General features: G+C 60.7%; 58 protein-coding genes (2 of these 58 only partly in view). 35 read left to right on the top strand and 23 right to left on the bottom strand.

The window, feature by feature from the left end; translation table 11 throughout:
- Together LMG28727_RS03225 and LMG28727_RS03230 are read left to right on the top strand one after the other, a co-directional pair.
- Window positions 1–438, top strand: partial view of an MFS transporter gene (locus LMG28727_RS03225; RefSeq protein ID WP_201640876.1) — the final stretch only. It extends 816 nt beyond the left edge of the window; the window shows 438 of its 1,254 coding nt (coding positions 817–1,254); its start codon lies beyond the left edge, outside the window; its stop codon occupies window positions 436–438.
- 105 nt (window positions 439–543) lie between these two features.
- Window positions 544–1,053 (top strand): low affinity iron permease family protein, encoded by a 510-nt coding sequence (locus tag LMG28727_RS03230; protein WP_201640877.1) that lies wholly within the window; start codon window positions 544–546, stop codon window positions 1,051–1,053.
- Window positions 1,054–1,094: 41 nt separating this feature from the next.
- On the opposite strand, the gene LMG28727_RS03235 is transcribed toward LMG28727_RS03230, so the two are convergent.
- A complete protein-coding gene (locus LMG28727_RS03235) occupies window positions 1,095–1,499 on the bottom strand; it encodes a helix-turn-helix domain-containing protein (RefSeq protein WP_201640878.1) in 405 nt (134 codons plus the stop codon).
- Between the two features lie 651 nt (window positions 1,500–2,150).
- On the opposite strand from LMG28727_RS03235, the gene LMG28727_RS03240 reads away from it, so the two are divergent.
- The 5 genes from LMG28727_RS03240 to LMG28727_RS03260 all read left to right on the top strand — a co-directional run bounded on the left by LMG28727_RS03240 (window position 2,151) and on the right by LMG28727_RS03260 (window position 4,883).
- Window positions 2,151–2,363 carry a hypothetical protein gene (locus LMG28727_RS03240; RefSeq protein WP_201640879.1) on the top strand — a complete coding sequence of 71 codons (213 nt, stop codon included), beginning with the start codon at window positions 2,151–2,153 and terminating at the stop codon, window positions 2,361–2,363.
- Window positions 2,364–2,404: 41 nt separating this feature from the next.
- Window positions 2,405–3,367 (top strand): SphA family protein, encoded by a 963-nt coding sequence (locus LMG28727_RS03245; RefSeq protein ID WP_236591581.1) that lies wholly within the window; start codon window positions 2,405–2,407, stop codon window positions 3,365–3,367.
- 123 nt (window positions 3,368–3,490) lie between these two features.
- The gene (locus LMG28727_RS03250) at window positions 3,491–3,913 is read left to right on the top strand and encodes a hypothetical protein (RefSeq protein WP_201640881.1); all 423 of its coding nucleotides are present in this window, start codon (window positions 3,491–3,493) and stop codon (window positions 3,911–3,913) included.
- 41 nt (window positions 3,914–3,954) lie between these two features.
- Entirely contained in the window at window positions 3,955–4,566 is a 612-nt protein-coding gene (locus tag LMG28727_RS03255; protein WP_201640882.1) for a copper-binding protein, read from the top strand.
- Between the two features lie 83 nt (window positions 4,567–4,649).
- The gene (locus LMG28727_RS03260) at window positions 4,650–4,883 is read left to right on the top strand and encodes a hypothetical protein (protein ID WP_201640883.1); all 234 of its coding nucleotides are present in this window, start codon (window positions 4,650–4,652) and stop codon (window positions 4,881–4,883) included.
- A 157-nt stretch (window positions 4,884–5,040) separates the two neighbouring features.
- Here the strand turns inward: LMG28727_RS03260 and LMG28727_RS03265 are convergent, their stop codons facing one another.
- Window positions 5,041–5,430, bottom strand: a complete 390-nt coding sequence (locus tag LMG28727_RS03265) for a response regulator (RefSeq protein WP_201640884.1) — start codon at window positions 5,428–5,430, stop codon at window positions 5,041–5,043.
- A gap of 387 nt (window positions 5,431–5,817) precedes the next feature.
- Here LMG28727_RS03265 and LMG28727_RS03270 point away from each other — a divergent pair, with 387 nt between their 5' ends.
- The 3 genes from LMG28727_RS03270 (at window position 5,818) to LMG28727_RS03280 (ending at window position 8,893) form a co-directional block, all read left to right on the top strand.
- Complete coding sequence (locus LMG28727_RS03270) at window positions 5,818–6,570, top strand: SDR family NAD(P)-dependent oxidoreductase (protein WP_201640885.1); 753 nt, start codon at window positions 5,818–5,820, stop codon at window positions 6,568–6,570.
- 289 nt (window positions 6,571–6,859) lie between these two features.
- The gene (gene rhmD, locus LMG28727_RS03275) at window positions 6,860–8,038 is read left to right on the top strand and encodes an L-rhamnonate dehydratase (RefSeq protein WP_201640886.1); all 1,179 of its coding nucleotides are present in this window, start codon (window positions 6,860–6,862) and stop codon (window positions 8,036–8,038) included.
- A 72-nt stretch (window positions 8,039–8,110) separates the two neighbouring features.
- Complete coding sequence (locus LMG28727_RS03280) at window positions 8,111–8,893, top strand: SDR family NAD(P)-dependent oxidoreductase (RefSeq protein ID WP_201640887.1); 783 nt, start codon at window positions 8,111–8,113, stop codon at window positions 8,891–8,893.
- A 15-nt stretch (window positions 8,894–8,908) separates the two neighbouring features.
- Here the strand turns inward: LMG28727_RS03280 and LMG28727_RS03285 are convergent, their stop codons facing one another.
- A complete protein-coding gene (locus LMG28727_RS03285; protein WP_201640888.1) occupies window positions 8,909–9,907 on the bottom strand; it encodes a LysR family transcriptional regulator in 999 nt (332 codons plus the stop codon).
- Window positions 9,908–10,046: 139 nt separating this feature from the next.
- On the opposite strand from LMG28727_RS03285, the gene rhaM reads away from it, so the two are divergent.
- The 6 genes from rhaM (at window position 10,047) to rhaS (ending at window position 16,127) form a co-directional block, all read left to right on the top strand.
- On the top strand, window positions 10,047–10,370 hold the full coding sequence (gene rhaM / locus LMG28727_RS03290) for an L-rhamnose mutarotase (RefSeq protein ID WP_201640889.1): 324 nt from the start codon (window positions 10,047–10,049) through the stop codon (window positions 10,368–10,370).
- 90 nt (window positions 10,371–10,460) lie between these two features.
- Window positions 10,461–11,354 carry an amidohydrolase family protein gene (locus LMG28727_RS03295; RefSeq protein ID WP_201640890.1) on the top strand — a complete coding sequence of 298 codons (894 nt, stop codon included), beginning with the start codon at window positions 10,461–10,463 and terminating at the stop codon, window positions 11,352–11,354.
- Between the two features lie 71 nt (window positions 11,355–11,425).
- Window positions 11,426–12,955 carry a sugar ABC transporter ATP-binding protein gene (locus LMG28727_RS03300; protein WP_201640891.1) on the top strand — a complete coding sequence of 510 codons (1,530 nt, stop codon included), beginning with the start codon at window positions 11,426–11,428 and terminating at the stop codon, window positions 12,953–12,955.
- A complete protein-coding gene (locus LMG28727_RS03305) occupies window positions 12,952–14,010 on the top strand; it encodes an ABC transporter permease (RefSeq protein WP_201640892.1) in 1,059 nt (352 codons plus the stop codon). The genes LMG28727_RS03300 and LMG28727_RS03305 overlap by 4 nt, the downstream gene beginning before the upstream one ends.
- Complete coding sequence (locus LMG28727_RS03310; RefSeq protein ID WP_201640893.1) at window positions 14,003–15,019, top strand: ABC transporter permease; 1,017 nt, start codon at window positions 14,003–14,005, stop codon at window positions 15,017–15,019. Before LMG28727_RS03305 ends, LMG28727_RS03310 begins: the two co-directional genes overlap by 8 nt.
- Window positions 15,020–15,119: 100 nt before the next feature.
- Window positions 15,120–16,127, top strand: a complete 1,008-nt coding sequence (gene rhaS, locus LMG28727_RS03315; RefSeq protein WP_201640894.1) for a rhamnose ABC transporter substrate-binding protein — start codon at window positions 15,120–15,122, stop codon at window positions 16,125–16,127.
- 59 nt (window positions 16,128–16,186) lie between these two features.
- Here rhaS and LMG28727_RS03320 read toward each other — a convergent pair whose 3' ends face one another.
- The 3 genes from LMG28727_RS03320 to LMG28727_RS03330 form a co-directional block, all read right to left on the bottom strand.
- Complete coding sequence (locus tag LMG28727_RS03320; protein ID WP_201640895.1) at window positions 16,187–17,335, bottom strand: CmpA/NrtA family ABC transporter substrate-binding protein; 1,149 nt, start codon at window positions 17,333–17,335, stop codon at window positions 16,187–16,189.
- Window positions 17,336–17,345: 10 nt separating this feature from the next.
- On the bottom strand, window positions 17,346–17,921 hold the full coding sequence (locus LMG28727_RS03325) for an ANTAR domain-containing response regulator (protein WP_201640896.1): 576 nt from the start codon (window positions 17,919–17,921) through the stop codon (window positions 17,346–17,348).
- 177 nt (window positions 17,922–18,098) lie between these two features.
- A complete protein-coding gene (locus LMG28727_RS03330; protein WP_328810084.1) occupies window positions 18,099–19,340 on the bottom strand; it encodes a cyanate transporter in 1,242 nt (413 codons plus the stop codon).
- Between the two features lie 303 nt (window positions 19,341–19,643).
- Here LMG28727_RS03330 and LMG28727_RS03335 point away from each other — a divergent pair, with 303 nt between their 5' ends.
- A complete protein-coding gene (locus LMG28727_RS03335; RefSeq protein ID WP_201640897.1) occupies window positions 19,644–20,387 on the top strand; it encodes a GntR family transcriptional regulator in 744 nt (247 codons plus the stop codon).
- Window positions 20,388–20,738: 351 nt separating this feature from the next.
- Here LMG28727_RS03335 and infA read toward each other — a convergent pair whose 3' ends face one another.
- The 3 genes from infA to LMG28727_RS03350 form a co-directional block, all read right to left on the bottom strand.
- A complete protein-coding gene (infA, locus tag LMG28727_RS03340; RefSeq protein WP_074769306.1) occupies window positions 20,739–21,014 on the bottom strand; it encodes a translation initiation factor IF-1 in 276 nt (91 codons plus the stop codon).
- A gap of 132 nt (window positions 21,015–21,146) precedes the next feature.
- Window positions 21,147–21,428: a hypothetical protein gene (locus tag LMG28727_RS03345; protein ID WP_201640898.1), complete on the bottom strand. Its 282-nt coding sequence runs from the start codon at window positions 21,426–21,428 to the stop codon at window positions 21,147–21,149.
- Window positions 21,429–22,030: 602 nt separating this feature from the next.
- Window positions 22,031–22,249 (bottom strand): hypothetical protein, encoded by a 219-nt coding sequence (locus LMG28727_RS03350; RefSeq protein ID WP_201640899.1) that lies wholly within the window; start codon window positions 22,247–22,249, stop codon window positions 22,031–22,033.
- A gap of 264 nt (window positions 22,250–22,513) precedes the next feature.
- Here LMG28727_RS03350 and LMG28727_RS03355 point away from each other — a divergent pair, with 264 nt between their 5' ends.
- The 3 genes from LMG28727_RS03355 to LMG28727_RS03365 all read left to right on the top strand — a co-directional run bounded on the left by LMG28727_RS03355 (window position 22,514) and on the right by LMG28727_RS03365 (window position 23,996).
- Entirely contained in the window at window positions 22,514–23,158 is a 645-nt protein-coding gene (locus LMG28727_RS03355; RefSeq protein WP_201640900.1) for a helix-turn-helix transcriptional regulator, read from the top strand.
- Between the two features lie 321 nt (window positions 23,159–23,479).
- A complete protein-coding gene (locus LMG28727_RS03360; protein ID WP_201640901.1) occupies window positions 23,480–23,671 on the top strand; it encodes a DUF1653 domain-containing protein in 192 nt (63 codons plus the stop codon).
- A gap of 130 nt (window positions 23,672–23,801) precedes the next feature.
- Window positions 23,802–23,996 carry a YqaE/Pmp3 family membrane protein gene (locus tag LMG28727_RS03365; RefSeq protein WP_201640902.1) on the top strand — a complete coding sequence of 65 codons (195 nt, stop codon included), beginning with the start codon at window positions 23,802–23,804 and terminating at the stop codon, window positions 23,994–23,996.
- A 76-nt stretch (window positions 23,997–24,072) separates the two neighbouring features.
- On the opposite strand, the gene LMG28727_RS03370 is transcribed toward LMG28727_RS03365, so the two are convergent.
- Together LMG28727_RS03370 and LMG28727_RS03375 are read right to left on the bottom strand one after the other, a co-directional pair.
- Window positions 24,073–24,384, bottom strand: coding sequence for a 2Fe-2S iron-sulfur cluster-binding protein (locus LMG28727_RS03370; protein ID WP_201640903.1), 312 nt, complete (start codon window positions 24,382–24,384; stop codon window positions 24,073–24,075).
- Window positions 24,385–24,507: 123 nt separating this feature from the next.
- Window positions 24,508–26,499: a sigma-54-dependent Fis family transcriptional regulator gene (locus LMG28727_RS03375; RefSeq protein WP_201640904.1), complete on the bottom strand. Its 1,992-nt coding sequence runs from the start codon at window positions 26,497–26,499 to the stop codon at window positions 24,508–24,510.
- A gap of 401 nt (window positions 26,500–26,900) precedes the next feature.
- Between LMG28727_RS03375 and LMG28727_RS03380 the strand changes: the two genes are divergently transcribed.
- Window positions 26,901–27,191 (top strand): DUF1488 family protein, encoded by a 291-nt coding sequence (locus LMG28727_RS03380; RefSeq protein WP_201640905.1) that lies wholly within the window; start codon window positions 26,901–26,903, stop codon window positions 27,189–27,191.
- Between the two features lie 269 nt (window positions 27,192–27,460).
- Here LMG28727_RS03380 and LMG28727_RS03385 read toward each other — a convergent pair whose 3' ends face one another.
- The 7 genes from LMG28727_RS03385 to LMG28727_RS03415 all read right to left on the bottom strand — a co-directional run bounded on the left by LMG28727_RS03385 (window position 27,461) and on the right by LMG28727_RS03415 (window position 34,443).
- Window positions 27,461–28,000, bottom strand: coding sequence for a cytochrome b (locus LMG28727_RS03385; protein ID WP_201640906.1), 540 nt, complete (start codon window positions 27,998–28,000; stop codon window positions 27,461–27,463).
- A 124-nt stretch (window positions 28,001–28,124) separates the two neighbouring features.
- Complete coding sequence (locus LMG28727_RS03390) at window positions 28,125–29,426, bottom strand: NCS2 family permease (protein WP_201640907.1); 1,302 nt, start codon at window positions 29,424–29,426, stop codon at window positions 28,125–28,127.
- A 230-nt stretch (window positions 29,427–29,656) separates the two neighbouring features.
- A complete protein-coding gene (locus LMG28727_RS03395; protein WP_201640908.1) occupies window positions 29,657–30,154 on the bottom strand; it encodes a YaiI/YqxD family protein in 498 nt (165 codons plus the stop codon).
- Between the two features lie 204 nt (window positions 30,155–30,358).
- Entirely contained in the window at window positions 30,359–30,619 is a 261-nt protein-coding gene (locus LMG28727_RS03400) for a DUF4148 domain-containing protein (protein ID WP_201640909.1), read from the bottom strand.
- Window positions 30,620–30,750: 131 nt separating this feature from the next.
- A complete protein-coding gene (locus LMG28727_RS03405) occupies window positions 30,751–31,521 on the bottom strand; it encodes a slipin family protein (protein WP_201640910.1) in 771 nt (256 codons plus the stop codon).
- Window positions 31,518–33,248: an NfeD family protein gene (locus LMG28727_RS03410; protein ID WP_201640911.1), complete on the bottom strand. Its 1,731-nt coding sequence runs from the start codon at window positions 33,246–33,248 to the stop codon at window positions 31,518–31,520. Before LMG28727_RS03410 ends, LMG28727_RS03405 begins: the two co-directional genes overlap by 4 nt.
- Before the next feature lie 85 nt (window positions 33,249–33,333).
- Window positions 33,334–34,443: an AraC family transcriptional regulator gene (locus LMG28727_RS03415; protein WP_201640912.1), complete on the bottom strand. Its 1,110-nt coding sequence runs from the start codon at window positions 34,441–34,443 to the stop codon at window positions 33,334–33,336.
- 301 nt (window positions 34,444–34,744) lie between these two features.
- Between LMG28727_RS03415 and LMG28727_RS03420 the strand changes: the two genes are divergently transcribed.
- From LMG28727_RS03420 to LMG28727_RS03455, 8 genes are all read left to right on the top strand, one after another.
- Entirely contained in the window at window positions 34,745–35,878 is a 1,134-nt protein-coding gene (locus LMG28727_RS03420; protein WP_201640913.1) for an acyl-CoA dehydrogenase family protein, read from the top strand.
- A gap of 292 nt (window positions 35,879–36,170) precedes the next feature.
- Window positions 36,171–37,862 carry an AMP-binding protein gene (locus LMG28727_RS03425; protein WP_201640914.1) on the top strand — a complete coding sequence of 564 codons (1,692 nt, stop codon included), beginning with the start codon at window positions 36,171–36,173 and terminating at the stop codon, window positions 37,860–37,862.
- A gap of 55 nt (window positions 37,863–37,917) precedes the next feature.
- Entirely contained in the window at window positions 37,918–39,465 is a 1,548-nt protein-coding gene (locus LMG28727_RS03430) for a CoA-acylating methylmalonate-semialdehyde dehydrogenase (protein ID WP_201640915.1), read from the top strand.
- Window positions 39,466–39,502: 37 nt separating this feature from the next.
- Entirely contained in the window at window positions 39,503–40,414 is a 912-nt protein-coding gene (gene mmsB, locus LMG28727_RS03435) for a 3-hydroxyisobutyrate dehydrogenase (protein WP_201640916.1), read from the top strand.
- 106 nt (window positions 40,415–40,520) lie between these two features.
- Window positions 40,521–41,669, top strand: a complete 1,149-nt coding sequence (locus LMG28727_RS03440; RefSeq protein WP_201640917.1) for an enoyl-CoA hydratase/isomerase family protein — start codon at window positions 40,521–40,523, stop codon at window positions 41,667–41,669.
- A gap of 674 nt (window positions 41,670–42,343) precedes the next feature.
- Complete coding sequence (locus tag LMG28727_RS03445; RefSeq protein WP_201640918.1) at window positions 42,344–42,526, top strand: CsbD family protein; 183 nt, start codon at window positions 42,344–42,346, stop codon at window positions 42,524–42,526.
- A gap of 77 nt (window positions 42,527–42,603) precedes the next feature.
- Window positions 42,604–42,846 carry a CsbD family protein gene (locus tag LMG28727_RS03450; RefSeq protein WP_201640919.1) on the top strand — a complete coding sequence of 81 codons (243 nt, stop codon included), beginning with the start codon at window positions 42,604–42,606 and terminating at the stop codon, window positions 42,844–42,846.
- 149 nt (window positions 42,847–42,995) lie between these two features.
- Window positions 42,996–44,081: an AI-2E family transporter gene (locus tag LMG28727_RS03455; RefSeq protein WP_201640920.1), complete on the top strand. Its 1,086-nt coding sequence runs from the start codon at window positions 42,996–42,998 to the stop codon at window positions 44,079–44,081.
- Between the two features lie 115 nt (window positions 44,082–44,196).
- Here LMG28727_RS03455 and LMG28727_RS03460 read toward each other — a convergent pair whose 3' ends face one another.
- The 3 genes from LMG28727_RS03460 to LMG28727_RS03470 form a co-directional block, all read right to left on the bottom strand.
- Window positions 44,197–45,450, bottom strand: a complete 1,254-nt coding sequence (locus LMG28727_RS03460; RefSeq protein ID WP_201640921.1) for an MFS transporter — start codon at window positions 45,448–45,450, stop codon at window positions 44,197–44,199.
- Between the two features lie 165 nt (window positions 45,451–45,615).
- Complete coding sequence (locus LMG28727_RS03465) at window positions 45,616–46,440, bottom strand: siderophore-interacting protein (protein ID WP_201640922.1); 825 nt, start codon at window positions 46,438–46,440, stop codon at window positions 45,616–45,618.
- A 209-nt stretch (window positions 46,441–46,649) separates the two neighbouring features.
- Window positions 46,650–47,429 (bottom strand): PadR family transcriptional regulator, encoded by a 780-nt coding sequence (locus LMG28727_RS03470; RefSeq protein ID WP_407945822.1) that lies wholly within the window; start codon window positions 47,427–47,429, stop codon window positions 46,650–46,652.
- Between LMG28727_RS03470 and LMG28727_RS03475 the strand changes: the two genes are divergently transcribed.
- The 3 genes from LMG28727_RS03475 to LMG28727_RS33970 all read left to right on the top strand — a co-directional run bounded on the left by LMG28727_RS03475 (window position 47,418) and on the right by LMG28727_RS33970 (window position 50,227).
- Window positions 47,418–47,609 (top strand): hypothetical protein, encoded by a 192-nt coding sequence (locus LMG28727_RS03475; protein WP_201641387.1) that lies wholly within the window; start codon window positions 47,418–47,420, stop codon window positions 47,607–47,609. The genes LMG28727_RS03470 and LMG28727_RS03475 overlap by 12 nt on opposite strands.
- Before the next feature lie 572 nt (window positions 47,610–48,181).
- The gene (locus LMG28727_RS03480; protein WP_201640923.1) at window positions 48,182–48,844 is read left to right on the top strand and encodes a hypothetical protein; all 663 of its coding nucleotides are present in this window, start codon (window positions 48,182–48,184) and stop codon (window positions 48,842–48,844) included.
- A 1,080-nt stretch (window positions 48,845–49,924) separates the two neighbouring features.
- Window positions 49,925–50,227: a hypothetical protein gene (locus LMG28727_RS33970; RefSeq protein WP_236591583.1), complete on the top strand. Its 303-nt coding sequence runs from the start codon at window positions 49,925–49,927 to the stop codon at window positions 50,225–50,227.
- Between the two features lie 278 nt (window positions 50,228–50,505).
- Here LMG28727_RS33970 and LMG28727_RS03490 read toward each other — a convergent pair whose 3' ends face one another.
- On the bottom strand, window positions 50,506–51,447 hold the full coding sequence (locus tag LMG28727_RS03490) for a hypothetical protein (protein WP_201640924.1): 942 nt from the start codon (window positions 51,445–51,447) through the stop codon (window positions 50,506–50,508).
- Between the two features lie 212 nt (window positions 51,448–51,659).
- Here LMG28727_RS03490 and LMG28727_RS03495 point away from each other — a divergent pair, with 212 nt between their 5' ends.
- A complete protein-coding gene (locus LMG28727_RS03495) occupies window positions 51,660–52,505 on the top strand; it encodes a restriction endonuclease (RefSeq protein WP_201640925.1) in 846 nt (281 codons plus the stop codon).
- A 132-nt stretch (window positions 52,506–52,637) separates the two neighbouring features.
- Here the strand turns inward: LMG28727_RS03495 and LMG28727_RS03500 are convergent, their stop codons facing one another.
- The gene (locus LMG28727_RS03500; protein ID WP_201640926.1) at window positions 52,638–53,597 is read right to left on the bottom strand and encodes a LysR family transcriptional regulator; all 960 of its coding nucleotides are present in this window, start codon (window positions 53,595–53,597) and stop codon (window positions 52,638–52,640) included.
- 353 nt (window positions 53,598–53,950) lie between these two features.
- On the opposite strand from LMG28727_RS03500, the gene LMG28727_RS03505 reads away from it, so the two are divergent.
- Together LMG28727_RS03505 and LMG28727_RS03510 are read left to right on the top strand one after the other, a co-directional pair.
- Window positions 53,951–55,252 (top strand): NAD(P)/FAD-dependent oxidoreductase, encoded by a 1,302-nt coding sequence (locus LMG28727_RS03505; protein ID WP_201640927.1) that lies wholly within the window; start codon window positions 53,951–53,953, stop codon window positions 55,250–55,252.
- A gap of 260 nt (window positions 55,253–55,512) precedes the next feature.
- Window positions 55,513–55,668, top strand: partial view of an SDR family oxidoreductase gene (locus tag LMG28727_RS03510; RefSeq protein WP_201640928.1) — the start only. Its footprint extends 711 nt past the window's final position; only the first 156 of its 867 coding nucleotides appear in the window; its start codon is at window positions 55,513–55,515; the stop codon falls past the right edge of the window.

The raw sequence follows: 55,668 nt of genomic DNA on the forward strand, positions 1-55,668 counted from the left end.
TTCTCGAACTTCGCTATTTCATCGACCGTGACGCGCAATCTGAAAACGTCAGTGGGCGTCATGGTGTCGCTGTTGATGTTCGCGCTGGTGTCATTGCCGCTTTTGCAGCATTCGTCGATTGGCGTCGCGGCATTCGTGCTCGCGTGGGGCGTTTCGTTCGGCGCGTTGCCGCTGTGTTTCAGCATCTGGATTCAGCGCGCCACCCCGGAGTCGCCTGAAGCGGGTTCGGCCCTGTTCGTCAGCATCATTCAGATTGCGATTGCGTTGGGCTCGCTGGTGGGTGGCGTCGTAGTCGACCACGTCGGTATTTCTGCCGATTTCCTGTTCGGTAGTGGACTCGCGTTGCTCGGCCTCGCGGCATTGGCGAGCTTTGGCCGCAGCGAGCGGAGCACATCGGCGCAAGCAGAAGCTATCGCTTGTCCTGCGTGCGTGGACTAGCTATCCGGGCGGTAGGGCGGGCGACTTCTTCGTGAGCCGTTGAAGTATTCAGGGCGGCACGCAAAGTGCTAGACATCCATGCGATTGATAACCATGGAGGCCGTCATGCGAGAAGAAGCGCCCAACACATACGCGGACAGCCTGGACACCGTTCCCGATACATCGAGTCCTGCCTACGCGGCGAGACATCCCGTCACGCGCGCGTTTGATGCATTCGCTAGTACCGTGACGCGTTTAGCCGGGTCACCGGTCGCATTTGGCGTGGCCGCGATTACCGTGCTCGTCTGGGCGGTAACGGGTCCGCTATTTCATTTCTCCGATGGCTGGCAACTGGTCATCAACACGGGCACGACCATCATCACGTTCCTGATGGTCTTTCTCATTCAGCAAAGCCAGAACAAGGATAGCGTGGCCGTTCATCTGAAACTGAATGAACTGCTCGCGTCGCATCGCGCCGCGAACAATCAGTTGATCGGAATAGAGGATGCCTCTGAAGACGATCTTCGACGCCTGGCCGCAGCGTATTTGCGACTGGCGAGCAAGGCTGGGACCGCTGGTGTCGAGAGCACCGAAAGTGTCGACGTGGACGCTTGCGTTGATGGACCGGCGCAATAGCGCGGCTGAAACACCGCGTTCCTTTCAATTAGCCGCACGCTTTATCGGCTCGATTTGGACAGGCGGTGTCCCAAGCCCAAATTAGTCGCCAGTTGCCAGGTATAGACACGGGAGTAACTCACGCCAAAGCGGGTCTTGATCAACTCACGAAGCCGCGCGTTGGTCCACGCATCGGTCGGGAAACCGTGGTCGCACGCAGAGCCGCTTAGCGCCGCAGCAATCCATTGCATCGCCGCACCGTCGAGTAATGGCGAACGGCCACCTACACTCATTTTCTGGAGCGCTTCGAGGCCGCCTTCCGCAATGATGTTGCGGTATTTGCGGACGGTGTCGGTCGATAAATGCAATGCGTCGGCTACCGCCGCGACCGATGCGCCTTCCATCAGCATCCGGCCGGCAGCCATCCGTCGCATGACGCTTGGCAGGTCTTCGGTTCGGGAGGGCATAGCCAACCTTCCTGGGAAGTCCGGGCACAAAAACATGGAATGCATACGCATTCCCCTCGTGTCTGATTCCAGTGGACCGTCAATGTCCTTCATGGGAGCGGATTAACATCTCGTCCGCCGATACTGAGGCAGCGACGAAAAAGTTTCTGACGCAATCCGAATATGAAACTACTAATAATCGCTTTTTGGCCTTGTGTGGCGTGTTTATGGTAAAAACAATCGACCTGCAAATTTAATTCAATAGGGCTATGATGCGTCCGCAAAATATTTGCACCGCGACAATGCACCAAGATAAACGATGGCTTAATAATTCAACATTACAAATTCATTGCTATCGTCCTTGCTATTCTCAAATACGTTTGCTAGCATCCCGTAACAGTTTGAAATAATCAGAACTTTACCAGCCTTAAGCCCGCACAGGTCGCCCGTGCGGTAGCCAACGTCTCTGCGAGGATTGCGTGATGGCTAGCTATTCATCTGTCTGCTGACGTTCGAACCAGCGTAGCGCATAGACTGCGTGGTCTTTGCGGCTTATTAGTCAAAATGAATGTTTACTGAATCGCATTTTGCGATGCGGGCGACGCTGTTCGTTATTTTTGGCGATGGGCATTATGCAACGGATTCCTTGGGCTTAAAAAAGATGGGATAAGGGTGGCAACAGCTATTATGTCGAGCGGCGGATTTTTAATGGCGGCCGTTCTGGCGGTTTTCGGCGAAAACGCATTCGCGCAAAGCGAAGCCGACAACCCGACAAAAAGCAATCCCCCGTTTAATCTGGCCCCGTCCCTTTGTGTTCAAAACTTTTTCGCGCCGAAGTATGAATGGCGCGACCTGATGCAGCCCGCAGGTTGTTTGGCGAAGTAGCGGCACGGAGTGCGCATCGACCCATCTCGCAGGAGACGGCCTTGGATAAACGGAATCGCTCTGTCAACAACCCGTTCTGGTGTGCGGTCACGACGGCAGGTGTGTTTGCGCTGACGAGCGCGCAGCCTGCATTCGCGACGGAGGGCGGCGTGGGGCGCCCCATTACAGGGCAGCAGGTGACGCCGTACGCAGGAATTGTTCCGCCCACGTCTGACTGGATCCTGTCGTTCACCTCTATCTACTACGAGGGATCGCTAGGCTCATCCAAAACTATTCCCGTTGCGGGAACGATAACGACGGGCCTGAACTACCAGGTGGTGTACGTGATGGCGAATGCGATCAAAACGTGGGGCATCACAGCGGGGGGATGGAATTTCGCGTCGAGCTTTGGCGTGCCGGTGCAGTACACGAACGCATCGAGCTTTAACGGCATACTGCCGAATGACCACGCGACCCAATTCGCCGACCTCTTTTTTACGCCGGTGGTCGCCGGATATCATTTTAGTCAGACCGACCACGTCGCACTGAGCGTACAGATCTACGCGCCGACCGGCGCATACAGTACCAGCCGGATTGCAAATGCCGGACAGAACACGTGGACGTTCACGCCGACCATTGCCTACACCCATCTGATTCCGTCGCAGAACATCGAGCTTTCCGCCAATTACGGCGTCGAGTTCTATACGGTCAACAACAAGACAAATTACAAAAACGCACCCGTCAGCGTGCTCGATCTACTGGCGCTCAAACGCTTCAGCAATGGCTGGGGCGTTGGCGTGGTGGGCGGCTGGATAGAGCAACTCGGCAACGACACAGGCGGCGTCGCGGATCTGATTGGCAGTACCAGTGGACACTCGTTGGGCATTGGGCCAATGGTCACGTGGTCGGGAAAAGTCAGCAAAACACCGGTTTCTGCGACGCTGCGCTGGGTCAACGAATTCGAAGCGAGCAAGCGTCCGAAGGGAAATGCCGTGCAGCTTTCCATTAGCGCGACTTTTCAGTAGCCGGGCAGGTGATTGAAATCGAAGTAGCGCGTAACGCCTGTACCTGGACGTCCAGCATGGCGTCGGAACAAGCCTGACAACAGGCTACGCGCTCGCAGGCTCGTAATTCAGCGGAGAAACCGGATGGATGCAACTCTTACAGCCCGATTGATCGACACGCTTGTGCGCACTGCCAGGAATCGCAGCGTTCTACCGTATTCGCGCTTTCACGCACTGTTTCCCAGTAACACACCGCTGACAGCCAGGAACGCAATACTCGACGAAGCATTACGCACTATCTGCCATGAGCAGGACGGGGACTATGGCGTGCTTCTCGCTCGGGACAATGGCTTGCCGGGTCCCGATTTCTTCAGGCGCTACCGGGTGAACCGGCGCACCGAGTACACCGGCTTAGTCGGCGATCCTCGATATCACAACGCGACAATGAAACAACAGCGGCTTATCGTAACTGCCGAACGGGACCGTGTGTATGAGCATGCGGCTAAGCACGTTCGCGACCGGGTAAAGCCCGCGGAAAGTGCGCGCTACGCAGTCAATGGCTTCTGAGATCTGCTTATATCAACGACGCAGTAAAAAAGGAGAGTTTCATGACTTGCCATGCATCGAAGCCGCGTTTGTACTCGCTGAAGACCGCCATCGCAGCGCTTGCGGTTGGCCTCGGCGCCGCCCACCCGGCTTTTGCTCAAGCGCCTGCATCGGAACCGGCTCCGCAAGCCGTGGGCGCAGCGGCGCTGGTCCATCTTCAGGCACGTGTCGTCGAAATCGACGCCGCTTCGAATAGCGTCGCGCTTCAAGGGCCTCAGGGTAATGTCGCGGTGCTGGACGTGAATCCCAGTGTGGCCGATGTGAAGAAGCTGCAAATTGGAGACATCGTCAACATTGCCTACCAGAAAGCCGTTCTGATCGGCGTAGACAAGCTCGCGCCGAATGGCATTCGCAAACGTATCGACACCGAGATCGCGCAACCGGCGTCGGGTGGGGTTGTGGCGTCGGCCCGTCGCGTCGAGGTGGTGGCGACGGTGCAGAGAATCGACCGCAAGCATCGCACGATTACGTTACGAGGACCGACGCGTACGGAAACACTCGATGTCTCACCAGACGTTGCACTGGATCAGATCAAGGTGGGTGACTCCGTAAGGGCGGTTTTCGTGACCGCTATTGCGGCATCCGTTGCACGTAATGGCGAGGACGTGAAGTGATCCATCAGGCGTGAACAAACGGTTCATGGCAGTTTGACGCTACCTCGCCGATGTCATCGGCGTATTGCGCGAAGGAGCATGAAATGGAAGAGGAACAATCGGACTCCACCGACGCGTCGACGCGCGGAAAGCTCCTTCGCAGCAAGATTCACGTTGGGCTGGCCGCGTTCGGTACGCTGGCTGCGGTCGCTGGAATTGCCGTTGCCATTAATGGTGGGCTCGAATTCAACCGGACCAAGGTACTGGTCGGCGTGGGCATCATCGTGGTGTCGACCATTCTTTATATCTCGATGCTTTTTATCGACGCGGCCGAATAGGCGGATTCGAACGCCTTGTCAGGAAAATGACGAATTGCCTGCTAGTTGTTGCAGGCCGGAATTACACGATGCGGCTTTACCGGCCGCGTGCGGAAATCCTGACCGGTGCGTGGGTTTTCCCGCAGGCGAAAGTGTTGCAGTAGCGCAAGGCTTTCGACTACGGCGTCCCGCCATGCTGCATCTGCCGATGCGTAACGTGGTCGGCGAGCAGTCGCCGCATCGTAGTCAATAACATGGCGCCATCTACAGGCTTGCGCAGGAACCCGTCGTAATTGATGAAAGCCGGCGGGCTGGGTTCGCCTGACACCAGAATGAACACCACGTCGGCCAGCCCGGGCAGATTGCGCAAGCGGTGACACAGTTCGCTTCCCGACATGACCGGCATGCGCCAGTCTGCGACGACGACGTCAGCGGGGGAGTCGATGAACATCGCCAACGCTGATTTGCCCTCGCTTGCGATTCTTACTTCGAAGCCGTCAGCGGTGCAACTTGCGCTCCATGCAGCCAGAGCTTCTGCGTCGTCGTCTACCAGTAGTACGCTTGCCATGCTTGATTTCCAGGTTGCCTGTCACGAGTTGGGCAGCCTGGGGCTAATCAAAGTTCAAGCAGTCATTCATCTGGAATGGCATTTTGTCGTTGTGCCACGCGCCAGCCCTGCGCTGACCACGACTCAATCGGGCCAGTAAAAATTTCAATTCGCGAAGGTCCGGTGTCGAACGGCACGTGGACTCCTGTCTGCATTGCCCCCGCCGTGACAACCCGCTAGCCGGCAGCGCGCACCTGCCACCCGATCCACTTTTGTTATCGCCCTCTTCAATACTCGAATTGTTAGCACATCGCCCCGCCCGTATATTGGCAGCAATCCAAGCATTCACTGCAGCATCACAACAACTCACAGAGGCACGCCGCTCAGGCGGCCCACAGGAGCACGGCGATGAATCAGATCGATCTGGAGGGGCGCGTAGTTGCCATTACGGGCGGTGCGCGCGGCATCGGCTACGCAGTGGCGCAGCGGGCGCTGAACTCGGGCGCGTCGGTGGCGCTATGGGATGTCGACAGCGAACGTCTGGCGAGCAGTCAGCGCGAGCTTGCCGAACTCGGCAAGGTGACAGCCGTCACCGTCGAACTGACTCAGGAAGCCGCTGTCGCGCAGGCCGTGGCACAAACTGTCGCCGATCATGGCGCAATCGATGTGCTGATCAACTGCGCCGGCATTACCGGTGGCAACGGCACGACGTGGGAGCTGGAACCCGACATGTGGCGTCGCGTGATCGACGTCAATCTGATCGGGCCGTATCTCACCTGCCGCGCGGTCGTGCCGCAAATGCTCAAGCAGGGCTATGGCCGGATCGTCAACATTGCGTCGGTGGCAGGTAAGGAAGGCAACCCGAACGCGTCGCACTACAGCGCGTCCAAAGCGGGGCTGATTGGCTTGACCAAATCGCTCGGTAAAGAACTTGCGACGAAAAACATTCTCGTCAATGCCGTCACACCGGCGGCCGCCAAAACCGAAATCTTCGATTCGATGTCGCAGCAGCACATCGACTACATGCTCTCCAAAATTCCAATGAACCGCTTTCTTTTGCCGGAAGAAGCGGCGTCGCTGATTCTCTGGCTGTCATCCGAAGACTGCGCGTTCAGCACGGCTTCGGTGTTCGATCTGTCCGGTGGCCGGGCGACTTACTAGGTCGATCTAGCGTCGACGCGGTAGCGGCAAGAGCATCACCCAACACAAGAACGCAAAGCGCGCCCAGGTAGCGTGCTTCGCGAAGGAGACGACATGGATCTGCACGCCAGGCGCGAGCAACGCAGTGTGCCGCGCGTTTGCATGGCGTCCGCCAGCGGAATCTCTCGTGTTCGTCACTCGTGCGCTGCTGCGCGAGAACGCCAGACCATCATTCCAGAACTTACTGCATCGCGCCCGCGAGGCGCATTGTCGACTGCACGTTCGACGCATCCATAACGGAGCCTTTCTCATGGCCATGCCTACTATCCGGCACGTGCGTGCCTTCATCGTCCGCGGTGGCGGTGCGGATTATCACGATCAACCGGGCGGACACTGGATCGACGATCACATCGCCACGCCCATGGCGCGTTATCCCGAGTACCGGCAGAGCCGTCAGTCGTTCGGCATCAACGTATTGGGCACGCTGGTTGTCGAGATCGAGGCGAGCGACGGCACAGTCGGTTTCGCGGTGACGACGGGCGGCGAGATTGGCGCGTTCATCGTCGAGAAACATCTGGCGCGCTTCCTGGAAGGACAACTCGTTACCGACATCGAAAAGATGTGGGATCAGATGTACTTTTCGACGCTGTACTACGGCCGCAAAGGCGTGGTGCTGAATACGATTTCGGGCGTCGATCTCGCGCTATGGGATCTGCTCGCGAAAGTACGTAAAGAACCGGTGTACCAGCTACTAGGTGGTCCGGTGCGTGACGAACTGATCTTCTACGCGACTGGCGCGCGCCCGGATCTCGCCAAGGAAATGGGCTTTATCGGCGGGAAATTGCCATTGCAGCATGGTCCGGCCGAAGGCGAGGCGGGTCTCAAGAAGAATCTGGACAAGCTCGCGGACATGCGCAGCCGTGTCGGCGACGACTTCTGGCTGATGTACGACTGCTGGATGAGCCTCGACGTGCCGTACGCGACCAAACTTGCCCAAGGCGCGCATGAATCCGGGCTGAAATGGATCGAAGAGTGCCTGCCGCCCGACGACTACTGGGGTTACGCCGAACTGCGCCGCAACGTGCCACGCGGCATGATGGTGTCCACCGGCGAACACGAAGCGACGCGTTGGGGTTTCAGGATGCTGCTGGAGATGCAGTGCTGCGATCTGATTCAACCGGATGTGGGCTGGTGCGGCGGCATCACCGAGTTGATCAAGATTTCCGCGCTCGCCGATGCGCACAACGTGATGGTGGTGCCGCACGGTTCGTCGGTTTATAGCTATCACTTCGTCGTCACGCGTCACAACTCGCCGTTCTCTGAGTTTCTGATGATGGCGCCGAAGGCCGATGAAGTCGTGCCGATGTTCACGCCGCTTCTGCTCGACGAACCGGTACCCGTGAACGGCAGAATGAAAGTGCCGGACACGCCGGGATTCGGCGTGCGATTGAATCCGGAGTGCGCGTTGGTGCGGCCTTATCCGCGTTGAAGCCAACGCCCGCATCGAATCGAGGTTCTCACCGCTTTCAGTATCCGGATTGACTCTGCAAAGGAGAATGACGTGCTGCTCAAGGACAAGGTCGTGATCGTCACGGGTGGCTCGCGTGGTATTGGCCGCGCGATCGCCGTCGCATGCGCCGCCGAAGGGGCGGACGTGGCGATCAACTACTGGGGCGATAACGACGCATCGTATGGACGCCGTTCCGCCGTCGCGGAAGTGGTTGCCGAAATCGAGGCGCTGGGGCGGCGCGTGATCGCGATTGAAGGCAATGTCGCCGCGCGCGAAACGGGTCAGGAACTCGTGCGTCATACCGTCGAGGCATTCGGTAAAGTGGACGTGCTCGCGAGCAATGCCGGCATCTGTCCGTTCCACGCGTTTCTCGACATGCCGCCGGAAGTGCTCGAATCGACAGTCGCGGTCAATCTGAACGGCGCGTTTTATGTGACGCAAGCCGCTGCGCAACAAATGAAAAAGCAGGGTACAGGTGGCGCGATTGTGGCGACGAGTTCGATTAGCGCGCTAGTGGGCGGCGGCATGCAGACGCATTACACGCCGACCAAAGCCGGCGTGCATTCGCTGATGCAGTCGTGCGCGGTGGCGTTGGGACCTTACGGCATTCGCTGCAATTCGGTGATGCCCGGCACGATTGCCACCGACCTGAACGCGGAAGATCTCGCCGACGAAGCGAAGAAAGCGTACTTCGAAAAGCGCATTCCGCTAGGCCGCCTTGGCCGTCCGGAAGATGTTGCCGATTGCGTGGTGTTTCTCGCGTCAGACCGCGCACGTTACGTCACCGGCGCGGCGCTGCTGGTCGACGGTGGTCTCTTCGTCAACCTGCAGTAACACGCAATGCCGATTTCAATGCGCCGGAGCCGGCACGACCAGCAAGTCCGCTTCGGGCGCGGCGGAATCGTCGCGTGTGAGCTTGCGCGAGAAACCGCGCAACAGGTCGATGAAACGCAGTGCGGGTTCCGCGAGCGTTTCTCCTTTACGCGTGAGAATGCCGAAGCCGGAGAGGCTCTTGCCGATTTCGAGCGGCAATGCGACCAGCAGCTTGCCGCGCAAATGATCGCGCACGACCGACTCGGGCAGCATCGCGACGGCATCGTAATTTTCGAGCAATTGCAGCGTAGCGAAGATCGACGCACATTCGGTGAGGTTCACCGGTGTGGCGAGTCCGTCACGCGCGAGTTCCTCTTCGAACAACACGCGCGCCGGACTGGTGACGGGTTGCGCCACCCACGGCCAGTCGATCAGTTCGCGCAATGTAATGCGCGAGCGCTGCGCCAGCGGATGCACCGAGCGCACCACGAGCAACAAGGTTTCACGCGCCAGCGGCTCGAAGCTGAAGTCGTTGTGCTGCAGCGGACTGGTCAGCCGGCCCAACGCGAGATCGACTTCGCGGCGATGCAGCAACTGGACGACCTGGTCGCTGGTCTCACCGAGAATGCGCACATTCAGCAGCGGGCTTTCGGTTTTCAATGCAGCGACCGACATCGCGAGCAGATCGGGCGCGGCGCCCATGATCGCGCCGACGGTCAATTGTCCGTGGCCGCCGCGTCGTTTGACGTCGAGGTCTTCGGCGAAGCGGGTCAACTCGGTCAGCGCGCGCCGGGCGTAGGCGAGCGTCACGACGCCAAGCGGCGTGGGCGTCATACCGCGCGCGTTGCGTTCGAACAGCAGAAAGCCGAACGCTTCCTCGATATCGCCGAGCATGCGGCTCGCGCTGGGCTGGGCGACATTGACGGCTTCGGCGGCCTGATGGAGATTGCGGGTGTCGTCGAGTGCGACGAGCAGCGCGAGGTGCTTGAATTTGAGCCGATTGACGAGTGCGACGGCAGCAGAATGTTGGCTCATGGAGGCGGTGCGATTCGGTTTGTGGATCGCCCAATCCCAACAACGGATTGAGATGCTATCGACGCAGGAATTATAGTCGCATCAGACGCGCCCAAGCTTGATAGGGAAAGCGCCCAGATACGACGGGAGACAGGCCGCAATGGAAACAATCGCTTTCCGCATGGTGCTCAACCCCGGCATGCGCGAGGAATACGAACGACGTCACGCGCAAATCTGGCCCGAGCTGGTTGATGCGCTGCACAACGCAGGGGTGCGCGACTACCGGATTTTCTTCGATCCGGACTCAGACCATCTGTTCGCGGTGCTGACGCGGACCTCCAATCACACCATGCAAGAACTGCCGCAACTCGAGGTGATGCGCAAATGGTGGGATTACATGGCCGACATCATGCACACGGCGCCGGATCACACGCCGCTTCAGCAATCGCTGGAGCCGGTCTTTCACCTGAATTCGCTGAGCTGACGGTTCGATGATGTGCGCCGGCATGCGCCGGTGCATGCAGGTATCGCTGAGTTGACCTCGAAGTGACTTTCACTGGACGGAGAGTGTTGCATGCAGGTTGTCGATTCACATATCCATTTGTGGGACCTGAAGACGCATCGTTATCCGTGGCTGGAAAACCCGGGCGTGTCGTTCGTCGGCGACGCGCGTGATCTGAAACACGACTATCTGCTCGACGATCTGCTGCGCGAAGCCGGTGATATCGACGTGTTGAAACTGGTGCATGTGGAAGCGAATCACGATCCCGCCGATCCCGTCGAAGAGACGCGCTGGTTGCAGTCCATCGCGGATCGTCAGGCGTCGCGCGGCATGCCGAACGCGATTGTCGCTGCTGTCGATCTGTCATCGCCGGATGCGCCGGCGTTGCTCGAAGCGCATGCATCGTTCGCGAATACGCGGGGCATCCGGCAGATTCTGAATGTGCATGAAGACAAACTGTTCGATTACGTCGGCCGTCATTTCATGCGCGAGCCGCAATGGCGTGAGAACTTTGCGTTGCTGCGCCGTTACGACATGTCGTTCGATCTGCAACTGTATCCGTCGCAAATGGAGGAAGCGGCCGCCTTGGCGCGTGTCCATGGCGACACGCTGCTGATTGTCAACCATGCGGGCATGTTCGTGGACCGCAATAGCGTGGCCGGATATCGCGCATGGCGTGAAGGCTTGCGCACGCTGGCGGGTTGCAAAAACGTGGTCGTGAAGATCAGCGGGCTGGCGATGTTCGATCATCAATGGACCGTGGAAAGCCTGCGGCCCTATGTGCTCGAAACCATCGATACGTTTGGCGTCGAGCGCGCGATGTTCGCGTCGAACTTTCCGGTCGATCGTCAATTCGGCTCTTACACGGACTTGTGGCGCGCGTATGCGGCGATTGTCGACGGTGCCAGCGTGAGCGAAAAAGAGGCGCTGTTTCGCCGTAATGCCGAGCGTTACTACCGCATCTGACAGGGCGTCTAACTGCATCGTCTAACGTAGCTGGCAGTCGTCGGAATTGCGAAACAAGAAGGAGACAGGCAGTGCAGCAAACACCATCCGCCGTGCCGCGGCTCGAACTACGGCATGCGAGTAAATCATTCGGCCGCGTACGTGCATTATCGGACGGCGATCTCGCGCTGTGGCCGGGCGAAGTCCATGCATTGCTCGGCGAAAATGGCGCAGGCAAGTCTACGCTCGTGAAGATTCTCGCCGGCGTGCATCAGCCGGACGGCGGCGAATTGCTGGTGAACGGCACCGCCAGCCGTTTCGCGACGCCCGCTGAAGCACGCGATGCGGGCCTCGCGGTGATCTATCAGGAACCCACGCTGTTCTTCGATCTGTCGATTGCCGAAAACATTTTCATGGGACGCCAGCCGGTCGACAGAATCGGCCGGATTCAATACGACGCGATGCGCCGCGAGGTGGATGGTCTGCTCGCGTCGCTCGGCGTCGATCTGCGTGCGGATCAACTGGTGCGCGGGTTGTCGATTGCCGATCAGCAGGTGATCGAAATTGCGAAAGCATTGTCGCTGAACGCAAACGTGCTGATCATGGATGAGCCGACGGCGGCATTGTCGCTCCCCGAAGTCGAGCGGCTCTTTGCCATTGTGCGCAAACTGCGCGAACGCGATGTGGCGATTCTGTTCATCACACACCGGCTCGACGAAGTATTCGCGCTGACACAACGCGTCACGATCATGCGCGACGGGGCCAAAGTATTCGATGGACTCACCGCCGATCTCACAACCGAATCGATCGTCGCGAAGATGGTCGGCCGCGATCTGGAAACGTTCTATCCGAAGGCCGACCGGCCACCAGGCGAAGTGCGCCTGTCGGTGCGAAACCTGACGCGAATCGGCGTCTTCAAGGATATTTCCTTCGACGTGCGCGCCGGCGAAATTGTCGCGCTGGCGGGGCTCGTCGGTGCGGGACGCAGTGAAGTCGCACGCGCGATCTTCGGTATCGATCCGCTCGATTCAGGCGAAGTGTGGCTCAGCGGTGAACGCCTGACCACCGGCCGGCCGGCCGCGGCAGTGCGGGCAGGCCTTGCGTTAGTGCCGGAAGACCGGCGTCAGCAGGGACTCGCACTTGAGTTGAGCATCGCCCGCAATGCGTCGATGACTGTGCTCGGGAGACTGGTCAAACACGGCCTTATTTCCACCCGCAGCGAGACGCAACTCGCGAATCAATGGGGCACGCGTCTGCGTCTGAAAGCGGGCGATCCGAATGCGCCGGTCGGCACGTTGTCGGGCGGCAATCAGCAGAAAGTCGTGCTCGGCAAATGGCTCGCGACAGGACCCAAAGTACTGATCATCGACGAACCCACGCGCGGCATCGATGTCGGCGCAAAAGCCGAGGTCTACAGCGCGCTCGCAGAACTGGTGCGCGAAGGCATGGCTGTTCTGATGATATCGAGCGAACTGCCGGAAGTACTCGGCATGGCCGACCGTGTGCTGGTGATGCACGAAGGCCGTATCAGCGCGGATATCGCGCGCGCCGAAGCTGACGAGGAGCGCATCATGGGCGCGGCGCTCGGTCAACCGCTTCCACCGTTGGGACACGCCGCATGATGCGCCATTCTTCAACTCATCCCGCACCGGTTCAGCCGCCGTTGCCGAAGCGCTCGGCCAGCACGCCGGGCGGCTTTGTGTCGAGCATCGCAAAGAGCCGCGAGACGACGCTGTTCGTCGTGCTGATTCTGTTGATCGTGGGCACGGGGCTCGCGAAGCCGCAGTTCCTGAATCTGCAGAATCTGCGTGACGTATTGCTGAATGTGTCGATTATCAGTTTGTTGACCGCCGGTATGACGGTGGTGATTCTGATGCGGCATATCGATCTTTCGGTGGGGTCGACAGTCGGCATTAGCGCGTATGCGGTCGGCGCGCTTTACGTCGCGTTTCCTCATATGCCGGTGCTCGTCGCGTTGGCGGCCGGGCTGGCGATCGGTCTCGTAGCGGGCGGCATCAACGCGCTGCTGGTTGCGGTGGGCCGCGTGCCGTCGCTGGTCGCCACACTCTCCACGCTGTACATCTTCCGTGGCGCGGATTACGCGTGGGTTCACGGCGGCCAGATCAACGCGACCAGTTTGCCCGACGCGTATTCGCGGCTTGCAACCGGCACGCTGCTCGGCATCCCGACACTCGCGTTGATCGCGATCGTCGTGCTGATCGGTCTGGCGGTGTACCTCAAGCAGTTTCGCGGGGGGCGTGAACACTATGCGATCGGCTCGAATCCCGAAGCCGCGCGTCTTGCCGGCGTGAATGTCGAGCGTCGCGTGATGTCGGGCTTTCTGCTGTCCGGCGCGATTGCCGGTTTCGCGGGCGCCTTGTGGCTGGCCCGTTTCGGCACCGTCGACGCGAGCACGGCCAAGGGCATTGAATTGCAGGTCGTCGCCGCGGCCGTGGTCGGCAGTGTTGCGATTACCGGCGGCGTCGGCACGATTCTGGGCGCAACGCTGGGTGCGCTGGTGCTCGGCGTAATCAGTATCGCGCTGGTCGTGCTGCACGTATCGCCATTCTGGGAGCAGGCCATTCAGGGCGCGCTAATCGTCGCCGCGATTACCGCCGATACCTTGCTGGCCCGCTCCGTTGCCAAACGCATGATGAGGAAACGCGATCATGGCTAAACCCGATTCCGCGCTGCTGACGCGCAAACGCGAAACGCCGTTGCAATGGGAAGTGTTGCTGGTGATCGTGCTGGTTCTGTCGCTCGTGCTCGGGCGCGTGCTGTCGCCGGTGTTTCTCACGGGCGCGAATATGAGCAACATTCTGGCCGATCTGACCGAGATCGCGTTGATGGCGTTGCCGATGACGCTGATCATCGTCGCTGCTGAAATCGATCTTTCCGTGGCGTCGGTGCTGGGTGCGTCGAGCGCATTGATGGGCGTGTTGTGGCATATGGGCTTGCCGATGCCCGTGGTGATCGTGCTGGTCGTGATTGCCGGTGCGTTGGCGGGCCTGCTGAATGGGCTCGTGATCGTCAAATTGAACCTGCCTTCGCTCGCGGTCACGATCGGTACGCTGGCGCTGTTTCGCGGCCTCGCGTATGTGTTGCTCGGCGATCAGGCCGTCGCGGATTTTCCGGCCGGTTACACGGCGTTCGGCATGGACACGCTCGGCTGGAGTTTCATTCCTCTGCCGTTCGTGATCGTGATTGTCGGCGCGGTGGTGTTCACCGTGCTGTTGCAGTCCACCGCGTTTGGCCGCAGCCTCTATGCGATCGGCGCAAATCCGACCGCCGCCGCGTTCTCCGGCATCGAAGTGGCGAAGCTCCGGCTGCGTCTGTTCGTGCTGTCCGGCGCGATGAGCGCATTGGCGGGCGTGGTCTACACGCTGCGCTTCACCAGCGCACGCGGCGATAACGGGGAAGGCTTCGAGTTGTCGGTCATCGCTGCCGTGCTGTTCGGCGGCGTGAGTATTTTCGGCGGACGCGGTTCGATGATCGGGGTTCTGCTGTCGCTGCTGATCATCGGCGTGCTGAAAAATGCGCTGACGCTCGACGATGTCTCCAGCGAAACGCTGACTGTCGTCACCGGGGTGCTGTTGCTGGCCTCGGTGTTGATACCGAACCTGGTTGCCCGCTGGCGGGCCGCGCGCGACCGGCGCTTTATTGCGAAGTCTGCTACCTCTTTATAACGCTGTTTTTCATGTTGTCTGCGAGCTGTCTACGAAAAGAAAGTCCAACGACTGATAACCCGGACATCACCACGTCCAACAACAAAGCAGGAGACGCTTCATGTTCAAACCTCTAGGTCACACTGGTAAAGCCGCGCTTTGCGTTGCGTTGATTGCGATGAGTTGCGCTGCATCGGCCGCCGATCTGAAAAGCGGTCTGAAGATTGCATTCGTGCCGAAGCAGATCAACAACCCGTACGAAGTGATTGCCGACAACGGCGGCATGGCCGCGATCAAGGAATTCGGCGGCGTGGGCAAAGTGGTGGGGCCGTCGGATGCGGGCGCGTCGTCGCAGGTGCAGTACATCAACACGCTGATTACGCAGCATCAGGACGCGATCGTGATCGCGGCTAACGATGCGAACGCCGTGGTCCCGTATCTGAAGAAAGCGATGGGGCAGGGCATCAAGGTCGTCACGTTCGATTCGGACACCGCGCCAGAAGGCCGTCAACTGTTCGTCAATCAGGCCAACGCGGAAGGCATTGGACGCGGCCAGGTGCAACTGGTGTCGAAGCTGATGGGCGGGGAAGGCGAGTTCGCCGTGTTGTCGGCGACGCCGAACGCGACCAATCAGAACACGTGGATCAAGTGGATGCAGGAGGAATTGAAGAAGCCGGAGTACTCGAAGATCAAGCTCGTCAAGATCGCCTACGGTAACGACGACGATCAGAAGTCGTTCACCGAGACGCAGGGTCTGTTGCAGGCGTACCCGAACCTGAAGGCGATTGTTGCGCCGACCACGGTCGGTATTGCCGCAGCAGCACGCTATATCTCGACGTCGTCGAGCAAGGGCAAGGTGGCCGTGACCGGTCTCGGCACGCCCAACCAGATGCGAGCTTTCGTCAAGAACGGCACCGTGAAAGCGTTCCAGTTGTGGGACCCGAACCAGCTCGGCTATCTCGCGGCCTATGCGGCGGCGGCCTTGTCGTCCGGCACGATCACGGGTAAGGAAGGCGAATCGTTCGATGCAGGCAAGCTCGGCAAGCGCACGATCGGGCCGCAAGGCGAAATCATTCTTGGACCGCCGACTACGTTCGATGCCAGCAATATCGACAACTTCAACTTCTAAACGCGAGCGCTGTGCGTGATACGTGAAAGGCCTCGGGCAACGAACTGCCCGAGGCTTTTTTATCGGTGAATCGTAAAACGCTGGGCGTACGCCGTGGCCTGCGCACCGCTGCTCCAGACCTCTCCATCGATCAACGTGCGTGCCGGCTCCCCATCGGGCACCGCCACGTTCACGCGCGCGGCCGCCTCACGATACAACTGCGTCTGATTGATCTGTGCCGCAATCTGCGCGTAATCCGTACGCGCGTCGATCATGCCCCAGCGTTCGAACTGCGTGAGAAACCACGCGCCTTCGAACGGATACGGATAGTTGACCGCACCGTCGTCGAAGAAACGCACCGGCAAGCCCGCTTCGACAGCGGCGCCTAGTCTGGCTGCAATCAGCGCCTCGTCAATGCCGATGTAATCGGGCCGCGCCAGCCAGCGCGCAATTTCATCGCGATGTCCCGCACCGTCCAGCCAGCGACACGCTTCCAGCATTGTCTGAACGAGTGCGCGCGTCGTATTCGGATTGGCGTCGACGAAATCGCGGCGGCACGCCAGCACCTTCTCGGGATGATCGGGCCACACATCGCCCGTTTGCGCGACGGTTCTGCCGACACCTTCCGCTTCGGCCATCGCATTCCACGGTTCGCCGACGCACAGGCCGTCGAGTTTGTCGTCGGCGAGCGCGGCGACCATTTGCGGCGGCGGAATCACCACGCTTTCAATCTCGCGTAATGGGTCGACGCGTTGCGACGCGAGCCAGTAGTACAGCCACATCGCGTGCGTGCCGGTCGGGAACGTCTGCGCGAAAACGGGCTTGCGACCGAGTGTGGCCAGCGCCCTGGGCAGCGTGCCGTGTTCGGCGAGCGCATCGGCGAGACGGTTCGACAGCGTGATCGCCTGGCCATTGCGGTTGAGCACCATCAGCACGGCCATGTCGGTTCGCGGACCGCCGAGGCCGAGTTGCACGCCGTAGACGAGTCCGTAAAGCGCGTGAGCCGCATCGAGATCGCCGGACAACAGCTTGTCGCGCACGGCGGCCCACGACGGCTGACGGCATAACTCGAGCGTCAGCCCATGCGCGTGGCCGAATTCGAGCAGCTTGGCGGCGACGAGTGGCGCTGCATCGGAGAGCGCCACGAAGCCGAGCCGCAAATGCGTCTTCTCGAGCGGACCCGAGGAGGACGACGCGACGGACGACGCAGCGGAAGTGGCAGAGTTCATGAGCGGCGCTTCATTTAATCGAGTCGGCCAACGCGACGATCGCGCGCGCGACTTCGGCGAGTTTGACGCCCTGGTTCATTGCGCGTTTGCGCAGGTTCGCATAGGCGGCGTGTTCGGTGATTTTCTGCTGATCCATCAACAGACGCTTGGCGCGGTCGATCAGCTTGCGTTCGGCGAGTTCGTTTTCGACTTGCGCGAGACGTTCGCGCAACTGCGATTCCTGCGCAAAACGCGCGAGTGCGACTTCGAGGATCGGCGCGAGCCGCTCGGTGGCGAGCCCTTCGACGAGATAGGCGGTGACGCCCGCGCCGACTGCGTCGCGAATCAGTTGCTGGTTAGCATCGTGACTGAACATCAGCACCGGGCGCGGCGCGGTCGCGTTCATCACCGCGAGTTGTTCGAGCGTGTCGCGCGACGGCGATTCCGTATCGATGATGATCACGTCGGGCCGCTCAGTCTGCACCACGCGATGCAGCGCCTGCGGGGTGGCGGTGCCGGCCAGCATCTCATAGCCGAGCCGCGCGAGGGCATCGCGCAGATCGCCGATGGGCTTATCTGTGTCGGTAACGAGGAGAACGCGCAGCATGAGGAGGTTTTATGACGACTGGCCACGTTAAAAGCAATAAGCACGCCAGAAACTCCGCCCTGCCACGACCGTTATGCAATCATCGACTTACTGCCAGCGAGGGCCTGTGCGCCTGCACCCGCACGGGGCATGCGCGGCCAATGCACCGAGGCGGCGCACGTCGGCGGCATCAGGCAATCAGCGCCAGCGCCCATAGCTGCGCGGCGAAAACAGCAGCGTGACCGCCATCATCGCGACAACGCAGACCGCCAGCATGACCCACGCGGCGCCGAAACCGCCGCTCCAGCCTCGCACGATGCCGGCCACAACGGGCGCCACGGCCGCCACGATGAAGCCGACACCCTGCGTGAACGCGACGAGCTTGCCGGCCACGCGGTGATCGTGGGCGTGATCCATCGCGGTCACGAGTGTCAGCGAGAAGGTCCCGCCCAGGCCCGCGCCTGCCACGCCTACCCAGATCAACGGGGCGCTGTCGGGCGAGATGATCAGGCCCAGCAGTCCGATGAGTTGCGCGGACAATCCCAGCATCAACCATGGCCGGCGATCGCGGAAGGAGGCGGCGGCCAGTGGCAATAACAACGCGGCCATCGCCTGAAAGACCGTCATGCCTGCGAGCAGCGAGCCGCTTGTGGCGACGCTCGCGCCGTGCTGCTGGTAAAACGCCGGCAGCCATGCGACAAGGCTCGTATAACCGCCGTTGACGATGCCAAAGTACAGCCCGAGGGTCCAGGCACGCCGGTTGGTCCAGAGGGAAGGCGTCGCGGATTGCACGTTCCTGACTGGCTGCGCTGGCGCAAGGTGGGGTCGCTGGCGATTCAATGCCCACCAGCCCAGCAGCGCGACGCACGCTGGGATCGCCCACATTGCAAGACCCGCGTGCCACGACTGCATCGTGCGACTTACCCAGGGGCTCAAACTCGCGCCCAGCCCGCCGCCGCCCATGATCGACGCCGAGAACACACCCATCGCCAACGGCACACGCGCGTGAAATCGCTGCTTCATGACGGCGGGAAGCAGCGCCTGGATCGCCGCGACACCCGCGCCCGCGAGGATCGCCGTCGCGAGCAACGCGCTGCCGCTCGTCGCCGCCCATCGAGCCGCGCAGGCGAGCGCAATGGCAATCAGTCCGAGCGCGACGCCGCGTATCTCGCCGATGCTGCGGCTCAGTGCGCCGGCGCCAAATGCGCCAATGCCCATCGCGACCACTGGCAGGCTGGTCAGCAGCGACGCACCGTAAAAGCTGAGGCCAGTAGCGTCGCGGATGGTGGTCATCAACGGGCTGATCGACGTCAGAAGCGGACGCAGATTGATACTGATCACGACGATTGCGCCGAGCCAGACGACGTCCTGCCAGTTCAGCGCCGTGGTGGTTGGGTCGGCGGAAACATGGGAGGAGGTGGCGCTGGATTGCGAATTCACGGATAGACCTTTGAGTTGGCGGAAACGTAACGCGATGAGCCGGGCAGTGACCGGCCGGATGAGCGCGAAAAGTCGAGCGCGGCAAGCGGGGACGACTTCGCTTTACTCGGGATCCGGATTCAATCACGCCGCATCACGGCATCGGAAAATCCTGGCGACGGGAATTTTGGTCAACCATAATAACCTGGAATGGTTAACCATTTGATCAATGTCCGGTATAGCTCACGGCATAAGCCGATGGCGTGGTCCATCGGCGGCCGCTAGAATGCCCGCCGATACCGCACTGTTTACGCTCACTGAACCATGGCCACACGTACACGGCGCTCACCGTCAATCGACACCGACATGCCCATTCCCGCTGCAAGCGAAGACGATCCGGTCAGCGTCGAAGAGCGCATTTACACGTCGATTACCACGGCGTTACTGCAAGGCCGCCTGCGGCCAGGCGCGCAACTAGTCGAGCGCGATCTTGCTGCGGCGTTCGGCTGCACGCGCGGCGCGCTGCGCAAGGTGCTGGCGCGACTGGGCTTCGAGGGCAAGCTGAGGCTGGCGGCGAACCGCGGCGCGTTCGTGCCGTCGCCGTCGGAAGAGGACATCCGGCAGGTGTATCGGGCGCGGCAGATTGTCGAGGCGGGAATCGTGGCGGCTTTGTGCGGCGGCTTGGGCGCTGCGCACAAGCGTCGGTTGCGTGTGCATGTGCGCAGCGAAGAAAAAGCGTTGCGTTCAGGTTCCATTGAGGAGTGCGTGCGCCTCGCCGGCCAGTTTCATGTGCTATTGACCGAATTGGCCGGTGGCACCGAATTGCTCGGGCTGGTCGGGCAACTGGTTGCGAAGACCGAGTTGTACAAGGCGTTGTTCGACCCGTCGAAAGGATCAACCTGTTCTGCAGACGAACACACGCAAATCATCGACGCGCTCGACGCCGGTGACCTTCATGCGGCCTTGGCGGCGATGCGCGAGCATCTGTCGGAGTTGGAAGAGCGGGTGGTCGAGCAGGTGCGCAAAAGCGCCGCCGGAGAGGATCTCGGGGCGGTGTTCGGCGTGTAAAAAGGCAGGGTGCTACGACGAGCGGGAAATGCCCGTCGGCAAAGCGACGGCGCTAAAACAGCGCGCCGGGTCATGCATGCAATGTCGCAAACCGATAAATTGGCCAAGGCGGCCAAAATCGACCCAAGCGCCAGCCGTAGCTGGCCTGAGCGTGCGATGCCGGTGCGTGTGAGCCCCGTAAGCGACTCATCATGAACACAGCGTGCAGATAAAACTCAGACGACGCCGCAGCGCGCCGTCCAAGCCTGAATCAGCAGATCAGTGAACCTGGCCGGAAGAGGCGCGCGAAAGGCCTCGCTTACCACTTTCACGCAACGACCGTGCAACGCGCGGTCTGCGTGCCGTCAAACCTTAACGGCGACGGAATTGCGAATTGGCCGGGCGAGGACCACCGCCGCCAGCACGTTCGTCTTTGTGACGGAAATTGATCCGGCCTTTGGTCAGATCGTAAACCGACAATTCCAGCGTCACACGGTCGCCCGCGAGAATACGGATGTGGTTCTTGCGCATGCGTCCGGACGCGTAAGCGCCAACCACGACGCCGTTGTCGAGCGTCACGCGGTAACGGCTGTCCGGAAGTACTTCGTCGACGATACCGTCAAGTTCAAGCAGTTCTTCTTTCGCCATGCATAACTCCTGGTCGATGGGATAAGGGTAGCTGGTCCCCGGAAAATCCAGGTGGCACAGCATTGAATCGGTTTGCAGTGGCTTTTAAGGCCCGCTGCGCGGCGGCATCAGCCTTCAGGCTGATAATACCGCTCAAAGATCGGCGACAGACTGGCCGTCTACGCGGCCGTCGATCAGTTGCTCGGCGTGAACCATGCACGCAATGCGTGCCTTGCCCGTGCCGTCGAACGGAAACAGGTACTGCAGACGAAACACGCGCCCGTCGGCCGCCGGATTGGCGCCCACGCGGCAGATGCGCACCGAAGCATCGTAGCCTGCGTCGGGGTTGCGGCTCGTCTGACCGTCCGCCGGGCGGCGCGGATAAACGAGCGGGTGAATCTCATAACCCTTGTACGTCTTGACAACTGAATTCATAAAGCTCGTGTCCTGTATTACGTGGCTCGCATGTCACGCGTGTTACGCGCGGCAAGACAGGCCGGGCAGCGCAGCACCTGAGGGGCGCGCCGCCATGGAAAAAGGTTGGCACAGGCCCGATGGCAAGGGCTTGAGCGCGACCGCGCAAACTCGCGGATTCGATGGAGAAGAAACACGCTGATGTCGCGCAGACATCGGGCGCGTACAAGCTGAACACTCAGCTGCACAACTCGCGACGGCGAATGCATGCGGCGCATTGCCGGAGTGACGGGATCGCCGACGAGCGGCGGTCGAACAGTCGGGGGTGGTGCGGAGATGCCGGTTTGAGACTGCCCGCGGTTGCCCGCAGTTGCCAAACTGCTGTTGCCAGATACTGCCGGTGCTACGAATGCGGGGCACAACTATTCCCCATATGATGCACTAAATGGGCTTAATTGGATAGCAAAAACTTCCGGGCAAGCGCACACCTCCCGCCAGGCGGGGCTTCAGGTGCGGTGCCGCGTGCTGTTGACGGCGCGCCGCGCATCAGCGGATGCCGGGCAGCGGACGCACCGCGATGGCGCGGGCGCAAATCGCCGGAGAGGCGGCCGCCCGCTGCCGTGTCAGCGGGAGGTTTCAGCAACGCGCTTCTGCAATTCGCGCGACGCCGCGAGCGGAATGCGCGCGTCGTCCCATTTGGCCAGCCATTCGACTTCCTTCGACGTGAAAACCTGGCCGTAATTTCGCAGCGCGTACTGCAGCGAGTCGATGATGTGATTGCGAATGATCTCCGGCGTGCCCTCGTCGTCGAGCACGGCGCGAAACGCTTCGAGCGTGGCCATCTGTTGCTCCATGAAATAGATGGTTCTCTTATCGCACGAAAAAAAAAGCGTCGCCACGTGGACAAAAATCGCGGCGAACGTGAAGCGAGTGTGGGGGTGTTTGCATCGCGCTCGCGCCGCGCGCTTGCCACCAGAACCCGTTAGCCGTGCATCGAGCGCGCATCGAGCACGCTGCAGAACCAGCACCGCCGCTTTTTTGAGCGCGCGAGCGGCGCAGAGGTCGCCGTGGCGGGGCGACGTGGCTACAATGTCGAGTCGATTTTAATGCGCAAGACCAACGTGCCTCCTGTGAAAGACCTGCTGCTGGAGCGCTACGCTCCGATCGCCGACGGCATCGCCGCGCTCTTCTACCCATGCGCCGAAGTGGTGATTCACGACTTGCGTCAACAGACCGTTGCGTATGTGGCCAACAACCTGTCGAGGCTCGAAGTGGGTAGCCGGTCGGTGCTGGACGACGTGCTCTTTGCGGCGCGCGGCCGCATGATCGGTCCATACGAAAAGCTCAATTGGGATGGCCGGCGCATGCGCTGCGTGAGCAACATCCTGTTCGATGACGACGGCAAGCCGGCGGGCATGCTGTGCATCAACTTCAATATCGCCGTGTTCGAGGACGTGCGTTCGACGCTCGATCTGTTCATCAAGGGCGGCAGTCTGACGGATGCGCCCGCCGAAGACCTGTTTCGCGACGACTGGCAGGACCGCATCAATACGTACCTGCACAACTGGTTGCGCGAGCGGCAGATCGGCATCAATGCGCTCACGCGCGAACACAAGCGCGAAATCGTCGAGGCGCTGCATGCGCAGGGCGCGTTTCGCGGACGCAGTTCCGCGAACTACGTGGCCGCCGTGCTGACGATGGGCCGCGCTACCGTCTACAAGATTCTGAAACAGATGAAAGAGGCGGGCTAAGGCTGCGGCAGAACGCTTTCCCCGAGCGTGGGTCATGGCACGTTGCGGGGAATGTGGCGATCGATCAAGTGTTCCGACGCGACAAGCGAGAACGGCTTCCTGGCAGAGGCCCAGAGACCCATTACGCTAATGGCCGCACTTGCCGCACTTGCCGCACTTGCCGCACTTGCCGCACTTGCCGCACTTGCCGCACTTGCCGCACTTGCCGCACTTGCCGCAAACGCCGAAAAACTCCGCCCCGCAAAAACATTCAGACGATCGTCCAGCAGAGCACGACGCTCCGCATACACGACTGTTTTCAATCATTCGACGAGGTGAAACATGGTGCAATACCGGCACTACAAAGGCGGCATTTACGAGCACATCTGCGAGGCCACGCTCGAGTCTGACCCGACGATCACGATGATCGTCTACAAAGCCAGCAATGGTACGATCTGGACGCGTCCCGCCTCGGTATTTTTCGAGCTGGTCGAAAAAGATGGCGTCAAGGTGCCACGCTTCGCACCGATTTAACCCGGCGCGCGCGTTCGCTTCATTCGGGCGCATGCGATGACATCGTGTTCCGTTTGGAATCGTCGTTGCATCTGCTACTAATGAACACGCAAAGAACGCACGCTGCCACGCTTATGAACAGGACATCTGAATGCGTTTATTGCTTGCCATCATTCTGCCGTGGTTTCAGTTTTTCACGATCGGGCGCCCGTTCGCGGGCGTCATCTGCCTGATTTTGCAGATCACGCTGATCGGCTGGATTCCGGCTGCGATCTGGTCCGTCTATGCATTGAGCCAGTACAACACCGACAGGAAAATCGCCCGTGCATTGGGCAACGGGCGCTAACGCTGACCATCGCGCTCACGCTTCTCGCAGTTCGATGGGCGGCGCGCGGTTTGCATGACGACGCCCGCTGCATCATTCATTTCGATGGCGATAAGTCGACGGTGTCCGGTGCTTCTATCACCACGTCGGTTTCGGCTATCGCCACGCACGGCAGGATATATCCGTCTGCTTTTTCTTCGCGGCTGAGACCGGGCCATTCGATCGTGTAGCGCACGCGTCCCGCCGTCATCTTGCAGAGACAGGTTCTGCACGTACCGTTGCGGCATGAGCGCGGCAGACGCAGATTCGCGAATCCGGCAGCTTCGAGAATGGTCAGCGAGTCGGGCGCTTCGAAGCTCTGGCCGAGCGGCTCGATGCGAACGAGAGGCGGGCGGGTAGGGTCGGACATCGTGTGGCGTGAGTGGCTGCGTGCGCGACACTTTACACGGGATCAGCGGTCATTCAGCGATCACATTTCGCAACGTCCGCAGCGTAATGCAATACAAGCCGTCGCCTTCGCACGCCACCGCGTTCAATGCGCGGGGGCGGCACGGCGCAAGTACCGGTACACCGTATTGCGTGCCAGCCCCAACTCGCGTGCCGCCGCCGACACATTGCCGTCGAGCCGCGCAAGCGTCTGCGCGATCAACGTGGTCTGCCAGTCCTCCATCCGGGCCGAGGTGTTTTTCTGGGCAGACGCCACAGGGCGACCAGCGCAGTCTTCATCCTGATTTGAAGACGCAGCCGCCGGCGCCGCAGCGGCATCGACGCCCATACAATCCTGCAAGAAATCGTCCGGCAAATCCTCGACCTCGATCTGTTCCGCCCCTTCGGCCATGATGCTCGCGGTACGCAGCACGTTGGCCAGTTGCCGCAGATTCCCCGGCCAGCGGCACCGTTCAAACCGCTCCAGCACCTCATCCGACACACGCGTCGGCAGGCGTTCGCCGTCGGACTGCATAGCCAGGATGCGCGTGACGAGCGCGGCCAGATCGGTGCGTTCGCGCAATGGCGGCAAGGTCACGACCAGCCCGTTGATCCGGTAATACAGATCTTCGCGGAAGGTGCCCGCTTCGATCATCTCGCGCAAGTTGCGGTGGGTCGCGCAAATAATGCGCAGATCGACGGGAATCGCGCGAGTGCCACCGAGCGGCACGACCGTGCGCTCCTGCAGCACGCGCATCAGACGCACCTGTTGCGCAAGCGGCATGTCGCCGATTTCATCGAGGAACAGCGTGCCGCTGTCGGCCTGCACGATCTTGCCGACGCTGCCGCGCTTTTTCGCCCCGGTGAACGCGCCGTCCTCGTAACCGAATAACTCCGCTTCGATCAGCGTATCGGGCAAGGACGCGCAATTCAGCGCGACAAAGGGCGCGGCCCGTCGCGGGGAATCGTGATGGATCGCGCGCGCGAGCCACTCCTTGCCGGTACCGGTTTTGCCGAGCACCAGCATCGGGATATCGCGGCCACGCAGTTTCGCGACGCGCCGCAGGATCGTGGCGACCTGGGCGTCACCGGTATCGAGCGTGTCGAGTGTGGCGGGGGGCGCAGGTGGCGCCTCTGCGGATCGCGTGCTCGGACGCGTGCTGGCGGGGCCGGTCTGGCGCGGCGCGAAGCCCGCCAGATCCTCCGCTGGCGCGACATAACGCGGTGCCGCATATTCGCCGCGCGCCACCACGCGCACACCGCTTTGCAGCGTCAACGTGATGCTTTCGCCGGGCGCGCGCGTGATCTGCTGCAATAAGCGGGCGAACGCGATACCGAACAACGCATCGAACGGTTGCTTTTGTAATTGCTCGAGCGGCTGACCGAATTGAAACAGCGCACTGCGATTCGCCGACAAAAACGTGCCGTCCGGCGCAAACGCCGCGAGCCCTTCGAACAGCGTGCCGATAAATTCCGCACGTGCGTGAAAGTGCACGCGGATCGCATCGGCGAATTGATTGGAGAACAGATGATTTTCGATCATCTGTGCGGACATTCTCACCAGCGCGAGTGTGTGCTTATGAAAACCGCGCGTGTCGCCGCTCACGTCGAGCGCGCCGATGGTGCGCCCGAACGGGTCCGCAATCGGTGCGCACGAGCAGGTGAGAATCCGGTTAGCGTGGAGAAAATGTTCGCCCGCGTGCACGACCGTCGGCTGTCCGTCGACGAGTGTCGTGCCGATCGCGTTGGTGCCGCGATCCGCTTCGGCCCACGACACGCCCGGACACAGCGCGACGCGATTAGCCTTCTCGACGAAATCGCTGTCGCCGAGACTGTGGAGGATCACGCCGTGACTGTCGGTGAGCAGCACCATGCTCTGCGTGTCGACGATCTGCGCGTGCAGCGTTTCCATGACAGGAAGCGCGTGAATGTAAAGCGACTGATTGCGTTCGACCAACTCGCGTAGCGCGACCCGCCGCAACGGATGAAAATCCGGCGTTTCCGACGCGCGCAGGCCGATTTCGAGCGAGCGCGCGTGAGCTTGCGCGATGACTTCAGGCCGACCGATGCTGGCCGGCGAGGCTGGACGATGAGTCAAGGCATGTCTCCGTTGATCGGACGCGCAGCGGGTGCTTGGCCCGTCGTTCGATGCCGCAGCGCAACATGCGCGCTCGCAGCTGAATACCGATATTACAGGACGAATCGCGTTGTGCACGGCAGGGAAAAGACCGAGACCGCGCACCGGCGGCACGGAAAAAATCGGGCACAGCACCAAAATAACGCATGCACAAAGGAAAACTTGCGCCGCGCCCGAACTCGTCTACAGTGAATCAATTCACCTCCGCAGGGCGCGAATCACAGCGTCCTCACGTCGAGGTGATGAGCCCGCGTCGCCAGCACAGGACAAGGAGGCGATAGCTGCAGGCGCGATCAGATGCAACCGGCGTGCGCATTACCACGCGACATCATGCGCAGCACCTAACTTTCAGGTGAACTCCCATGCAGATCCTTTTCCCCAATGAAACTCCTGAATATTCAGGGCGCGAACTCACCTTGGCGTTCCCGGCGATGGTCGATGGGCAGAGGGTGGAATGCATGATCACGGCCGAGGCGCTCGAAGATCATTTCGGTGCGGCATCCCCGAGGCTCGAAGATATGGTCGACGCGTTCGACGCGCACCGTTCGCGGATCGAAGCGGCCACGCGTCGTTTGCTGTCGGAAACGCGCGCGCAATGTCTGGTGCTCAGGAGCGGTTACGTGCGGTTTTACGAGGCGAACTGGCGTAACTGAGTTGATGACTGGGTGCCTGATTTCTATCTGCGCACGCTGCACTCGATCAGGCGCAGGCTGGAACCACGTCGCACCAGGCGTGACAGGGTTCTGAAAACCCGGGCGCGGCGTTAGCTCTCAACACTCTGCTTGAGACCGCCGGCGGTGATGTGTTCCGCTGGCTTTTCGGCGCGCACGGAGACATTTTGTGCGCCGCTTCCCAACCGAAATTTATGTTGAGCGCGCGTCATTGGCAGGCGTCTTCTGCCGCGCGCAGTTCTCGCACCAACTCACATCATCCGCCGCAGCGTCCGATCCTTGAATATCACGTGATGTGCGATCGCCGCCAGCGCGTGCAAACCGATCACCCAATAGAACGCATTGCCGAGCCACTCGTGCGCGTCTCTCAGCAGGGGCCGCGCGATCGAATCCGCGCTCACCAGCGTAAAGCTGATATTGGTCCACGCAAGCGACACAGGTCGTCCGCCCGCGTTGATCATCAGGATACCGAGCAGCGGCTGCACGAAGATGAAGAGGTAAAGCAGCAGATGCGCGGCGCGCGCCAGAAACGTGACCAGCCGATTGTGTTCGAGTTCAGCGGGCGCGCCAGCCCACAGCCGCCATAGCACGCGCAGAACGGATAGTGCCAGCACGAGCGTGCCGGCCCAGAAGTGGATGCCGTTCCAGAAGGTCCGGCTGTCCGAGCCTCGCGGGCCACGGACTTCGATCGCCAGATAGGCGAGCGCGACCAGCAGAAAAATGATCCAGTGAAAGAAAATCGCGGCGGTGGTGTAACGATCCGCGGTGCGGCTGGGGTGGCTGTAGGACATGCGGGGACTCCTATGACCAGGTCGACCGTTCTTCCAGAGTTTCCTGCCAGTCACCGGATGATAAACGGTGCCCGACTGCAATTGGGCATCGCCATCCATCACGACAGACCGCGATTCTTACCGCTTATTCGCTGCCCAGATAGAAATAACGGAACAGGAAAATCGCCGCGATGATCCACACCACCAGCTTGACCTTGCGCGCCTGGCCGGTCAGCAGCTTCAGACCCGCGTACGAGATGAAGCCGAACGCGACACCATTGGCGATCGAATAGGTGAACGGCATCAGCAGGGCGGTGAGTGCGGCCGGCACGACTTCGGTGGCGTCATCCCACGGCAGGTCGAGCATTTCGCGCAGCATCAGGCACGACACGTACAGCAGCGCCGGTGCGGTCGCATAGCCGGGCACCACGCCGGCGAGCGGTGCGAAGAACAGCGCCGCGAGGAACAGCACGGCGACGGTGATCGCCGTGACGCCGGTGCGGCCACCCGCCTGCACACCCGACGCGCTTTCGATATACGCCGTAGTCGACGACGTGCCCAGCATCGAGCCGGCCAGAATCGCGGTGCTATCGGCGAGCAGCGCGCGGTTCAGCCGGTGCATCTTGCCTTCGACCAGCAGCCCCGCGCGATTGGCCACGCCCATCAGCGTGCCGGTCGCATCGAACAGTTCGACGAGGAAGAAAATCAGGATCACGTTCAGCACGCCAGCGGACAGCGCGCCGCGAATGTCGAGCTGGAACAGCGTCGGTGAAATGGACGGCGGCGCGGAAATGATGCCGTGAAACTGATTGCCGCCGAAGAAAAAGCTCAGCACGGTCACGCCGACAATGCCGATCAGGATCGCGCCGCGCACGCGCAGATAGTCGAGCGTGACGATCGTGAAGAAGCCGATGATCGCGAGAATCACGTGCGGGTCATGCAGGTTGCCGAGCGTGACGAGCGTTGCCGGATTGCCGACCACGACGCCCGCCGTTTTCAGCGAAATGATCGCAAGGAACAGCCCGATACCGCCCGTGATTGCGATCCGTATCGAATGCGGAATGCCTTTGACGATCACCTCGCGGACGCGGAACAGCGTAACGATCAGGAACAGGCAGCCCGAGATGAACACCGCGCCGAGCGCGGCCTGCCACGTGAAACCCATGCCTTTCACGACGGTGTACGCGAAGTACGCATTCAGACCCATGCCAGGCGCGAGCGCGATCGGGTAATTCGCATAGAAGCCCATGATCAGCGAGGCCAGCGCGGCCACCAGACAGGTCGCGACGAACACCGAGTCTTTCGGCATGCCCGCGTCGCCGAGAATCGCGGGATTGACGAAGATGATGTAAGCCATCGTCAGGAAGGTCGTCACGCCCGCGAGCACTTCCGTGCGCAGGTTGGTGCCGGCGGCGTCGAAGCCGAAGTAGCGTTTTATCGAGTCCATGAGGCGGGTCTCTCGTTGTTCAGAAAGCGTTTCTTGTGGTTGAGACGGGCAATCCCGCCGCGAAATCTGTAGCGAACCGGCGCCGGGCGAGCCGTCCGCGTTCGGCGCTGGATAACGGCAACGGGGTAACGGCCACCGTCGCACGGTCGCGACCGCAGGGTTACGGCGGGATTGTAATCACGATTGACGGCCCGGCACCGTATCAGGTGGTCGAACTCGCGCGTTTAAGCTTAAGAATCCGGTGGTTCGTCGGGAGAGTGTGGCGTCGGCGCATCAGAGCGGGCGGGCTGCCGCGCCAGCCAGCGGTCCAGTTCGCCCGCGAAGGTTTTGCTGTCGCGCGGGCTGAAAGCGGCGGGGCCGCCCGTATCGACGCCGCTGCCGCGCAACTGGTCGAGCATCGCGCGCATGCGCAGCCGTTCTTCGATCGTGCCGGGCGTGTACCAGTTGCCGCGTGGGTCGAGCGCCTGCGCGTGCTTCGCGAGGACGGCGGCGGCGAGCGGGATGTCGGCGGTAATCACGAGATCGCCTGCATTGACGCGTTCGGCGATCAGATTGTCGGCGGCGTCGAAACCGGCCGGCACCTGGATCGCGCGGATCAGCGGCGACGGCGGCACGCGCAGAAACGCATTGGCAACCAGCGTCAGCGGCATGCCGGTGCGGCGCGCGGCGCGATACAGCATGTCCTTGATTACGACCGGACAGGCGTCGGCATCAACCCAGATTGGCATCGTTTGAAGTCAGGCAGCGGGATAAAGGACGAAGGGGCGAGATGATACCTTGCCAGCGCGGACGCGGTGGGCACAAGGCCATTGTGATGATGTGGACGATGCGGATGCCCGAGCCCGGAACAGGAACAAGGCACGCCGAAGCAGCGCCGCCTGCGACTTTGGCAGTCACAGGCGGCCGACCCGCGGCTCATGGCCATGCGAGCGTTACTGTGTACTCGTCGAGCCGGCCTGCTGCGCGCGCCGTGCCGCGACAATGCGGCCCGCGCGCTGCGCGTTCTGCGGATAGTCGATCCAGTCCAGCGGATCGTAGCCGGCCGCGCGCCAGTCGGCCAGGTCGGCGCGTACCTGTGCACGCGTTTTCGGCGCCGATGGATCGGACGACTGGGTGAGGCTCTGCGCAAACGCGCTGCCCATACTCACGGCGACGAGCAATGCGCCGAATCCAACTCGATAAGCGATTTTCATGATGGGCTCCTGGGGAGCGGTTAAAGATGACCCTTTTATTTTAGTTTTCGGCTACATCGCGAGTAAGGCGATGTAAGGCAATGCAGCATTTCACTGGCTGATCCAAAGGGTGAGGCGACGCCTGCCGTTCATCACGTCGACGGTTTGGTGAAACGATCCAGCACCGCGCTCAGCAGATCGATCGGCAGCGGGAAAACAATCGTCGAGTTCTTATCGGCGGCAATCGTCGTGAGCGTTTGCAGATAGCGCAATTGCATCGCCTGCGGCTGCTTCGCGAGCGTCTGCGCCGCCTCCAGCAGATGCTGCGAGGCCTGCAATTCGCCTTCGGCGTGAATCACCTTGGCACGCCGCTCGCGCTCGGCTTCGGCCTGGCGGGCAATCGCGCGGATCATCGTTTCGTTGATGTCCACGTGTTTGATCTCGACTATCGAGACCTTGATGCCCCACGCATCCGTTTGCGCGTCGAGCACTTTCTGGATATCCGCGTTCAGTTGTTCGCGTTCGGCGAGCAGTTCGTCGAGTTCGTGTTTGCCGAGCACCGCGCGCAACGTGGTCTGCGAAAGCTGGCTGGTTGCCTCGAAGTAGCGCGCGACCTGAATCACCGCTTTCTCCGGATCGACCACGCGGAAATACACCACCGCGTTGACTTTCACCGAGACGTTGTCGCGCGTGATCACGTCCTGCGGCGGCACGTCGAACACGACGGTGCGCAGATCCATGCGCACCGATTGCTGCACGATGGGGATGATCAGCACGAGTCCCGGTCCCTTGACCTTCCAGAAGCGCCCGAGCATGAACACCACACCGCGTTCGTACTCGCGGAAAATCTTGATCGACGAGGCAATCAGCGCGGCCGCCAGCAGAATCAGAATGCTGGTGAAGCCGAATGTGAAACCGATCATGAGGGTTCTCCTTGTTGTGCCTCTCCACGTGACGCGGGCGCGGCAGGCGCGACGGAAGACGCCGGCGCTTGGGGCACGACCGGCACCACGGTCAGCGTGAGCCCGTGCCGTGCGGTCACGCGCACCGGCTGGCCCGCAGCGAGCGGGGCCGCGCTGGACACCCGCCAGCGTTCACCGTGCACGCGTGCCCAGCCGGCTGGGGCGCTGTCGGGCGCGTTGCTGGCAGCGGGGCTGACAGCGTTATTGACCGCCGCGCCGGAGACGTCGCCGGCCGTGGCGGGGTTGAGGCTTTCCGCTTGCACACCGCCGTCGAGCACCACGCCGAGGCTGCCAATCAGCGCCTCCGAACCCGTCACCACCGGCCGGCGCCGGGCGCGCAACGCGAGCCTCGACACACCCAGCACGAACACCACGCTGAATACGACGACGGCGGCGATCATTGGCAGCGGAATGCCGTAGCCGGGCACGTCGGTGTCCATCAGCATCATGGCGCCGATCACGAACGCGACCACGCCGCCGAACCCGAGCGAACCGAAGGTCGGCAGAAACGCCTCGCCGATCAGGAACGCGATGCCAAGAAAGATCAGGCCAAGCCCGACGTAGTTGACCGGCAGCATCTGCATCGCGAAGAGCCCGAGCAGCAGGCTGATTGCGCCGACCACACCGGGCAGCACAAAGCCCGGATTGGCGAATTCGAAGAACAGGCCGTACATGCCGATCATCAGCAGGACCAGCGCAACGTTGGGATCGGTAATCACCGCAAGGAAGCGGCTGCGCCAGTCGGGTTCGACGCTGACGAGCGGCGCGTGGGCGGTGCTGAGGGTGACGTTGCCGCTGACGGTGGCGACTGTGCGGCCGTTCACCTGGCGCAGCAGATCGGGTACGTCGCGCGCGATCAGATCGACCACGTGCTGCGCAAGTGCTTCTTCCGCTGACAGGCTGACGGCTTCGCGGACCGCACGCTCGGCCCACGCGGCGTTGCGCCCGCGCATCTGCGCGAGGCCGCGGATGTAGGCGGCGGCGTCATGAACCTGTTTGCGTAGCTCGGTGGATTGGGTATCGAGGGGAAGGGCGGCGGCAGAGGCCGGGGCCGTCGCGGCCGAGTCGCTCGCGTTCGCACTGGCGCCTGCATGGCCACCCGCGCCCGCGGTGGCTGCGCCGTCTGCATCCGGCAGTCCCGGCTTGCCGCCGGCCGGCAGCCCTGGCATTCCGTTACCGCCGGGCGGCTCCGCTCCGCCCATGCCCATCTGAATCGGCGTTGCCGCACCGAGATTCGTCCCCGGCGCCATCGCCGCGATATGACTGGCGTAGACGATATAGGTCCCGGCACTCGCCGCGCGTGCGCCCCCTGGCGCAATGAATGTGGCCACTGGAACAGGTGAGCCGAGAATCGCCTTGATGATCTGCCGCATCGACGTATCCAGGCCGCCTGGTGTGTCGAGTTGCAGCACCACGAGTTGCGCGCGTTGTTCAGCGGCGCGTTGCAGACTGCGTACGATGAAATCGGCACTCGCCGGACCGATTGCGCCGTTCACCGGAACGATGACGACGCTATTCGGTGCAACCGCCGCGTGCAGCGGCACGGAGGATTCGCACGATGCGAATGCGAACGTCAACAGGATGCCCAGCGCGGTCAAACCGCGCATTAACCGGCTCACGACATCGCCACGGATAAGCGAAATACGCGAACCAGACTGCCGGAACGGGAGACGCGGATACGTACTCATCGCTGACGGCTGCCGCGCAGCATCGACCGTGATCGACGGGCGCGGGCCGATACCCTGGGAAAGCTGCTGGCCTGATCCTTACAGCTTAGTCCGATTCGACGCGACGCGTGAAATCCCGCTGCCGAGTGGGATGCTTCGGTTGCCGGTCTGACTGATCCGCAGGCATCGGCAAGGGTTCGTGCGCAGGCCGGTAGTCCCCTGGCCGCATCCCGGTCCATTTGCGAAACGCGCGATGAAACGCACTCGGCTCCGCAAAGCCGACTGCACTCGCGATGTCGGCAATGGTCCGCCGGGTGCCTTGCAGTTCGCCGATGGCGATGTCGCGCCGCAGGTCGTCCTTGATCGACTGATACGTATAGCCTTCGTGCTTCAGATGCCGCCGCAGCGTGGCCTCGGCGACGTGCAGACGGGCGGCCATCTGATCGGCGGCGGGCCAGGCGGCCATTGGCATGGCGCGCAGCAGCTTGCGCACGCGCGCCGCCAGCGAATCGGCATTGCGATACTTGACGATGAAGCTGCCGGGCGCGTCGCGCAGAAAAACCCTCGCCGAGCGGGTGGTCTGAATCACCGGCAGGTCGAGAAAATCAGGCGCGAGATCGACATACGAGTCGGCCTGATCGAACCTCATGTGATCGCAGAACATCAGCCGGTATTCGTGCGCGGCGGGCGGCGCGGCACAGCGAAAGCGTGCTTCGAGCAACGGAATGCGCCGCCCGACCAGCCAGCACACCAGCCCGTAGACAAGGATGAAGTAAGTCGCATAAGCGAACATGGCTGGCGCCGGCGTGCCTTCGCGCTCGACGAATCTGAGCCGCACGCGTGGCGTGCCTGGCTCGCCCTGCACGTCGACCCGCGCGCCGAGATCGTCCAGCACCAGCCGCATGAACCCCACCGCGCGCGATAGCGCCTGCGCACCATTGCGCGCGCTCAGCGCCATGCGCGTCATGGCGACGAAGCTGCCGCTTTTCATGCGATGCGAATCCTGCCCGAAAAACTCGTCGTCCAGTGCGCGTGCAATGCCGACCCACAACGCGCCGTATTGCGCCGGCGTGACCCGGCTTTTCGGCGACGCCAGCATCGACGCAGCAATGCCGATGGACTCGGCAAGCGGGCGCGCATCGAAGCCGCGTGCCTGGGCGAGCGCCAGGGTCTCTTCGACCAGGCTGACGGAAATCGTGCCCTTATCGTTCTTCATCAATGAGTAGCTTGTCTGGCAAGGCTGATAAAAGTGGCAAAGCTGGCGAAGCTGGCAAAAGCGCTCAGTGTTTTCCCTATTGCGATCTGCCAAGTCCTTGAAATCACGGTTTTTACTCTGTATCCATCGTACCAGTATGGCAAAAGCGCTCAGCCAGAATGATCGGCCTGAGCATCGAAGGTGAGTGATGGCTTGCTTAAACTTGCCCGCAGGAGATCGCGGGTGGGCTGCATCCATGCATCGCGGATCATCGCAAAGCGGCGCGCGAGCCGCGATCCCACGTACAGACAGGACCGAGCCCATGGACAGCTTCTACACCGACGAACAACGGATGATCCGCGACGCCGCTCGCGACTTCGCCACTGAACAGCTCGCCCCCAACGCCGGGCAATGGGACCGCGACGCGCAACTGCCCGCGAGCGTCGTCACGCAGATGGGCGAACTCGGCTTTCTCGGCATGATCGTGCCTGCGGAGTGGGGCGGTTCCTATACCGACTACGTGGCCTACGCGCTCGCCATCGAAGAGATCGCCGCGGGCTGCGCGTCCTGTGCGACGCTGATGAGCGTGCACAACTCGGTCGGCTGCGGACCGATCCTCAACTTCGGCAGCAACGCGCAGAAAGAGCGCTACCTGGAAGACCTGGCCACGGGCCGCCAGCTTGGCGCGTTCTGCCTGACCGAGCCGCAGGCCGGCTCCGAGGCCCACAACCTGCGCACCCACGCGGTGTTGCGGGACGGCATGTGGGTTCTCAACGGCAACAAACAATTCGTGACTAACGGCTCACGCGCGAACCTGGCGATCGTGTTTGCGGTCACCGATCCCGAACTCGGCAAGCGCGGCCTGTCGGCGTTCATCGTGCCGACCGCTACGCCTGGCTTCAATGTCGGCAAACCGGAACACAAGCTCGGCATTCGCGCGTCCGACACCTGCCCGATTTCACTCGACGATTGCGCTGTGCCGCAGGCCAATCTGCTCGGCGAAGCGGGCGACGGCCTGCGGATTGCGTTGTCGAATCTCGAAGGCGGGCGCATCGGCATTGCTGCGCAGGCGGTCGGCATCGCGCGCGCCGCGTTTGATGCCGCGCGTCGCTATGCGGGCGAGCGCGTCCAGTTCGGCAAGCCGCTGAAGGACCATCAGGCCATCGCCACGATGCTCGCCGACATGGCCACGCGTTTGAATGCCGCGCGCCTGCTCGTGCATCACGCGGCGCGGCTGCGCACGGAAGGCTTGCCGTGCCTGTCGGAAGCGTCGCAGGCCAAGCTGTTTGCATCGGAACTGGCGGAGGAGGTCTGTTCGAAAGCGATTCAGATTCACGGCGGTTATGGTTATCTCGAGGACTACGCCGTGGAGCGTCACTATCGCGATGCGCGCATTACGCAGATCTACGAAGGAACCAGCGAAGTGCAGCGGATGGTGATCGCGCGAAATCTTTAAACGCGAATTGGACTGTGTTTTGAGCGCAAAATAGCTTGGTGGGTACGCTTGGGTGTCGTTCACAAGCGGAGCGCGCGGTGCTCGCAACGCTCGGGCGGGGCACGGACAAAGTGCCGGCAGCGCACGAACGGCTCAAGGTGTGGATGAACGGGCGCGCATGGAACCGCGTAAAAACGGCACGACAAACGGCACACAACGCAGCACACAAGCAGGTTCACAAGCAGGATCACAAGCAGGATCAGAAGCGGCATATAAAAGCGGAGTTCATACCGCGCCATCAGGAGACGAGACGATGACTGCAGCGAAAGCCTTCTTCGACGCGCGCGATCTGTTGTTGCGCCATCGAACCGACTACGACCGCGCGTATCGCGAATTCACGTGGCCGGTATTAGGCGAATTCAACTGGGCGCTCGACTACTTCGATGTGATCGCACGCGGTAACGACAACCGCGCGCTGTGGATTGTCGATGATCCCGCGAGTGACGGCCTGCGTCTGTCGTACGCGCAGATGTCGGAGCGCTCGGCGCGGATGGCGAACTTCCTGCGCGACGCGGGCGTCGGCCGCGGCGACCGCCTGCTGCTGATGCTGCCAAACCGCGTCGAACTGTGGGACGTCATGCTCGCCGCCATGAAACTCGGCGCGATCGTGCTACCCGCCACCACCCAGCTTTCCGCCGACGACGTGCGCGACCGCGTGCAGATTGGCGGCGCGAAGTTCGCGGTGATCGATAGCGCGGAGTTGAGCAAATTCGACACGCTCGACGTGCCGCTGACACGCTTTTCCGTGGGCACGCCACGTGAAGGCTGGATCGATCTGGGCGCGGCCTGTCACGCGTCGCCGGAATTCACGCCAGACGGTGTCACGCTCGCCACGGATCCCATGCTGCTGTACTTCACCTCGGGCACCACCTCCAAACCCAAGCTGGTCGAGCACACGCATCAGAGTTATCCGGTCGGGCATCTGTCGACGATGTACTGGATCGGTCTGAAGACCAATGACATCCACTGGAATATCAGTTCGCCGGGTTGGGCCAAGCATGCATGGAGTTGCTTTTACGCGCCGTGGAATGCGCAGGCCTGCGTGTTCGTGTTCAACTTTCCGCGCTTCGTGCCCAAAGACACGCTGAACGTACTGGTCCGTTTCAACGTGACCACGCTGTGCGCGCCGCCCACCGTGTGGCGCATGCTGGTACAGGAGCCGCTTGCCGACTATCCGGTCAGATTGCGTGAAATTGTCGGCGCGGGCGAACCGTTGAATCCGGAGATCATCGAACGCGTGAAACACGCGTGGGGCATCACGATTCGCGATGGCTTCGGTCAGACCGAAACCACCTGTCAGATCGGCAATTCACCCGGGCAAACGGTGGTGGCGGGTTCGATGGGACGTCCGCTGCCAGGCTACCGGATCGAATTGCTCGACGCCGACGATCAACCTGTCAGCGAAGGAGAAATCGCGCTGCCGCTTGCTGAACGCCCGCTAGGTTTGATGACCGGTTACGCGAACAACGCCAATGCCACCGCTCAGGCGATGCGCAACGGTTTCTACCGCACGTCCGATGTCGCGATGCGTCGCGACGACGGCTACTACGTGTACGTCGGCCGCGCCGATGACGTATTCAAATCGTCCGATTACCGGTTGAGTCCGTTCGAACTCGAAAGCGTGCTGATCGAACACGAGGCGATCGGCGAAGCTGCCGTGGTGCCGAGTGCCGACGCGTTGCGTCTGTCGGTGCCCAAGGCGTTCGTCACGGTACGGCAGGGCTACGAAGCAGGCCCCGAACTGGCGCGCGCCGTGTTCGCGTTCTCGCGCGAAAAACTCGCGCCGTACAAGCGGATTCGCCGTCTGCAATTCAGCGATCTGCCGAAAACCATCTCCGGCAAGATTCGCCGCGTCGAATTGCGACGCCGCGAAATGGAACGCGCTGCGGAACCCGCGCGTCTGCCCGACGAATACTGGGAAGAGGATTTCCCCGATCTGCGTTGATTTTTTCTCTGATGATTGTGCCGCCGCCGCGCGGCCACTGCACAGGAGTTTCAGCATGAGCACAATTGCTTCGAACCATGCCGGGCACGATGCCGCCACCGCCCATTCGATTGCCACCGTCAAGCTGCTGATCAACGGTGAGTTCGTCGAATCGAAGAGCGCCGAATGGCGCGACATCGTCAACCCCGCGACCCAGCAGGTGCTGGCGCGCGTGCCGTTCGCCACCGTCGACGAGGTCGACGCAGCGATCCGTAGCGCACACGCGGCATTCAAGACGTGGAAGGACACACCGGTCGGCGCGCGGATGCGCATCATGCTGAAGTACCAGGCGTTGATTCGCGAGCATATGCCGCGCATTGCAAAAACGTTGAGCGCGGAGCAAGGCAAGACGATTCCCGATGCTGAAGGCGATATTTTCCGCGGACTCGAAGTGGTCGAACATGCGTGTTCGATCGGCACGTTGCAGCAGGGCGAATTTGCGGAGAACGTGGCGGGTGGCGTGGACACCTACACGCTGCGTCAGCCGCTCGGCGTGTGCGCCGGCATCACGCCATTCAATTTCCCCGCCATGATCCCGTTGTGGATGTTCCCCATGGCGATTGTGTGCGGCAATACATTCGTGCTGAAGCCGTCGGAACAGGACCCTCTGTCGACGATGCAACTGGTCGAACTCGCGCTCGAAGCCGGGGTGCCGAAGGGCGTGCTGAACGTCGTGCACGGCGGCAAGGAAGTGGTCGATGCGCTGTGCTCGCACGAACTGGTGAAGGCGATTTCGTTTGTTGGCTCGACAGCGGTCGGCACGCATGTGTATCGCCTCGGCAGCGAACACGGCAAGCGCGTGCAGTCGATGATGGGCGCGAAGAATCACGCGGTCGTGCTGCCCGACGCGAATCGTGAGCAAACCTTGAACGCGCTCGCGGGCGCAGGGTTCGGCGCGGCAGGGCAGCGTTGCATGGCGACGTCGGCGGTGGTGCTGGTGGGCGCGGCGCAGAACTGGCTACCCGATCTCGTCGCGAAGGCAAAGACACTAAAGGTCAATGCAGGCAGCGAACCGAATACGGATATCGGTCCGGTCGTTTCGCGCACGGCGAAGCAACGCATTCTCGGGCTGATCGAAACGGGCGTCACTGAAGGCGCGACGCTTGCGCTCGACGGCCGTGACGTCAAGGTATCAGGCTACGAAGAAGGCAATTTCATCGGCCCGACCGTGTTCACCGACGTGACGACGGAGATGCAGATCTACCGCACCGAAATTTTCGGGCCGGTGCTCGTCGTACTGAACGTCGCCACGCTCGACGATGCCATCGCACTCGTCAATCGCAATCCATTCGGCAATGGCGTGGGTCTGTTCACACAGAGCGGGGCGGCGGCGCGTAAATTCCAGAGCGAAATCGATATCGGTCAGGTGGGTATCAACATTCCGATTCCTGTGCCGGTGCCGTTTTTCAGCTTCACCGGCTCGCGCGGATCGAAGCTCGGGGATCTCGGCCCGTATGGCAAACAGGTCGTTCAGTTCTATACGCAGACCAAGACCGTCACCGCCCGCTGGTTCGACGACGATACCGTCAACGACGGCGTCAACACGACGATCAGCCTGCGTTGAGCAGGTCCGCCAGCCAGCCAGTAACGGAGACGACATCATGAAAATAGGCTTTATCGGACTCGGCAACATGGGTGCGCCGATGGTGCACAACCTGCTCAAGGCGGGACACGCGGTCAACGTATTCGACCTCAACGCGCAGGCGGTGCAGGCGCTGGTCGACGCGGGCGCAAAAGCGGGCGCCTCACCGAAGGCGGCGGTCGCGGGCGTGGAATACGTGATCACGATGTTGCCGGCGGCCGCTCATGTGCGCAGCGTGCTGACATCGGATGACGGCGTGTTCGCGGGCATCGGCAAAGGCGTGACGATCATCGATTCGAGCACCATCGATCCCGTCAGTGTGAAGGCATTCGCCGAACTCGCCACACAGCATGGCAACACCTTCGTCGACGCGCCGGTGTCGGGCGGCACGAGTGGCGCGGCGGCGGGCACGCTGACGTTCATGGTCGGCGGCAGTGCAAGCGCGTATGAACATGTCAAACCCGTGTTGTCGGCGATGGGCAAGAACATCGTCCATTGCGGTGATACCGGAACGGGACAGGTCGCAAAAATCTGCAATAACCTCGTGCTCGGTATCACGATGGCGGGTGTGTCCGAAGCGATGGCGCTCGGCGAAGCGCTCGGTATCGATATGAAAGTGCTGGGCGGCATCATCAATACATCGACGGGGCGTTGCTGGAGTTCGGACACCTATAACCCAATGCCTGGCGTCATCGAAACCGCGCCCTCCACGCGCGGGTACAGCGGCGGCTTTGGCACCGATCTGATGCTCAAAGACCTGGGACTGGCCACCGACGCCGCGAAATCCGCGCGTCAACCGGTTTATCTCGGTGCGCTCGCGCAGCAGCTTTATCAGACAATGAGCACAAAAGGCGCGGGACGTCTGGACTTTTCGGCGGTGATCAAGCTGTATCGTCAGGACGAAAAAAACCTCAAGGACGGCAGCGCGTGATATTCGAATTCGAAGACCTGTGCGACGTTTCAGGCAGACCGGACGCGCAGATCCGGCCGACCGCATACCGCAGTTGCACGACACTCACCCGCCAGGAGACCCGTTAATGAGCGCCGTGCAAAGCGCCGCACCTGACACCACCGTGGAGACGGAGCGCGACATTCTGTTTCGCGTCGTCAACCGTGTAGCCATCATCACGCTTAACCGGCCGGCGGCGCTCAATGCGCTATCGCACGCGATGGTGCGCGAGCTCGCCGTGCTGGTCGAGCATTGCCGCACTGACAGCGGCATCGTCGCGCTGGTGTTGAAAGGCGCGGGCGCCAAGGGCTTTTGCGCGGGTGGCGATGTGCGCGAAGTGCATCGCCTCGCGAAGAGCGGCGATCACCGGTGGCTCGCGTTCTTCGTCGACGAGTACCGGCTCGACTACGCGCTGCATACGTTTCCGAAGCCAGTCGTCGCGCTGCTCGACGGTATTACGATGGGCGGCGGCATGGGCCTGGGTCAGGCGGCGCGGCTGCGGATCGTCACGGAACGCAGCAGGATCGCGATGCCGGAGACGCGCATCGGCTTTCTACCGGACGTCGGCGCGACGCGTTTTCTGAGCGTCATGCAGGCGGAAGTCGAGTTGTATGTCGGACTGACCGGCGCGACGTTGTCCGGTGCCGATGCGTTGCGCCTGCAACTCGCCGACCTGTGCGTGCCTGCGGAATGGCTCGCCAGTTTTGAAACGCGATTGCAGCGGATGCCGCATGACGGCGATCTGATGGCCGCGTTGCGCGCAGTGTTCGAGCCACCGTGCAACATCATTCCACACGCAGCGCTAGGGTCGCTTACGCAGTCGATCGTGCGGCACTTCGACCGGCGTTCGAGCGTCGAACGGATCGTTGCGACATTGCGGCATGAACTGGAACGCGAGCCGCCGCGCGAAGTGAAGCAGTGGCTGCAAGCCACTTACGACGCGATGGTCAGCCATTCGCCTACCATGCTTTACGTCACGCGCGAGGCGTTGTTGCGCGGCCGCCAGATGACGCTCGCCGAGTGTTTCCGGATGGAACTGGGCATCGTCAAACGCGTGATCGAGGAGGGCGATTTTTGCGAAGGCGTGAGGGCCCAGTTGATCGATAAGGATCGGCGAAGCCGCTGGGCGCCTGCCACGCTTGCGCAAGTGCGGCCCGAACGCGTCAGATATTTTTTGACTTCGCCATGGAAGAGCGAAGCGCATCCGCTCGCTGGGTTGGGTGCGGAACAGGGATGAGGTAGCGCTTTCTCTTTGCGCCCGCCAGGTGGGGTTTGCGTCAGGCGGGCTGCCGGATTGCCTCAGGTGCGCGTGCAGGCCCGCGAACGTGCCTGCCTACCTCTAGGCCATCAGCGCCGCGCAATGCGGTGCGATCGAACATCGCTTTGACTCCTTCGTTGTATTTCTTGCCGACTGTGTGCGTGTTGCGCGCGCTATTTCGTCCGAAGATCGCGTGATAATTGCCGATTGGCGTCGTCGTCTTGCGTGATGCTTTAGCATGGCCGATGCATCTAATTGGGCAGTCCTCGCTGCCCACATAGCCGAAGCCGTGCGGCTAAAACAGAGGTGTTATCTCACACTTCAGGCGCATGCGTTCACATAAAGGGCTCACGTCTCGTCTTCATGTCTTGACGTCGATATCCGGCCAGGAACGAAGTGTGCTTAACCGAAAAGCTGACCGATTGTGGTTCGCGGAAAGCAAAACTATTCGCGGAGGCGGTACGGGCGATTTGCGGTTCGGATACATCGTGTAACGATGTGTCACCGCGACCGCGCAAGGACATTGACGCAAACAGGACAACGCGGGGCGATCAGCCTGTCGTCGAATGCCGGCGCGAAAGCGGCTATACGTCAGGAAACCGCAGCGTGCGTGGCGTCGCTTGTTTGTAACTCAACCGTTTTAGGAAACCGTCATGGACAAGAATCGTGTGGAAGGCGCAGCGAAACAGGTCAAAGGCTCCGTGAAGGAAGCGATGGGCAAGGTCACCGGCAACCGGACGACCCAGGCCGAAGGGGCGGCAGAAAAGCTGGCTGGCAAGATGCAGAGCAAGATTGGCGAAGCAGCGGACGCCGTGCGCGACCGCCTCAAAAGATAGGCAAACATAACGTGCTTGCAGACCACGCCGGCCCTGCGCTGGCGACTGCCTGATCATTCAGTTCAAGGAGAATAACGATGAATTCAAACCAGCTCGACGGAACCCTCAACGATGCAGCAGGCAAGGTGCAGGACGCCGTGGGTGGACTCACCGGCGATCTCGACTTGCAGGCCGAGGGCAAAGCCCGTCAGGTGGCGGGCAAGGCGCAGGCGAAATATGGCGACAGTGTCGAGCAGATCGCTGAAACGGCTCGCAACAATCCGCTCGGTGCGTTGGTGATCGCCGTCGGTGTCGGTTTTCTGCTAGGTAGACTGCTGTAAATCGTAGGCGCGCCGTGTTGCTGGTGCCATTGCAATACGCGGCACGAGTGACGCGGCGCTTGCATTTTTAGCCCCGCGGGTGCCTTATTTGTCCGATGTTCCCGGCGCGGTTCTGGCGTCGGATCTCATCGTCTATGCGAGGAAGGTTCATGCTGGGTTTCGATGTCTCCACGGCCAGAAAGGTCTGGACCGCGTTTTTGATCGCGCTGCTGTTCTTTGTCATCTATATCGCGTCATCCACGGTGCTGGTGGTGGTGTTCGCGGTGTTCTTCAGTTATCTGATCTACCCGATGGTTGAACTGGTCGATCGCGTACGGCCGCGCCGGGTACCGCGCGTTGCGTCGATCGCGTTCGTGTTCATCGTGGTGGTCGCCGTGATCGCCGTGGTCGGCTCGCTGTTCGGCGTGCAGTTGCAGGATCAGGCCACGCATCTGTTCGCGCAATTGCCCGCGCTGATGAAGTCCGATGTACAGAATCGCATTCCACTGCCACATTTTCTTGAGCCGCTGCGCGAACGGATCATCGATTTCGTCAACAGCCAGATCGAGACCGGTTCCGACAAGGCCGTGCCGATGGCGCGTAGCGTCGGCCTCGGCGTGGTCCATGCGGCCAGCAATCTGATCTACCTCGTGCTGATTCCGATTTTGAGCTTCCTGCTGATCAAGGAAGGTCCGCAGATGCGCGACTCGCTTCTCGATCTGCTGAACGATCGGCATCGCACGCTGTGGGCTGAGATCGTTACCGATCTGAATGTGCTGCTGTCGAAATACGTGCGGGCGTTGCTGTTTTTATCGCTTGCTACGCTGATTTGCTATGGCGTGGCGTTCTCGCTGCTCGGCGTGCCTTACGCGTTTTTGCTCGCGGTGAGCGCGGGCTTGCTGGAGTTCGTGCCGTTCGCCGGGCCGCTCGGCGCGGTCGCGATCACGCTGGTTGTCGCGGTGTTTAGCGGGTATCCGCACCTGCTATGGCTGGTGATTTTTATCGGGCTGTACCGGCTGTTTCAGGACTATGTGCTCAATCCGTATCTGATGAGCGAGGGCGTGGAGGTCAGTCCGTTTCTCGTCATTGTCGGATTGCTGGCGGGCGATCAGCTAGGCGGCGTCGCGGGGATTTTCCTGGCCGTGCCGGTGATTGCGATGCTGAAGATCGTGATTGGTCGAGCGAGGGTGTTTTATGCGGCTTCGCACGCGCAAGGCGAAGCCGCGCGCAAGGCGCTGACCGGGAAAACCGATTGATATCGCGAGCTTTCTTTTGAAGGGTGCGCAGCGGGTTGCGCGCCTTTCGAGGACAGTGGGCCGGTTCGCCGCGCTGGCCGTTTCGTCGTGATCACGCGAGCGTATTGCCACTCGCTCAGCCTTCTACCGCCTTGCCTTGCAATCCCGCCGTCGAGGGCGAGTCGCCTTGCGCGCCTCGCACGCGGGATACCCACAGCACGCCCACCATCGCGACGGCCACCGCGACCCATCCCACGGTGCCGTATCCGACGATCTGGCCGGTCGGCGAACTGCCCAGCACCAGGCCGCCGATCCACGCGCCGCAACCCGTGCCCAAAGCCTGCAACGCGCTGTTCGCGCTGAGAAAGGCGCCGCGCCGGGCGGGTTCGGGAACCGTGGTCAGCAGCGCCTGCATCGGCACCATCCGTCCGGACATCAGCACCATGAAGAACGGAAAGAACATGACGAGCCCATAGAACGGCAGATCCGGCAGATGCGTGACGAACAGTACCGGCAGGAACGACAGTACCGCGGCGATCCGGAACACGCGCCGCGTGCCGTACCGGTCGGCGAGTTTGCCGACCCGGCGCGCGGTGAAGAACGTCGCCGCGCCACCGGCCATATACAACCACGACAACTGCTGAGGCGCGACGCCATGATTGGCGACCAGCACCGGCGAAATGAACGGAATCACCAGCATGTGCGCGATCATCATCATGAATGTGAGCGCAAACGCGTTCAGATGACGCGGGTTGCTCAACAGTCGCCACAAGTCAGGCAACACCTCGCCGAGCGGCGGTTGACGACGCTTCAGATGCTCGGCCAGCGACGGCACCAGCTTCCACCCGCCCAGCCAGATCAGTAGCGACAGCGCGACCAGCAGGTAGAACGGCGCGGCCCAGTTGAAGTGCGCGCCAAGCATCACGCCGGCCGGCACGCCCGCGATCGCCGCGAGCGAGAAGGCGGTCATGATCGTGCCGGTGGCGGCACCGCGTCGCTGGACCGGAATCACGTCGCCGACAATCGCCATGATCACCGAGCCGAGTACACCGCCCGTGATGCCCGCGAAGGCTCGCGCGGCAAGCAGCAAATGGAAGCTATGCGCGAGCGCGCACGCGAGGTTCGACAGCGCGAACAGCGCGTAGACGCACAGCAGCAGCCGGCGCCGGTCGAAGCGGTCAATATAGGTGGCCGCAAACAGTCCCGACAGTCCCGAGCACCATGAATACGCGGATACCGCCGTCGCAAATGCGGCCGGTGTGATGCTGAACGCGTGCATGATCTGCGGGCCGAGCGGCATCATCACCATGAAGTCCATGATGATGGTGAACTGCGTCAGCGCGAGCAGCCACAGTAAGCGGCGCTCGTGCTTTGAGCTGATTGAATACATCGGTCGAACCTCGTTGTTGTTGTAGTTGTTTGCAGCGGTTTGTTCTTGCGACAGTCAGGCGATGAAGCACCGCCGCCGTGACTCGAGCAGACGGTGCCGGTTGCCGCGTTCAGTTGGACCGATGCGATCCCGGCGAGTCCAGCCAATCCGAACGTGCGCGAACGCTCAATCGTCGAGCGATTCGTGGACCGCTTCCGCGCCCTGTTTCCAGTAGCTCGACGCGCGAATCCGCGATTTCTCGACGCCACGTTCCGTGCACAGATGCTGACGCACCGCGCGGATCGTAGCGGATTCGCCTGCGGCCCACACGTAGCCTTCGCCATCCTTCGGCAAATACGTATCGCGGACCGCTCGCAACAGCGCTTCGCCGCGTGGACCGGCGCCGCTGCGGTAGCACCAGACCAGATGCAGTTCGGCCTGCGTGCTGAATTCGATCTGCGCTGACGGGTCGGCTACTTCGATCACCACGGCGACACGCTTGCCGGCCGGCATTTCTTCAAGGCGGCGAGCGATTGCCGGCAGCGCGGTATCGTCGCCGATCAGCAGGTGCCAGTCAAAGCCGGTCGGCACCACGAACGAGCCGCGCGGGCCGCCGACGCCCAGGTACTGGCCGACTTTCGCCTGCGCCGCCCAGCTTGCCGCGGGGCCGGCTTCATGCATCGCGAACTCGATGTCGAGCTCACGTGCTTCGCGGTCGTAGCGGCGCGGGGTGAAATCGCGCGCGGTGGGGCGCTGGCCTTCAGCGAAGATCGGGCCGTTGGGACCAGCTTCCGGCAGTGCCGGTTTGTCCGTGCCGGGTTCGGGGAAGAACACCTTGATGTGATCGTCGAACGACGCGGAGACGAAGTCGTGCAGATCGTCGCCGGTGAACGTGACGCGGATCAGATGCGGGGTCAATGCCCGGACCTGCTTGACCTGCAACAGACGGAATTTCAGCGGATGCCGCACGCGTTGCACGGTCAGATCGGCTTGATGGTCATTGCTCTGCATGAGGGTGTTGCTCCTGTTTCGGCCGGAGTCAGTGCACAGCGCCGACTCCGGTCTCATGAAAAATAGTTGCGGTGATGGGGCTTTACTTAGCTGCCGTTCGGAGTGCGCGGATTCGCGCATGACTCCGGTCCCACGAAAAACTTTCTACTGATGCCTGCGCGCGCTCTGTCCATTCGGCGCGGGCGCATCTGCAAGACGTCCCGCATCAGTCAGGCCGTAGGCTCGCCGCCGTGGTTGCTGGCGTCTTCGTCACCCGATGGGCTTTCGGCTTCGATTTCCCTCGCTGCCCGCAGCAGAATTTCGGCGATGCGGCGTTGTTCGGCGGCCGGCGCGCTATCACGGCGCAGCAGCGCGCGCTTCAGCGTGCGGCGTGCCTCGTTCAGTTCGGGAGCCCAGCCGCCTTCACTGATATCGGCGGGTTCTTCGCCTGCGAACGCGCGGCGTACCGAATCCATCTTGCGTGCGATATGCGTCAGCCGGGCAAGCATCAGTTCGACGCGCTCGCGGTTGGCGGCCAGATACTCGCGCCCCGCGTCTGCCAGTTCGTAGCGCTTGCGGTTGCCTTCGAGTTGCACGGTCACGTAGCCCAGCTCTTCCAGATAGGTGAGCGCGGGATAGACCATGCCCGGACTCGGGCTGTAGAAGCCGTTCGAGCGCGTTTCGAGCGCCTTGATCAGCTCGTAGCCGTGGCTGGGCTGGGCGTCGATCAGGGACATCAGCAGCAGTTGCAGATCGTCGGAGCTGAATTTGCGGCCGCGCGGAAAGCCGTCGCCATCGCCGCCGAAGCCACCGGGGCCACCGCCGAAGCGTCCGCCGCGTCCGCCGCCGTGCGGATCATGCTGACGTCCGCCTGCATGCCACATTCCGTGCGGAAAGCGGTCATCGCTACGGCGTTCGTCGCGTTGTCCGCGTGATTCTGACTGGAATTCGCGACGGATATCCCGCCCGAGGCCGTCCCGTTCGAACTCACGTCGACCATGACGATGCAATTCATGGCCGGCAAAGTCATGTGGTTCGGCCCGGCGCTGTTCTTCGCCGTAGAAGGCTTGTGGATTGCCATGTCCGCCGTGACGGCGTCCGAAGCCCGCGTCGCGGGCTTCGCTGCGGTGGGCTTGTTGACGGATAAGCGCATGCCAGAGAGCGTGGAGGGACCCGCGAGCTTCGCTTGAGGAGAAACTGTCGTCCGCGCTACGCGGACGGGGAAAACGATGGTGATGACGCATCTGGATACTCCCATGAGTGTCTTACGATGTATCTTAAGATATATATCTTAAGATGGTTTGTCAAATTACTTTTGCGGGATTTATGGGCGCACAACAAAGTCTGCGGGAAGCCACGAAGGGCGGTTCAGCGACAACAAAGTCTGCGGGAACGTGATTTTTGATTGTGCAACGCAAGATGTTTAACAGTGACAGATCAATCGATAGCCGGCGATTACCGCCCGAAGAAGTCGCGCTTCCACCGAGAGAATTGGTGTGAATACGAGTCGCATTGACTTTCCCGACGCTTCTCGATGGGGCGTCCAGAAACGCGCGCTGTCGAGGGGAGTTATTTCTGTCGGCCCAAAAAATCCTACGAATTAAGGATGTTTTTGAGCCACTGATTTCAAGCTCGACCGCGCTATACGAATAAGCAGTCAGTCGTCGAAGCAGTGACCACAACTAACGGCGCTCATGGCGGCAGATATGCAAAGAGGGCACGACACTCGTGCCTGGGACTAACAAACATGGTAGGTAAATCAATGAATGGCATCGAAATGTTCGACTTGAATCCCAATCTCATCGCCATGGGGCGGCTGGAGTTGCTCAAGTCGTTCGAATGCAGGCTCAAGCAATCAATCGGTCTGCGCGGCGACATGCCGGTGCTGACCTGCCCGGTTGCGGCAGTTGACGCAGATTGCTTTGAAATGAGGAACGGTGAAGCGAACTTCGGCTTCGGAACCATCCGGTTATCGTCTGGGCTAGTCCAGTCCATTCGCGTGCAAGTAAACGACATACAGATTTACTGGCTCGCGGACATGACTGACCCGGAGGTCTGGGCTGCAATCGATATGTGGCGGCAAGCCAAGCGCGCACCAATTCAGTTTGATGTGCGGGGCGAGCCGGGAGAAGCGGGGCACTCGTTGTTTATGAAAATGGGTGTGCCGCAAGGTACCTATCAAAACGAGCAATTTCGCAATGCGCCAATGCCGCCGGCTGAGCGCATCTGGAAGGAGATGGTCACACTAGCTGATAGCGGGATGCTCCAAAGTCAGGCGGAAACCGATATCGAGGGAATCCCTCTACGGCGAGTCTTCGTGAATGTGCTGTTCACGGAACGATTCAAGCCGTGCGTTGACGTCAGCAGTTTGACGGAGATGCCTGTGCGCGTAGAGCCGGTCTTCCGAAAGGTAATTTTTCACTGAGGCCGAGTCTCAACTTTCTCGATGCGCGGCCAGAGGTCGCGCATTTTTTGAGTTTCATTTGGTTTAGAGACGCGACCGATTGCCATCCGATTAACGCACCTTAGCCTCTCACAGTAAGCCCGTAGGTACACCTAGATAAACGGACTGCTCTACGGGGTAGCGACGCGCGCCGCTTGTCTCAGTTCAAGCGAAGTTACAATGCAAGAGAACGCCCATTTCATCACCTGCTTGTTGAGCGGAGCAACCCACGTTTCATACTCCTCGCTTGCCGCAAGCGGTCTTCAAACGACTAATCATGCAGCGCACCTCGCTGCCTTCATTGCGGAGCGCGCAAGGCGGACGGGCGGCCAACATGGAGCCGCTGATGTCATAGCGTTCGTCGACAGGCTCGCACGGGACGAAGGACCAGAGACAGCACGCAACCTGCTTGACCTGGCTGCCAGATTCGGGGACTTCGACATCGTTGACTATGAAGTCTACAAAGAGCTGCTAACGACATCGAGCTATGCGTCCGTATCGGCACCGCACTGATTGATGAACTAGCCGAACCGCGCTCGCTGCAATGGGACCCAAGCGCCGCGCGAACGAATTCCGTGCTGACACATCGGTAGGCGCCATGGGACGATCCATCGCGGGAACGACGACGGATGCCGCAGTGGCATTGGGCGGTCTTCGGCGCTAGCGATAACGCATGATCTGGGGTTCCTGCCTCGTCGGTGCTCATTGTGATAGCGTTGGCGAATCGAGCTTCAGCGACACTTGGCTTGGGCGAATCTTTATCACGGAGCAGAGACTGGCCAAAGACGTCGCCGTAGGACGCACCTTCAGCGTAGAGGTTGAGGCCGAGCATTACTATCCAGCGTTCTTTCTGGCAACCGAGGATCGACCGGAAGGATTTAGCGAAGGTCGTGCGGCGGCTGGATGGATTAACCGGCTGAAAAATCTGGCATTTCCTCACAGAGCCGAACGAGTCGCGTGGCGGTCTCACACCGCTTCAAGCACTTTCGCGCGGCGACGTGAAGCAGGTAACGCGCACTGCAGCGGCTGTCGTAGAACGCTCGCAGAAGCTTCAGAAAGGCAATGCGCCAGACACGCGGAAATCGTGAAGCTAATTTAGCAGATCTGGACCTTCGCTTGGACCATCCGGCGCTTTTGGTCGACCCGGCCATCAGTCTTGTGCTCAGCTTGTTCGTGGTGCGCATCAAGACGCAATATATAAACGAGGGCGTATTGTTTTGTTGGTCATCAAGCGCGGAGCACGAGAGTGAACGAGCGAGCGCAGCTGAGGAGGGAGAGATGTGCGCTGAAAACTACATCGACCTGAACATCGCTCTGAAGGCGATTCATAAGCTCGCCATGCGGGAGGGTGATCTTGGGTACTAGTACTGGTACCAGATCGACAGGCTCTTGAAGCGGGCAGCCGGCATGCAATCAGAGATAGATTCGCAACAGGGAGCTGGAACGGTGCCGCGCGATTCTCGATAAATCGAAGTGAACTGGACAGGAAGCCGAGTCGGTGATCAAGGCGCGAGGATCATCCTCTCAGTTTTCTGCGCGAGAGATTCGATCGCCAACTTGTTAGCGCTTTCCCGATCTGTCCCGAGCTGGGGACTCGTGTTTCTGCGTGCGCGGTGTGACGGTCGGACCGCGGCTTGTGCTGATTAACTTGATTGTTTCAGCCACTCCCTCCCGGCCGGGACCGCTATTGCTTGACCTGTTTTGAAAGGAGCCTCTGCTCGGCAACGCTCCGAGAACCGGACAAAATTCTTGTCAGCCGATATGATTCGGTCTGCTTCAACCAGATGAGTGGCTAGCCTCGAGTCTCCGGGCGTTCCATCGGTGACCTTGTGCCACGCTTGGAGGAACTCGAAGGCGCCGCGCAGCCATTGTCGCGGCACGGACGCTGCGTCGAGTTCGTGCAGCCAGAGCTGATTCATCGAAGCGCGTGATGAGAGCATCGCCCAGACGTCGATCTCATTGTCTAGCCATTCTCGTACAGGGCTCGCATAAACTTCAAGTTCCAACCGAAAGAAATTAAGGCTTGGAGTACGCCAGTAATCGACGTGTTCACCGTCCCACCCTGGAGTGTGTTCTGACGGCATGCCCGCGACAAGCTGCAGGTGAGTGTTGCCCATTGGCTTCTTGACGGTCGCTACCCGTTTCCGGATAGCGTATGACTCGTTCTTCGCAAGTTGCGCCTCGCGCTCACCACGAACGCTCTCGTCGGTAGTTTCGGGCTCTAGCCCTCTATGAGCACGATCCCAGAAACCGCCCAAACGTCGCACCCAGTCGTAACGTAACCGATTCACCTCGCCCATCTTCGGATTGAGGATCACCCACTCCGGACGGAGTCTGCAGATCTCAGCCTTTAGCTCCATGCATTCGCTGTAGATTTCCGGCATTAAGCGCTTCCAGTCGGATCGGGTGACAACCCGCAGCACCCGGCGGCGCGCAACAGCGTCAGGAATCTGCCTGACTTCGTCAACAATCGCCGGCGACACGATGACATCCACCCCAGAAGCACGAGCTGTACTTGCGAGATCATCGGCAGCCTGATGATCTGCGATGTAGCTCCAGATATTTGTGTCGAGGAAAACGCGCATGATTTACGTATGAGACTGTGCCGAGAGCCCGAAGTATTTCGCAACTGGCTCCGGTCCGGTTGTCGAACCGCGGACAACCTGCGCCGACTTGCCTGTAGGGACTTTTGTTTACGTGCGGATGAATCATACAACAGGGACGCCTTTGAATCGACCCGTCGACAAGTTCCCCAAACCAATTCAAAATTACAGAGTCGAACAACGGCATCCTCAACATGACAAAACGATCGATGGCTGGATTTATCGCGGTGCTAAAGGAGAGTGATTCGAGACCGAAGATCGGCGACGGGAGAGCTCTTGAAGAACACGTTCGAGACGTCTACCAGACACTTCTTGATCTTGAACTCGATAACACCGTAGTTGGGCGAGATGTAAGCTTGCGCGACTCACGAGGCAATGTGTATCAGATAGACGTTTACTACGAGTTTGAGATGGCGGGTATTCGTCATCGGGTGGCGATTGAGTGCAAAAATACAAGGCGCCCGGTGCAGCGAGACGATGTCCTTGCATTTGCGCTAAAGGTGCAGGATTGCCAAGGCGTGGTTGGTGTGATCGTCTCAGCTAACGGGTATCAAACTGGCGCATCTGATGCGGCCTCGCAACACGGGATCAAGATCTTGACGCTGGACGAGTTGCCTTCGATCGGTGCACTGATTGCGATGCGCTTGGATGACAATGTTATGCCGCGCCCCGAGTCCAAGGGCGAACCGTTTTGGACTTTCTACAGCGTCGAGACGAAGGAACCGTACTCGTTTGCTCAAAACGACGAGGTCTTCGGCGTTCTGTTTCTTTCGCGGGCGCATGCCGAAGAGTATCAAAAGAAATGCCGATTAGATTCGCGCTGGGTAGTGCGAGGATTGGAGATGCGGCATCTGGGCGCTTATATTCTTACATGTGATGCCGTACGCGGTCGTGTGCTCATCGTAAGGCCGGAAAGTGCCCGAGGCCTGCATTTGAAAGGGTTCGAGTTGTTGGAGATTGACCGCAATAAATTAATCGATGAATTCTATACCGGTAGGCCGCTTCCAACTACTCCCAACGTGATGCCGTCGAGGCGTTGATAGGCGACTTCCCGAGATTTTCGAGTGCTGCTTGGGGCAAGCTTACGGCGGCGGTCCGACGCCGAACGCAAGCGGTGTTGACCCGCATGAGTTAGAGATGGCGGACATGCTCCAACTTTTCCCCGCGCGAGGTTAATCGAAGCGTGCTTGTGGATGAGTATTCGTACGTGGTCCTTGATTCGTCATCGCAACGTCGTCGCGAACGTAATCCTCGGCAGCCGAGATGAGCCAACGCTCGAACGTCGATATTAGCGAAGAGTTTTGTTTCTGCTCCGGATAAACGAGGTAGTAACCCTTGTCGTTCGGCAAGCTCAAGTCACACGGTCTTACAAGTTCCCCGGACCTCAGTTCATGAGCGATGAGAAACCTTGGAATTAACGCAACACCAAGCCCCGCCTTGGCTGCCTCAACGAGCATCGAGAACAACTCGTATCGCTGTCCTTTCATACTGTCAACGTCGTGCACACCCGCTTGCGCGAGCCACTGGCGCCATGCATCCGGCCGGGCCGATTGATGAAGCAGGGTGAAATCGGCGACTTCGCGTGCAGACAAGTTTTCTGTTCCCGCCAGCAGCCGTGGACTGCACACCGCCGTAATCTCTTCTCCGAACAAGTATTTGGTTACCGACCCTGGCCAGATCGGATCGCCAAAATGGATAGCCGCATCGAACGGAGTGTCTTTAAAGAGAAACGGAGCCGCCCGCGTGGTCAAGTTGATGACGACGTTTTCGTGTTTCGTGTAGAACTCCGGTAGCCGGGCGATGAGCCACCGTGTAGCAAAGGTGGGTATCACAGCTAGCTCAATAATGCCTCCCGCACTGCGGTGCGCCATGGTCGCAAGCGTGTCGCGCTCGATCCGCTCAAGGTTTTCCCGAACCCTTTTCGCGTAGAGTTCACCCGCCTCTGTGAGACTTATTCGCCTCTTGAATCGATTGAACAGCGGGGTCCCAAGGTACTCCTCCAAAGCGGCGACCTGTCGACCGACCGCACTCTGCGTCAACGAAAGCTCCTCAGCGCTTCTGGTGAAGCTCAAATGCCGCGCCGCAGCCTCAAACGCAATGAGGGCGTCTGTACTCGGAATCTTGCGTCTCACACATCCTTCCCTATACGCACAACGTTGCGCGTTTATATCGTTTGCCCGACCTTAATGGCGTCGTGAAAATCACACATGCTCACTGACATAGATTTCGCGGTATCGCGCATTAAATCCTTTACTTCTCAATAAAGACATGAATCATTCATTCGATGAAGCCGAACACGCTCGGCAAGCTAACTCCCAGCCAAGGCGCTCGGCATCTGCGAGCGTCAGTGCACAGAAACGTATCTCTTCATATTCGAAGCTCCTGGAAGGACCTGTTTCCATCATTGCGGGCAATGTCCCGGAGCGGGCCGACGCGACTTCTGTTGCGATTTTAGGCTATAACTGACGGCCCATAGGGGGTTCCAATGCATCGCATCGTCATCGTAGGAGGGGGAGCTGGCGGGTTGGAACTCGCCACTCGGCTCGGAAATCGCCTTGGAAGGTCCAATCGAGTACATGTGACGCTTGTCGATAAAAGCGCCACGCATGTTTGGAAGCCGCTCCTGCATGAAGTTGCGGTCGGCAGCCTTGACACCAACGTTCATCAAATATCGTATGCAGCACACTCTCACTGGAATCATTTCACCTTCGTTCAGGGGGAATTGACGGCCCTCGACCGGCACACGAAGCAGTTGAAAATCGGTCCTGTTCTCGAAACAGACGGCATCGAAGTGCTGCCGGGCCGTAGCATTGAGTACGACACGTTGGTGCTCGCGCTAGGTAGCCGCACACACTTCTTCGGAGTGCCCGGGGCGGAGGAGCACGCGATTACCCTCGATAGCCTGCGGCAAGCAGAGCGGTTACGCAAGCGACTGCTCCATGCGTGCCTAAGAAAGACAGCGCACATCTGGGCCGGCGAAAGTGCAGTCGTTGACATTGCGATTATTGGCGCTGGCGCTACTGGTGTTGAACTGGCAGCGGAATTACGCCGGATGGAAAGCACCTTCAAACACTTCGGGATTCTCGCAAAAGGTCCGGGGGCAAGATTGCGGATCACCCTTCTCGAAGCAGGTCCGCGGGTTCTCCCAGCGCTTCCACTGCGAGTGTCGGCTTCGACCCATACCGTATTGGATAGCATGGGCGTCTCGGTCCTTGTCTCGAAAGCTGTCACTGGCGTACACGCAACAAAGATCGAGCTCGCCGACGGGCAGACGCTCCCGAGCGACGTCACTATCTGGGCGGCGGGCATTAAGGCGCCAGGCGTTTTGGGGGCACTTGATGGCATCGCTGTCAATCGTATCAACCAAGTGAGAGTGTCGAAGTCGCTCCAGAGCGAAACGGACGAAAACGTCTTCGCGCTCGGCGACTGTGCGAGCTGCGTATGGACGGCGGAGAACATGGTCCCGCCAAGAGCCCAGGCGGCACATCAGCAAGCTACGTTCTTGGTCAAGGCATTGTGTGCTCGGATCGACGGACGACCGCTCGGCATATTTCAATACAAAGACCATGGTTCTCTTGTTTCACTGGGGTCATCGACAGCCGTTGGGAGCGTAGCTGGACCGTCCCGTGGAGGAAAGGTTTTTGTGAAAGGCTACGTCGCGGAAATTATCTACGCTGCGCTCTATCGAAAGCATTTGATGGCTGTCTCGGGTCTGCGTAGGGCTGCATTTGCCATTGCAGCGCATATGCTCGGTCGCTTGTTATCTCCTCGAGTCAAGCTTCATTGACGATCCCGCACTTGAAAGCGAGGAGCCTGCATCCTTTGTATTGCGATGACAGTGTCAGTTGCGCCGCTTACAGTCCAGTCGTATTTTGTGTCGTATTGGTAAGCTAAGCTGAAGTCTTCGCTCTCCGGCAGTTCATTGTTGAACGCTGCTCATAGGTCCAATAAACAGACACTGGTAAAACAACCGCTCTATCTCCCTTACTATGTTTGCGCGTCTTTGCGTTCGGCCTGGACGTTAGCGATAGATATAGGAGCGGTGTCATGGTTGACGGGATCGAAGGGGAAGTGATCGTAATCGCCGGCGCAAGCAGCGGAGTGGGCGCCGCCGCCGCTCGCCACCTTGCCGAGGGGGGAGCTAGGCTCTTTCTCGGTGCCCGACGTACCGAGTGGATCAATACCTTGGCGCGAGAACTATCG

Source organism: Paraburkholderia metrosideri (genome assembly GCF_904848625.1).
In the GTDB taxonomy this organism is placed as follows: Bacteria; Pseudomonadota; Gammaproteobacteria; order Burkholderiales; family Burkholderiaceae; genus Paraburkholderia; species Paraburkholderia metrosideri.

What these genes read in the sequence shown, in the direction of transcription:
- LMG28727_RS03230 (WP_201640877.1), top strand. Translation starts at nt 544, where the DNA reads ATGCGAGAAGAAGCGCCCAACACATACGCGGACAGCCTGGACACCGTT.
- LMG28727_RS03235 (WP_201640878.1), bottom strand. Translation starts at nt 1,499, where the DNA reads ATGCCCTCCCGAACCGAAGACCTGCCAAGCGTCATGCGACGGATGGCT.
- LMG28727_RS03250 (WP_201640881.1), top strand. Translation starts at nt 3,491, where the DNA reads ATGGATGCAACTCTTACAGCCCGATTGATCGACACGCTTGTGCGCACT.
- LMG28727_RS03255 (WP_201640882.1), top strand. Translation starts at nt 3,955, where the DNA reads ATGACTTGCCATGCATCGAAGCCGCGTTTGTACTCGCTGAAGACCGCC.
- LMG28727_RS03260 (WP_201640883.1), top strand. Translation starts at nt 4,650, where the DNA reads ATGGAAGAGGAACAATCGGACTCCACCGACGCGTCGACGCGCGGAAAG.
- LMG28727_RS03265 (WP_201640884.1), bottom strand. Translation starts at nt 5,430, where the DNA reads ATGGCAAGCGTACTACTGGTAGACGACGACGCAGAAGCTCTGGCTGCA.
- LMG28727_RS03270 (WP_201640885.1), top strand. Translation starts at nt 5,818, where the DNA reads ATGAATCAGATCGATCTGGAGGGGCGCGTAGTTGCCATTACGGGCGGT.
- rhmD (WP_201640886.1), top strand. Translation starts at nt 6,860, where the DNA reads ATGGCCATGCCTACTATCCGGCACGTGCGTGCCTTCATCGTCCGCGGT.
- LMG28727_RS03285 (WP_201640888.1), bottom strand. Translation starts at nt 9,907, where the DNA reads ATGAGCCAACATTCTGCTGCCGTCGCACTCGTCAATCGGCTCAAATTC.
- rhaM (WP_201640889.1), top strand. Translation starts at nt 10,047, where the DNA reads ATGGAAACAATCGCTTTCCGCATGGTGCTCAACCCCGGCATGCGCGAG.
- LMG28727_RS03295 (WP_201640890.1), top strand. Translation starts at nt 10,461, where the DNA reads ATGCAGGTTGTCGATTCACATATCCATTTGTGGGACCTGAAGACGCAT.
- LMG28727_RS03305 (WP_201640892.1), top strand. Translation starts at nt 12,952, where the DNA reads ATGATGCGCCATTCTTCAACTCATCCCGCACCGGTTCAGCCGCCGTTG.
- LMG28727_RS03310 (WP_201640893.1), top strand. Translation starts at nt 14,003, where the DNA reads ATGGCTAAACCCGATTCCGCGCTGCTGACGCGCAAACGCGAAACGCCG.
- rhaS (WP_201640894.1), top strand. Translation starts at nt 15,120, where the DNA reads ATGTTCAAACCTCTAGGTCACACTGGTAAAGCCGCGCTTTGCGTTGCG.
- LMG28727_RS03320 (WP_201640895.1), bottom strand. Translation starts at nt 17,335, where the DNA reads ATGAACTCTGCCACTTCCGCTGCGTCGTCCGTCGCGTCGTCCTCCTCG.
- LMG28727_RS03325 (WP_201640896.1), bottom strand. Translation starts at nt 17,921, where the DNA reads ATGCTGCGCGTTCTCCTCGTTACCGACACAGATAAGCCCATCGGCGAT.
- LMG28727_RS03335 (WP_201640897.1), top strand. Translation starts at nt 19,644, where the DNA reads ATGGCCACACGTACACGGCGCTCACCGTCAATCGACACCGACATGCCC.
- infA (WP_074769306.1), bottom strand. Translation starts at nt 21,014, where the DNA reads ATGGCGAAAGAAGAACTGCTTGAACTTGACGGTATCGTCGACGAAGTA.
- LMG28727_RS03345 (WP_201640898.1), bottom strand. Translation starts at nt 21,428, where the DNA reads ATGAATTCAGTTGTCAAGACGTACAAGGGTTATGAGATTCACCCGCTC.
- LMG28727_RS03350 (WP_201640899.1), bottom strand. Translation starts at nt 22,249, where the DNA reads ATGGCCACGCTCGAAGCGTTTCGCGCCGTGCTCGACGACGAGGGCACG.
- LMG28727_RS03355 (WP_201640900.1), top strand. Translation starts at nt 22,514, where the DNA reads ATGCGCAAGACCAACGTGCCTCCTGTGAAAGACCTGCTGCTGGAGCGC.
- LMG28727_RS03360 (WP_201640901.1), top strand. Translation starts at nt 23,480, where the DNA reads ATGGTGCAATACCGGCACTACAAAGGCGGCATTTACGAGCACATCTGC.
- LMG28727_RS03365 (WP_201640902.1), top strand. Translation starts at nt 23,802, where the DNA reads ATGCGTTTATTGCTTGCCATCATTCTGCCGTGGTTTCAGTTTTTCACG.
- LMG28727_RS03370 (WP_201640903.1), bottom strand. Translation starts at nt 24,384, where the DNA reads ATGTCCGACCCTACCCGCCCGCCTCTCGTTCGCATCGAGCCGCTCGGC.
- LMG28727_RS03380 (WP_201640905.1), top strand. Translation starts at nt 26,901, where the DNA reads ATGCAGATCCTTTTCCCCAATGAAACTCCTGAATATTCAGGGCGCGAA.
- LMG28727_RS03385 (WP_201640906.1), bottom strand. Translation starts at nt 28,000, where the DNA reads ATGTCCTACAGCCACCCCAGCCGCACCGCGGATCGTTACACCACCGCC.
- LMG28727_RS03390 (WP_201640907.1), bottom strand. Translation starts at nt 29,426, where the DNA reads ATGGACTCGATAAAACGCTACTTCGGCTTCGACGCCGCCGGCACCAAC.
- LMG28727_RS03395 (WP_201640908.1), bottom strand. Translation starts at nt 30,154, where the DNA reads ATGCCAATCTGGGTTGATGCCGACGCCTGTCCGGTCGTAATCAAGGAC.
- LMG28727_RS03400 (WP_201640909.1), bottom strand. Translation starts at nt 30,619, where the DNA reads ATGAAAATCGCTTATCGAGTTGGATTCGGCGCATTGCTCGTCGCCGTG.
- LMG28727_RS03405 (WP_201640910.1), bottom strand. Translation starts at nt 31,521, where the DNA reads ATGATCGGTTTCACATTCGGCTTCACCAGCATTCTGATTCTGCTGGCG.
- LMG28727_RS03410 (WP_201640911.1), bottom strand. Translation starts at nt 33,248, where the DNA reads ATGAGTACGTATCCGCGTCTCCCGTTCCGGCAGTCTGGTTCGCGTATT.
- LMG28727_RS03415 (WP_201640912.1), bottom strand. Translation starts at nt 34,443, where the DNA reads ATGAAGAACGATAAGGGCACGATTTCCGTCAGCCTGGTCGAAGAGACC.
- LMG28727_RS03420 (WP_201640913.1), top strand. Translation starts at nt 34,745, where the DNA reads ATGGACAGCTTCTACACCGACGAACAACGGATGATCCGCGACGCCGCT.
- LMG28727_RS03425 (WP_201640914.1), top strand. Translation starts at nt 36,171, where the DNA reads ATGACTGCAGCGAAAGCCTTCTTCGACGCGCGCGATCTGTTGTTGCGC.
- LMG28727_RS03430 (WP_201640915.1), top strand. Translation starts at nt 37,918, where the DNA reads ATGAGCACAATTGCTTCGAACCATGCCGGGCACGATGCCGCCACCGCC.
- mmsB (WP_201640916.1), top strand. Translation starts at nt 39,503, where the DNA reads ATGAAAATAGGCTTTATCGGACTCGGCAACATGGGTGCGCCGATGGTG.
- LMG28727_RS03440 (WP_201640917.1), top strand. Translation starts at nt 40,521, where the DNA reads ATGAGCGCCGTGCAAAGCGCCGCACCTGACACCACCGTGGAGACGGAG.
- LMG28727_RS03445 (WP_201640918.1), top strand. Translation starts at nt 42,344, where the DNA reads ATGGACAAGAATCGTGTGGAAGGCGCAGCGAAACAGGTCAAAGGCTCC.
- LMG28727_RS03450 (WP_201640919.1), top strand. Translation starts at nt 42,604, where the DNA reads ATGAATTCAAACCAGCTCGACGGAACCCTCAACGATGCAGCAGGCAAG.
- LMG28727_RS03455 (WP_201640920.1), top strand. Translation starts at nt 42,996, where the DNA reads ATGCTGGGTTTCGATGTCTCCACGGCCAGAAAGGTCTGGACCGCGTTT.
- LMG28727_RS03460 (WP_201640921.1), bottom strand. Translation starts at nt 45,450, where the DNA reads ATGTATTCAATCAGCTCAAAGCACGAGCGCCGCTTACTGTGGCTGCTC.
- LMG28727_RS03465 (WP_201640922.1), bottom strand. Translation starts at nt 46,440, where the DNA reads ATGCAGAGCAATGACCATCAAGCCGATCTGACCGTGCAACGCGTGCGG.
- LMG28727_RS03475 (WP_201641387.1), top strand. Translation starts at nt 47,418, where the DNA reads ATGACGATGCAATTCATGGCCGGCAAAGTCATGTGGTTCGGCCCGGCG.
- LMG28727_RS03480 (WP_201640923.1), top strand. Translation starts at nt 48,182, where the DNA reads ATGAATGGCATCGAAATGTTCGACTTGAATCCCAATCTCATCGCCATG.
- LMG28727_RS33970 (WP_236591583.1), top strand. Translation starts at nt 49,925, where the DNA reads ATGCGCCAGACACGCGGAAATCGTGAAGCTAATTTAGCAGATCTGGAC.
- LMG28727_RS03490 (WP_201640924.1), bottom strand. Translation starts at nt 51,447, where the DNA reads ATGCGCGTTTTCCTCGACACAAATATCTGGAGCTACATCGCAGATCAT.
- LMG28727_RS03495 (WP_201640925.1), top strand. Translation starts at nt 51,660, where the DNA reads ATGACAAAACGATCGATGGCTGGATTTATCGCGGTGCTAAAGGAGAGT.
- LMG28727_RS03505 (WP_201640927.1), top strand. Translation starts at nt 53,951, where the DNA reads ATGCATCGCATCGTCATCGTAGGAGGGGGAGCTGGCGGGTTGGAACTC.